At 52.3% G+C, this 53,624-nt stretch carries 74 protein-coding genes and 1 pseudogene (2 of these 75 only partly in view); 24 read left to right on the forward strand and 51 right to left on the reverse strand.

Features of this window, described 5'->3' with window-relative positions; genetic code table 11:
• The 42 genes and pseudogenes from JOE25_RS20730 to JOE25_RS26605 all read right to left on the reverse strand — a co-directional run.
• A protein-coding gene (locus tag JOE25_RS20730; RefSeq protein ID WP_245210032.1) for a hypothetical protein crosses the window boundary here: on the reverse strand, positions 1-2,088 show its 5' portion. 333 nt of this gene lie to the left of the window's left edge; only the first 2,088 of its 2,421 coding nucleotides appear in the window; the start codon lies at positions 2,086-2,088; its stop codon lies beyond the left edge, outside the window.
• A gap of 15 nt (positions 2,089-2,103) precedes the next feature.
• A complete protein-coding gene (locus JOE25_RS20735) occupies positions 2,104-2,622 on the reverse strand; it encodes a tail fiber assembly protein (RefSeq protein WP_209638460.1) in 519 nt (172 codons plus the stop codon).
• Between the two features lie 2 nt (positions 2,623-2,624).
• Complete coding sequence (locus JOE25_RS26600) at positions 2,625-3,563, reverse strand: hypothetical protein (protein WP_245210033.1); 939 nt, start codon at positions 3,561-3,563, stop codon at positions 2,625-2,627.
• Positions 3,564-4,142, reverse strand: coding sequence for a DUF2612 domain-containing protein (locus JOE25_RS20745; RefSeq protein WP_209638591.1), 579 nt, complete (start codon positions 4,140-4,142; stop codon positions 3,564-3,566).
• Positions 4,139-5,329: a baseplate J/gp47 family protein gene (locus JOE25_RS20750; RefSeq protein ID WP_209638462.1), complete on the reverse strand. Its 1,191-nt coding sequence runs from the start codon at positions 5,327-5,329 to the stop codon at positions 4,139-4,141. Before JOE25_RS20750 ends, JOE25_RS20745 begins: the two co-directional genes overlap by 4 nt.
• Positions 5,322-5,672, reverse strand: coding sequence for a hypothetical protein (locus JOE25_RS20755; RefSeq protein WP_209638464.1), 351 nt, complete (start codon positions 5,670-5,672; stop codon positions 5,322-5,324). Before JOE25_RS20755 ends, JOE25_RS20750 begins: the two co-directional genes overlap by 8 nt.
• On the reverse strand, positions 5,669-6,421 hold the full coding sequence (locus JOE25_RS20760) for a Gp138 family membrane-puncturing spike protein (protein ID WP_209638466.1): 753 nt from the start codon (positions 6,419-6,421) through the stop codon (positions 5,669-5,671). The genes JOE25_RS20755 and JOE25_RS20760 overlap by 4 nt, the downstream gene beginning before the upstream one ends.
• A 58-nt stretch (positions 6,422-6,479) precedes the next feature.
• A complete protein-coding gene (locus JOE25_RS20765) occupies positions 6,480-7,619 on the reverse strand; it encodes a hypothetical protein (protein WP_209638468.1) in 1,140 nt (379 codons plus the stop codon).
• Between the two features lie 5 nt (positions 7,620-7,624).
• Positions 7,625-8,686, reverse strand: a complete 1,062-nt coding sequence (locus tag JOE25_RS20770; protein ID WP_209638470.1) for a hypothetical protein — start codon at positions 8,684-8,686, stop codon at positions 7,625-7,627.
• A 3-nt stretch (positions 8,687-8,689) separates the two neighbouring features.
• On the reverse strand, positions 8,690-8,995 hold the full coding sequence (locus JOE25_RS20775) for a hypothetical protein (protein ID WP_209638472.1): 306 nt from the start codon (positions 8,993-8,995) through the stop codon (positions 8,690-8,692).
• Positions 8,992-9,597, reverse strand: a complete 606-nt coding sequence (locus JOE25_RS20780; RefSeq protein ID WP_209638474.1) for a phage baseplate protein — start codon at positions 9,595-9,597, stop codon at positions 8,992-8,994. The genes JOE25_RS20775 and JOE25_RS20780 overlap by 4 nt, the downstream gene beginning before the upstream one ends.
• Complete coding sequence (locus JOE25_RS20785) at positions 9,597-11,603, reverse strand: lytic transglycosylase domain-containing protein (protein ID WP_209638476.1); 2,007 nt, start codon at positions 11,601-11,603, stop codon at positions 9,597-9,599. The genes JOE25_RS20780 and JOE25_RS20785 overlap by 1 nt, the downstream gene beginning before the upstream one ends.
• A complete protein-coding gene (locus JOE25_RS20790) occupies positions 11,593-11,745 on the reverse strand; it encodes an NTP pyrophosphohydrolase (RefSeq protein ID WP_209638478.1) in 153 nt (50 codons plus the stop codon). The genes JOE25_RS20785 and JOE25_RS20790 overlap by 11 nt, the downstream gene beginning before the upstream one ends.
• Positions 11,746-11,780: 35 nt before the next feature.
• Positions 11,781-12,179 (reverse strand): phage tail assembly chaperone, encoded by a 399-nt coding sequence (locus tag JOE25_RS20795; protein ID WP_209638480.1) that lies wholly within the window; start codon positions 12,177-12,179, stop codon positions 11,781-11,783.
• Positions 12,180-12,189: 10 nt separating this feature from the next.
• A complete protein-coding gene (locus tag JOE25_RS20800) occupies positions 12,190-12,630 on the reverse strand; it encodes a DUF3277 family protein (RefSeq protein WP_209638482.1) in 441 nt (146 codons plus the stop codon).
• Between the two features lie 11 nt (positions 12,631-12,641).
• The gene (locus JOE25_RS20805; RefSeq protein ID WP_209638484.1) at positions 12,642-14,120 is read right to left on the reverse strand and encodes a DUF3383 domain-containing protein; all 1,479 of its coding nucleotides are present in this window, start codon (positions 14,118-14,120) and stop codon (positions 12,642-12,644) included.
• Positions 14,121-14,123: 3 nt separating this feature from the next.
• Positions 14,124-14,564, reverse strand: a complete 441-nt coding sequence (locus JOE25_RS20810) for a hypothetical protein (protein WP_348539700.1) — start codon at positions 14,562-14,564, stop codon at positions 14,124-14,126.
• Between the two features lie 102 nt (positions 14,565-14,666).
• Positions 14,667-15,059, reverse strand: coding sequence for a head-tail adaptor (locus tag JOE25_RS20815; RefSeq protein ID WP_209638488.1), 393 nt, complete (start codon positions 15,057-15,059; stop codon positions 14,667-14,669).
• Complete coding sequence (locus JOE25_RS20820; RefSeq protein WP_209638491.1) at positions 15,059-15,565, reverse strand: hypothetical protein; 507 nt, start codon at positions 15,563-15,565, stop codon at positions 15,059-15,061. Before JOE25_RS20820 ends, JOE25_RS20815 begins: the two co-directional genes overlap by 1 nt.
• On the reverse strand, positions 15,562-15,972 hold the full coding sequence (locus JOE25_RS20825; protein ID WP_209638492.1) for a DUF4054 domain-containing protein: 411 nt from the start codon (positions 15,970-15,972) through the stop codon (positions 15,562-15,564). Before JOE25_RS20825 ends, JOE25_RS20820 begins: the two co-directional genes overlap by 4 nt.
• Complete coding sequence (locus tag JOE25_RS20830; protein ID WP_209638494.1) at positions 15,941-16,360, reverse strand: hypothetical protein; 420 nt, start codon at positions 16,358-16,360, stop codon at positions 15,941-15,943. The genes JOE25_RS20825 and JOE25_RS20830 overlap by 32 nt, the downstream gene beginning before the upstream one ends.
• A 42-nt stretch (positions 16,361-16,402) precedes the next feature.
• Positions 16,403-17,350 carry a DUF2184 domain-containing protein gene (locus tag JOE25_RS20835; RefSeq protein ID WP_209638496.1) on the reverse strand — a complete coding sequence of 316 codons (948 nt, stop codon included), beginning with the start codon at positions 17,348-17,350 and terminating at the stop codon, positions 16,403-16,405.
• A 10-nt stretch (positions 17,351-17,360) separates the two neighbouring features.
• A complete protein-coding gene (locus JOE25_RS20840) occupies positions 17,361-17,864 on the reverse strand; it encodes a hypothetical protein (protein WP_209638498.1) in 504 nt (167 codons plus the stop codon).
• Between the two features lie 10 nt (positions 17,865-17,874).
• Entirely contained in the window at positions 17,875-19,140 is a 1,266-nt protein-coding gene (locus tag JOE25_RS20845) for a DUF2213 domain-containing protein (RefSeq protein WP_209638501.1), read from the reverse strand.
• Between the two features lie 773 nt (positions 19,141-19,913).
• A complete protein-coding gene (locus tag JOE25_RS20855; protein ID WP_209638593.1) occupies positions 19,914-20,462 on the reverse strand; it encodes a phage minor head protein in 549 nt (182 codons plus the stop codon).
• A 55-nt stretch (positions 20,463-20,517) separates the two neighbouring features.
• Positions 20,518-21,987, reverse strand: coding sequence for a DUF1073 domain-containing protein (locus tag JOE25_RS20860; RefSeq protein ID WP_209638505.1), 1,470 nt, complete (start codon positions 21,985-21,987; stop codon positions 20,518-20,520).
• A gap of 216 nt (positions 21,988-22,203) precedes the next feature.
• A complete protein-coding gene (locus JOE25_RS20865) occupies positions 22,204-23,442 on the reverse strand; it encodes a PBSX family phage terminase large subunit (protein ID WP_348539699.1) in 1,239 nt (412 codons plus the stop codon).
• Positions 23,443-23,513: 71 nt separating this feature from the next.
• Positions 23,514-24,077 carry a terminase small subunit gene (locus JOE25_RS20870; RefSeq protein WP_342117128.1) on the reverse strand — a complete coding sequence of 188 codons (564 nt, stop codon included), beginning with the start codon at positions 24,075-24,077 and terminating at the stop codon, positions 23,514-23,516.
• A pseudogene (locus JOE25_RS26735) lies at positions 24,054-24,245 on the reverse strand (terminase small subunit); the annotation flags it as partial. The pseudogene JOE25_RS26735 and the gene JOE25_RS20870, both read right to left, overlap by 24 nt.
• Before the next feature lie 71 nt (positions 24,246-24,316).
• A complete protein-coding gene (locus JOE25_RS20875; protein ID WP_209638509.1) occupies positions 24,317-24,850 on the reverse strand; it encodes a hypothetical protein in 534 nt (177 codons plus the stop codon).
• Entirely contained in the window at positions 24,847-25,281 is a 435-nt protein-coding gene (locus tag JOE25_RS20880) for a lysozyme (RefSeq protein ID WP_209638511.1), read from the reverse strand. Before JOE25_RS20880 ends, JOE25_RS20875 begins: the two co-directional genes overlap by 4 nt.
• Positions 25,271-25,588 carry a phage holin family protein gene (locus tag JOE25_RS20885; protein ID WP_115058995.1) on the reverse strand — a complete coding sequence of 106 codons (318 nt, stop codon included), beginning with the start codon at positions 25,586-25,588 and terminating at the stop codon, positions 25,271-25,273. The genes JOE25_RS20880 and JOE25_RS20885 overlap by 11 nt, the downstream gene beginning before the upstream one ends.
• A 264-nt stretch (positions 25,589-25,852) precedes the next feature.
• Positions 25,853-26,557: an antitermination protein gene (locus JOE25_RS20890; protein ID WP_209638513.1), complete on the reverse strand. Its 705-nt coding sequence runs from the start codon at positions 26,555-26,557 to the stop codon at positions 25,853-25,855.
• Complete coding sequence (locus JOE25_RS20895) at positions 26,554-26,910, reverse strand: RusA family crossover junction endodeoxyribonuclease (protein ID WP_209638515.1); 357 nt, start codon at positions 26,908-26,910, stop codon at positions 26,554-26,556. Before JOE25_RS20895 ends, JOE25_RS20890 begins: the two co-directional genes overlap by 4 nt.
• A complete protein-coding gene (locus JOE25_RS20900) occupies positions 26,907-27,878 on the reverse strand; it encodes a DUF968 domain-containing protein (RefSeq protein ID WP_209638517.1) in 972 nt (323 codons plus the stop codon). The genes JOE25_RS20895 and JOE25_RS20900 overlap by 4 nt, the downstream gene beginning before the upstream one ends.
• A complete protein-coding gene (locus tag JOE25_RS20905; protein ID WP_209638519.1) occupies positions 27,878-28,945 on the reverse strand; it encodes a hypothetical protein in 1,068 nt (355 codons plus the stop codon). The genes JOE25_RS20900 and JOE25_RS20905 overlap by 1 nt, the downstream gene beginning before the upstream one ends.
• Complete coding sequence (locus tag JOE25_RS20910) at positions 28,942-29,118, reverse strand: DUF4222 domain-containing protein (protein ID WP_186428200.1); 177 nt, start codon at positions 29,116-29,118, stop codon at positions 28,942-28,944. Before JOE25_RS20910 ends, JOE25_RS20905 begins: the two co-directional genes overlap by 4 nt.
• A gap of 2 nt (positions 29,119-29,120) precedes the next feature.
• Complete coding sequence (locus tag JOE25_RS20915; protein ID WP_245210035.1) at positions 29,121-29,885, reverse strand: phage antirepressor KilAC domain-containing protein; 765 nt, start codon at positions 29,883-29,885, stop codon at positions 29,121-29,123.
• A gap of 12 nt (positions 29,886-29,897) precedes the next feature.
• A complete protein-coding gene (locus tag JOE25_RS26700) occupies positions 29,898-30,023 on the reverse strand; it encodes a hypothetical protein (protein WP_280921294.1) in 126 nt (41 codons plus the stop codon).
• A gap of 144 nt (positions 30,024-30,167) precedes the next feature.
• Positions 30,168-30,491: a CII family transcriptional regulator gene (locus tag JOE25_RS20920; RefSeq protein ID WP_207977187.1), complete on the reverse strand. Its 324-nt coding sequence runs from the start codon at positions 30,489-30,491 to the stop codon at positions 30,168-30,170.
• 24 nt (positions 30,492-30,515) lie between these two features.
• Positions 30,516-30,746: a hypothetical protein gene (locus JOE25_RS20925; RefSeq protein ID WP_209638521.1), complete on the reverse strand. Its 231-nt coding sequence runs from the start codon at positions 30,744-30,746 to the stop codon at positions 30,516-30,518.
• A 127-nt stretch (positions 30,747-30,873) separates the two neighbouring features.
• Positions 30,874-31,164, reverse strand: coding sequence for a hypothetical protein (locus JOE25_RS26605; RefSeq protein ID WP_245210046.1), 291 nt, complete (start codon positions 31,162-31,164; stop codon positions 30,874-30,876).
• Positions 31,165-31,185: 21 nt separating this feature from the next.
• On the opposite strand from JOE25_RS26605, the gene JOE25_RS26610 reads away from it, so the two are divergent.
• The 20 genes from JOE25_RS26610 (at position 31,186) to xis (ending at position 40,952) form a co-directional block, all read left to right on the forward strand.
• Positions 31,186-31,578 (forward strand): S24 family peptidase, encoded by a 393-nt coding sequence (locus JOE25_RS26610; RefSeq protein ID WP_348539701.1) that lies wholly within the window; start codon positions 31,186-31,188, stop codon positions 31,576-31,578.
• Positions 31,579-31,933: 355 nt separating this feature from the next.
• On the forward strand, positions 31,934-32,101 hold the full coding sequence (locus JOE25_RS20935) for a hypothetical protein (protein ID WP_209638525.1): 168 nt from the start codon (positions 31,934-31,936) through the stop codon (positions 32,099-32,101).
• A 41-nt stretch (positions 32,102-32,142) separates the two neighbouring features.
• Positions 32,143-32,517 (forward strand): hypothetical protein, encoded by a 375-nt coding sequence (locus JOE25_RS20940; protein WP_209638527.1) that lies wholly within the window; start codon positions 32,143-32,145, stop codon positions 32,515-32,517.
• Positions 32,518-33,186: 669 nt separating this feature from the next.
• Positions 33,187-33,381 (forward strand): hypothetical protein, encoded by a 195-nt coding sequence (locus JOE25_RS20945; RefSeq protein WP_209638529.1) that lies wholly within the window; start codon positions 33,187-33,189, stop codon positions 33,379-33,381.
• Complete coding sequence (gene exoX, locus JOE25_RS20950) at positions 33,356-34,027, forward strand: exodeoxyribonuclease X (RefSeq protein WP_209638531.1); 672 nt, start codon at positions 33,356-33,358, stop codon at positions 34,025-34,027. The genes JOE25_RS20945 and exoX overlap by 26 nt, the downstream gene beginning before the upstream one ends.
• Positions 34,027-34,692 carry an ATP-binding protein gene (locus tag JOE25_RS20955; protein ID WP_209638533.1) on the forward strand — a complete coding sequence of 222 codons (666 nt, stop codon included), beginning with the start codon at positions 34,027-34,029 and terminating at the stop codon, positions 34,690-34,692. Before exoX ends, JOE25_RS20955 begins: the two co-directional genes overlap by 1 nt.
• Positions 34,692-35,378: a hypothetical protein gene (locus tag JOE25_RS20960; protein ID WP_209638535.1), complete on the forward strand. Its 687-nt coding sequence runs from the start codon at positions 34,692-34,694 to the stop codon at positions 35,376-35,378. Before JOE25_RS20955 ends, JOE25_RS20960 begins: the two co-directional genes overlap by 1 nt.
• A 92-nt stretch (positions 35,379-35,470) precedes the next feature.
• Positions 35,471-36,313, forward strand: coding sequence for a chromosome partitioning protein ParB (locus JOE25_RS20965; RefSeq protein WP_209638537.1), 843 nt, complete (start codon positions 35,471-35,473; stop codon positions 36,311-36,313).
• Positions 36,297-36,635: a hypothetical protein gene (locus JOE25_RS20970; protein ID WP_209638539.1), complete on the forward strand. Its 339-nt coding sequence runs from the start codon at positions 36,297-36,299 to the stop codon at positions 36,633-36,635. The genes JOE25_RS20965 and JOE25_RS20970 overlap by 17 nt, the downstream gene beginning before the upstream one ends.
• Complete coding sequence (locus tag JOE25_RS20975) at positions 36,632-36,805, forward strand: hypothetical protein (protein WP_209638541.1); 174 nt, start codon at positions 36,632-36,634, stop codon at positions 36,803-36,805. The genes JOE25_RS20970 and JOE25_RS20975 overlap by 4 nt, the downstream gene beginning before the upstream one ends.
• A complete protein-coding gene (locus JOE25_RS20980; RefSeq protein ID WP_209638543.1) occupies positions 36,802-37,086 on the forward strand; it encodes a hypothetical protein in 285 nt (94 codons plus the stop codon). Before JOE25_RS20975 ends, JOE25_RS20980 begins: the two co-directional genes overlap by 4 nt.
• Entirely contained in the window at positions 37,079-37,363 is a 285-nt protein-coding gene (locus tag JOE25_RS20985) for a hypothetical protein (protein WP_209638545.1), read from the forward strand. The genes JOE25_RS20980 and JOE25_RS20985 overlap by 8 nt, the downstream gene beginning before the upstream one ends.
• Positions 37,360-37,695, forward strand: coding sequence for a hypothetical protein (locus tag JOE25_RS20990; protein WP_209638547.1), 336 nt, complete (start codon positions 37,360-37,362; stop codon positions 37,693-37,695). The genes JOE25_RS20985 and JOE25_RS20990 overlap by 4 nt, the downstream gene beginning before the upstream one ends.
• Positions 37,685-38,200, forward strand: coding sequence for a hypothetical protein (locus tag JOE25_RS26615; RefSeq protein WP_245210036.1), 516 nt, complete (start codon positions 37,685-37,687; stop codon positions 38,198-38,200). Before JOE25_RS20990 ends, JOE25_RS26615 begins: the two co-directional genes overlap by 11 nt.
• 2 nt (positions 38,201-38,202) lie before the next feature.
• Positions 38,203-38,478 carry a hypothetical protein gene (locus JOE25_RS21000; RefSeq protein WP_209638550.1) on the forward strand — a complete coding sequence of 92 codons (276 nt, stop codon included), beginning with the start codon at positions 38,203-38,205 and terminating at the stop codon, positions 38,476-38,478.
• On the forward strand, positions 38,475-39,095 hold the full coding sequence (locus tag JOE25_RS21005) for a hypothetical protein (RefSeq protein WP_209638552.1): 621 nt from the start codon (positions 38,475-38,477) through the stop codon (positions 39,093-39,095). Before JOE25_RS21000 ends, JOE25_RS21005 begins: the two co-directional genes overlap by 4 nt.
• 58 nt (positions 39,096-39,153) lie before the next feature.
• Entirely contained in the window at positions 39,154-39,411 is a 258-nt protein-coding gene (locus tag JOE25_RS21010) for a hypothetical protein (RefSeq protein WP_209638553.1), read from the forward strand.
• Positions 39,412-39,875: 464 nt separating this feature from the next.
• Complete coding sequence (locus JOE25_RS21015) at positions 39,876-40,253, forward strand: hypothetical protein (protein WP_209638555.1); 378 nt, start codon at positions 39,876-39,878, stop codon at positions 40,251-40,253.
• Between the two features lie 15 nt (positions 40,254-40,268).
• Positions 40,269-40,451, forward strand: coding sequence for an ANR family transcriptional regulator (locus JOE25_RS21020; RefSeq protein ID WP_112347617.1), 183 nt, complete (start codon positions 40,269-40,271; stop codon positions 40,449-40,451).
• A gap of 246 nt (positions 40,452-40,697) precedes the next feature.
• Positions 40,698-40,952 carry an excisionase Xis gene (gene xis / locus JOE25_RS21025; RefSeq protein WP_235437218.1) on the forward strand — a complete coding sequence of 85 codons (255 nt, stop codon included), beginning with the start codon at positions 40,698-40,700 and terminating at the stop codon, positions 40,950-40,952.
• Here the strand turns inward: xis and JOE25_RS21030 are convergent.
• The gene (locus JOE25_RS21030; RefSeq protein ID WP_209638557.1) at positions 40,930-42,159 is read right to left on the reverse strand and encodes a site-specific integrase; all 1,230 of its coding nucleotides are present in this window, start codon (positions 42,157-42,159) and stop codon (positions 40,930-40,932) included. The genes xis and JOE25_RS21030 overlap by 23 nt on opposite strands.
• A 787-nt stretch (positions 42,160-42,946) precedes the next feature.
• On the opposite strand from JOE25_RS21030, the gene JOE25_RS21035 reads away from it, so the two are divergent.
• Positions 42,947-43,786, forward strand: coding sequence for a hypothetical protein (locus JOE25_RS21035; RefSeq protein WP_209638559.1), 840 nt, complete (start codon positions 42,947-42,949; stop codon positions 43,784-43,786).
• On the opposite strand, the gene rseC is transcribed toward JOE25_RS21035, so the two are convergent.
• The 4 genes from rseC to rpoE are packed head-to-tail and all read right to left on the reverse strand — an operon-like array spanning position 43,783 to position 46,474.
• On the reverse strand, positions 43,783-44,259 hold the full coding sequence (rseC, locus tag JOE25_RS21040; protein ID WP_209638561.1) for a SoxR-reducing system protein RseC: 477 nt from the start codon (positions 44,257-44,259) through the stop codon (positions 43,783-43,785). The two genes, JOE25_RS21035 and rseC, sit on opposite strands and share 4 nt — an antisense overlap.
• Entirely contained in the window at positions 44,259-45,215 is a 957-nt protein-coding gene (gene rseB, locus JOE25_RS21045; RefSeq protein WP_037422102.1) for a sigma-E factor regulatory protein RseB, read from the reverse strand. The genes rseC and rseB overlap by 1 nt, the downstream gene beginning before the upstream one ends.
• Positions 45,215-45,868 carry an anti-sigma-E factor RseA gene (gene rseA / locus JOE25_RS21050; RefSeq protein WP_037422105.1) on the reverse strand — a complete coding sequence of 218 codons (654 nt, stop codon included), beginning with the start codon at positions 45,866-45,868 and terminating at the stop codon, positions 45,215-45,217. The genes rseB and rseA overlap by 1 nt, the downstream gene beginning before the upstream one ends.
• A 30-nt stretch (positions 45,869-45,898) precedes the next feature.
• Complete coding sequence (gene rpoE / locus JOE25_RS21055) at positions 45,899-46,474, reverse strand: RNA polymerase sigma factor RpoE (protein WP_012146382.1); 576 nt, start codon at positions 46,472-46,474, stop codon at positions 45,899-45,901.
• Between the two features lie 213 nt (positions 46,475-46,687).
• On the opposite strand from rpoE, the gene nadB reads away from it, so the two are divergent.
• Entirely contained in the window at positions 46,688-48,289 is a 1,602-nt protein-coding gene (gene nadB / locus JOE25_RS21060; RefSeq protein ID WP_209638563.1) for an L-aspartate oxidase, read from the forward strand.
• Positions 48,290-48,328: 39 nt separating this feature from the next.
• Here nadB and JOE25_RS21065 read toward each other — a convergent pair whose 3' ends face one another.
• Positions 48,329-49,111, reverse strand: coding sequence for a tRNA1(Val) (adenine(37)-N6)-methyltransferase (locus JOE25_RS21065; RefSeq protein ID WP_245210037.1), 783 nt, complete (start codon positions 49,109-49,111; stop codon positions 48,329-48,331).
• A 99-nt stretch (positions 49,112-49,210) separates the two neighbouring features.
• Between JOE25_RS21065 and srmB the strand changes: the two genes are divergently transcribed.
• On the forward strand, positions 49,211-50,536 hold the full coding sequence (srmB, locus tag JOE25_RS21070; protein WP_037422118.1) for an ATP-dependent RNA helicase SrmB: 1,326 nt from the start codon (positions 49,211-49,213) through the stop codon (positions 50,534-50,536).
• Between the two features lie 60 nt (positions 50,537-50,596).
• Here the strand turns inward: srmB and JOE25_RS21075 are convergent, their stop codons facing one another.
• The 3 genes from JOE25_RS21075 to grcA all read right to left on the reverse strand — a co-directional run bounded on the left by JOE25_RS21075 (position 50,597) and on the right by grcA (position 52,889).
• Entirely contained in the window at positions 50,597-51,355 is a 759-nt protein-coding gene (locus tag JOE25_RS21075; RefSeq protein ID WP_209638566.1) for an ankyrin repeat domain-containing protein, read from the reverse strand.
• Positions 51,348-52,310 (reverse strand): DUF2974 domain-containing protein, encoded by a 963-nt coding sequence (locus tag JOE25_RS21080; protein ID WP_209638568.1) that lies wholly within the window; start codon positions 52,308-52,310, stop codon positions 51,348-51,350. Before JOE25_RS21080 ends, JOE25_RS21075 begins: the two co-directional genes overlap by 8 nt.
• A gap of 195 nt (positions 52,311-52,505) precedes the next feature.
• Complete coding sequence (gene grcA, locus JOE25_RS21085; RefSeq protein WP_020828267.1) at positions 52,506-52,889, reverse strand: autonomous glycyl radical cofactor GrcA; 384 nt, start codon at positions 52,887-52,889, stop codon at positions 52,506-52,508.
• 344 nt (positions 52,890-53,233) lie between these two features.
• On the opposite strand from grcA, the gene ung reads away from it, so the two are divergent.
• Positions 53,234-53,624, forward strand: the 5' portion of a protein-coding gene (gene ung / locus JOE25_RS21090; protein ID WP_209638570.1) for a uracil-DNA glycosylase. The gene runs 293 nt beyond the window's last position; only the first 391 of its 684 coding nucleotides appear in the window; the start codon lies at positions 53,234-53,236; its stop codon lies beyond the right edge, outside the window.

Here is a 53,624-nt window from a genome sequence, read left to right on the forward strand (position 1 = left end):
GCTCCATACCAGCCCGTATTTTTCCATAATGGCAATGCAGGCTTGTACAGTCGGGCCGGAGTGTAGTCTGGCATCATTGCCTTCTTCTTGCAGGCGCTGTATCCACTGCCAAAAACCCGGTAATTTCCCGATAAAATAAAATGCCAGGATTTCATTCTCAGTGAAGATGCGAGGGCGTGACTTAAGCCGTTCGTCTGATGTTACATTCGGTGCGTTTTGGAAGTACCCACCCAGCCATGGATATGCGGCAGTGCCACAATAAAGCTGTTTTGAATTACGGTTAGTAAATCCATCGGTAGTCAGCATCACCCCTGTTGTATTGTTATTCACGTAAACGGTGTCGGAATATCCTTTAAACGATGCGCCATTACTGCTCCAACCCCAACGGCGCACGGCATCTTCCAGTCGCCCTCCTGGAGGGACAGTAACGAAGTTAAACCCTTTTCTATCGTCATCAGGTATCGCAATAAACAAAGAGTCAACACCATTACCCCGCATGCGCCCTATATAGGGGTATGAACCGCCCAGCATTCTGTCTGCCGCATTAGGGTCATACAATGACGGCTTGCAATCAGCCAATGTGGTATCTTTAAAATTACCAAATGGCCCACCCCGGTTACTGAAAATAAACGTTGCGGGAACGCCCAGGCGTGGCGGTACAGGCGCATCAATAGTCATTGTGCCGTTGTAATAAATTAAGTCCCCATGAACGTGCCACCAACTGTCGTCGGTGCATTTCAGTATGAAGTCTCCTTCACACGTTATGGTTCCGAATGAATTATCACAGGTGACATTCTCTATATCCAATAACTTGCAACCCGAACCACCGAACGCGCGAATATCGAAACGGCTGTGATAAATATGTCCACGGCGACCAGCAGGGATATCTGATTTTATGCCAGAGCCACTATTGATTGGATTGGCTGGGTCAATATACATCTGCATTTGGCACGAAATAAACTCAGTGCCATGGAATGAATTATCGCCGTCCGTTATTTTGAATATCACAGAGTTTTTGCAGTTATGTAATCGCCAACCAATAAACCGGTTGAACTCCGTAAAGCTGGTCTTCCGTTTATTGTGCAGCATGACGGCGGCATACATATCTGTTGCAATACAGTTGTAACTCAGTGTCCCGCAAGAGTCTCGGTTCTCATAAGCAATACCCATCCCGCGCGATGAGGGGTGCGCAATAAAGGTAATGCCATCAATGCCACGAGACGTAAAGGAGCCGGAACCGCCTGTATTGATGATGCAGGTCGTCTCATTATCGGGAGATTTAACGAAAAACCGCGCCAGACCTTGCCCCACCGACACTATCTTCACACCCCTTGCACCTGCTTGTGAGTTATCGCCTTCGAAACCGATGCCGCCGAGATTAATAGGGCCGGATTGGGTTCTGTCGAGGAAATAGTCATAACCTGCCGGAACCTGAACTTCGAGATAGCCATTTTGCTTGGCCTTCTCAACCGCATTAATAATAGCCGGCAAGTCGTTAGTCCCTATCCCTGTCTCCGGGTTATAGTCTCCTTTGGCACCTTCTGAGAAAATATTGACATACTTAATTGCATCTCCGGTTGTCCCCCCCTGCTCAAGAGCGACAATATACCCTCCACGACCAGCACCGGCAGATTTTAAATCCGAGCGAAGGGTTAAATCATTAACATCAACCCAGGTATTCGGAGTAAAACCGCCGGTTGTCTCCGGTGTGGAGTTTGCTGGAACAGTTTTGGGGTAATCTCCTCTCCAGGAGTAAAATGCATTATTATATTTTAAACGCAATGCCTGGCTGATATTCGTCAATATGAAACCATCTTCGAACGAATCAACAGGGGTATATCCTGAGTTTCGAATCGCGTTTTGCATCTCCTCAAGGCTTCTATTTAACTCGTCAATGGCGTCTTGCGCCTTGGCATCAGCTCCATTTTTAGATTGTTCCGCTCTATTTGCAGAGCCTGCCGCGTTCTCCGCTGCTGCTTGAGCCGCTAACGCCGAGTCAGATCCAGTGGATGCACCAGCAGTCCGGCGCTGCCCTAACGTCACGGAAACCCCTACCACATCAGTTACTGGCAAACCGTTATTTAACATTTTCACTCCCGTTATTTATGGGGCAACAGGCCATTCAATATTTTGATCTGAGGATGTATCCAGTCTGCTCAAAATGACAACGTATTTCTCCAACTCCATCAGTTTTCGTTTTTCTTCCACGGTGGACATCTGATGTTTATCAGCCAGTTCTAACGGTTTCATCAAATAATAAGCATCTTCAATTAGCTGAGCCTTTCTTTTCTCTGCTTTATTGCGACATTCATCATCTGTATATTCCCGCGAGATAAGCATTAAACCATCAAACACCCACTCCCCAGAATCTGATAAGTTGGATGGAATTTCATTTAAACTCAACTCTACAACTGATAGATTAATTGGCCAAAGCATTGATATATCTTTGGATATGGCAACTACAACACCATTTTCATCATAGGCAATTTTGACTGTATCTGGGGAGAATTCCTTTTGATTTTCATACCAGTCATTACCATCCTCATCACAAAGGTAGGAAACAGTAACACCTAATGCTGGATTGTCCGGGATGTACTGTTTTAGTTTCTTTAAGTGTTTCATAATTAAATCGTCCCGATAGTTGCCCACTGACCATTAATCAATACCTGAACAGCCGAGTACGAAGCCCAGATACTAGGGGCATAATTAGAACCTGACATGCCGGTGTAAACACAGCCTGATGGTAAATCAATGCGCCCTCCGGTGTCGGGAATAACTGTTCGCCCAGACAGGCGGACACCCTGGACTAAGTTTTTATATGCCCATTCTTGTGCTTTGTTTTGTGCGTTATTTATATTGTCATTGAGCCAGTTATGCAGATAGCCGCCCCACAAGTCTCCAGAGACATCCCCGTTTGGATAAAGCTTTGAACCGTCGCCACCTCCAGCACCTACTGTACCACTGGCATTAAATGAACCATCATTTCTAAGTTCAAACCACCCTTCATTCCCTCCATTGGCAACATGAATACCAAAGAAGTGATATTGATTCATGCGTTCAACATGGTAAATATCGACAAACAAATTACCATTTCCTTGTATACGCATTCCGTTCGTTTGCCTTTCATTATTTACAGGGTCTTGAAGACCGCGTTTAATAATGAAATTCTGACCATTAACGTATAGGGTTCTTCCGGCGGTTAAATCATTCCCTGTTGATAATCCATCACTGACATTTAGCCAATTTATCGTATCGCCAGATTTTTTAATGTACCGAACATCTAGCTTACCCACAGAATAAAAAAATATAGCTTTAGCAAGAGAATCTTTAATCTTTGCTAAATTTCCATCATCCAGCACATCGTCACCAGACTGTTCAGCTATAAATCCCGCAAGCACTGCAGCCATCACTGTTGATTGCCGCCAAACCTTATTTAGTTGCTCACTTTTAGCTATCCCTGAGTTGAAACCAGCTCCGACAGCAGGAAGTGCCTCATATTCTTCCTGCGTCAGAACGTTCGCATATTCACCGATGGCAAACGGTTTAAATTCGTTCTTCGCCATTTATCCCTCCACGACTTCATAGTTGACGGTAATCCCCATCGGTTTAATCGAGAGATAACCTTGCCGAATAATTTCTTTGGTAATTGCTGGTATTGCAGCACCGCGCGCAGTGATCGTCATGCTCATGTCGAGATTGTCTGAAAAAGAGATAACGATACCGCCCTCCGGGTAAATTGACGCCAGCACCGCGGGCAGTGTTTCTACAGTGCCGTCCCAGTTGTTAGCACCAATCTTGGCACGCAACACGGTTAGGTATGTGTCATCATCCAGATCGATATACTCATCTCCGGAGTCATAGCGCCCTTTCCAACTCCCCAGATCAAAACCCAGCTCTGGATCATCGAATGAAAAATAATGGTTCACTGCTGGCGCACGTATGCGTCGCCCGCGTCCCACCCACAAGCCGACGACGTCAAGCTGAAAGCCGACGGCATCGTCGAGATCAAACGCCGATACGATGGCCCGTATGCTTTCCTGCTGGCGAGTGAATGCCTCAGTAACAGAGTTGACAGTGGCGTAATACTTGGGAAACTGGCAGTGATAGGCGGGAATTAATGCGGTGTATTTGTTGGTCATTATGCCACCGTGATAATTGCGATATTCTCCGGCGAACAGGTCGCAGACTCGTTAAACAGGATCGGAATATTAGCCTCGCGCATCGTGACCGCATCTTTGCCAATGCTCACGGTCATCAGGTCGTAGGTTTTCCCGCTGGCGGCGTTTCCCAGCGTGGCAGGAACGTAGAGCCGCGAAAAATAAACGGTGTCGCCGATGTACAGCGTGTTGATGTAGTCGGACACGGCTTTTTTGATGTCCTCGCCGATGTCACTGGTGTAGCCAGGAAGCACCTTAATTTTGATAGCCCCGTAAATCGGGACTTTAGTCGGCCGGAAAAAATGGATCGACTTGTCTACGGCGTAGGCATCCTTAACAATCACCGTCGTCGTCCCGAACGTCGGCGCGCCAGGTGATTTTTTTATCGCGATAATCCGGGCAATCTCTTCAGCGTCGCCGCCGTCCACCACCATCGAAACCGCATGCGCTGGAACACCGTTATCATCGGTTTCCGAAGTGTCGTTGTCGTAGCCCTTATAACGCGTCACGCCAGTGATATTGGCAATGGCGCCTACGAGTCCCTCCATGACGGTTCGGGACGGTAGCGCGACGCTGAGCGCCTGCCGCTGTCGCAGTTCCGCATCAGTTTCCACCGGTTTACCGGCGGTGGCCGCTTCAGGGTTCGTGACGGACTGCCAGCCGCGCGTTGGTGTAGCAATTTGCGAAACATCGCCAGGTAGTGCAGTGATGGCGCCAGCCTTCTGCGCCGTTGCGGTTACCACCGCCTGACCGTGAATGTCGAGTTCTACCTCTGCAGGTAAATCCCAGAGGTTCCCGGCGCTGTCGCGTACTGAGGAATTTCTGATGACTATGCCAACCTGGCCGATCAGTTTCACATCAACCGTGGAATTTGACGGCGCCTTGCGGCTGATGCCGTTGATTTTGACGTTACTCGCCAACCCCGCGCCGATGCCTGTCACCGGGCTAAACGCATTCCAGGTTGCGATCGCCGCATTGTTGCCGCCGTGCATCGCGTAGGCGATCAGCGACAACAGCACGCCGTCTTTGCTGTCTGGCTCGATGTAGATGTCATCGCCATAGATACCGCGAAAAATTGTCTGCCAACCGGTGAGGATGGTCTGGAATTCAGGCGTGCTCATCCCTGCCGCCGTTATTTTTGGCAGCATCGAATCGATAATGTCTTCATACATAGGTGGTTACCGAGGTTTGCCCGAAGGCGGTGTTTAGGGTGGCGGTGACCAGCAAGTCGCGGGTTTCTACGTCGCGTTGGCTCTGGTACTCAACTATCTCGGTCACATTCGGCGTACCGAGGATGCGCTCACGGATCACGATGTCGTAGAGGCCCGACGTGTATTTACCGAGTATCTGCGTCCAGTCGGTGCCGGCAGTGGTATCGAGGAACCACTCGCCCTTTCGCAACTGCAGGCGGCTGATCACCGCCATGCCCACCGCCTCGGGCGTGTTGATGAAGAAATCGCCCTCGCCGCGCCCGAAGCTGTAATCGCCGTTCTTGTCTTCTTTGCGGTATCTCATAGCGGCTCACTCGTCTCAGGCCCGTCATGTTCACGATGTTTATGAGCCATCAGGCTCTTCCCACCGGCTTTGACATCGTTGGTCACGCTCACTGGCCCCAGCATCGTCGCCGTACCGCCGCCATCGCCCATGCCCTGCGACAGGTTGCCGTTGATGGTCACGTTGCCATTGAGCACGATTTCGGGGGAGTTAATCTCCGTGCCGCCCTGCGCGCTGGCGGTCAGCTTTCCTGAGGTGGTGACGTTCACCGCGTGGCTACCAGGGTTTAGCTCAATAAAGGCCGCACCGTCGTCAGTGCGCAGTTGTGCGGCGCTGGTACTGATACCGCTGATTTTCTGTGCCTGTGACTGCGGGCCGACAATCGCGAAGGCATCGGATAGATCGTGCATTCTCTCGGCGCCCGACTCCTGCACGCCGCCGTTTTGCCACCAGAAATCGATGCCACGGTCAGCAAACACAATAAGGCACTCATCGCCAGCCTTAACCGGAAACGTAAGCGTGACACCTCCGCCGCGCGGGAAAGTAACCGGGATGTCTACCAGTAGCGGCAGACTGGCTGAATTGCCGCCTCCAGCGCTCTCCGGCTCGTAACCTTTCACCGCCGGCAGCACTACGCAAGTCACCGCGTCAGCGTCAAAGGATTGGATGATGCCGGGGATTGATACGCGCATTCCTGCGCTGATGGCCGCAGCTAGCGCCTGGTCGGCCTGTTGCTTGTCGCCGATCTGAGATTGGAGTGATACAGGCATGAATTTTTCCCATAAAAAAACCCGCCGAAGCGGGTCTGGTATGCCAACAGGGGGGCGCTTATAGAAGCCCCGCTTTCTCTGCTACTGATATATACAACACATCACCATGACCACTGCATGGAACAGCCACGGTCACCATTGCCGCATATCCGGAGTTATTTTTCCGAGAACACATTTCTTGATGCATTTTGGCTAGTCTGGCCGCATGGTCAAAATCAATGATGCGTCCAAAAGTCGCTTCTCCAAGTGCAGTATTTTTCGTTAAGTCAGGAATGCTCTTGTTTTTAATTATCGAAGCAAAATTAGACAATCCATTTCCAACTTGGTTAAAGCATGGGTTTTCGATCTCCAGTCCAGTGTATGCTGAAACCCGCTGACACTCTGTCAATAGCTCTTTTGTGGAAATTTCGACTTGATTTAGAGTTAGCTTATACTTTCCGATTTTTGCATAGACTTGTCTCGGATCGGTGGAGTTTGGTGTTCGTGTTACGAAAGGCATGCTATTAAATGCCTTTCTCAGAGCAGGGGCCTTCTCAATAGAAATAACATTGCCAAGTTCAGTTACAGCAAACTCAGGATTGACTTTGTCATAATCCGCCATTCTTTTTACTTCAATCTGCTCAGCATTATATCTAGCTTGATCTCTCATGGAACTAATCGAAATAACAAATTCATTCCTTCTTTTATAGAGTTCAGCGATTGATTTTTTAAAATCCAGCTCACTAACATTGTTAAGGCCCAAAAACTCACGATCTTTGGAAAAATCACGATACAAGTCTGATGAATGACCTGTATCTGATAAAATACTCGAACCAAAAACAGCAGAGAAACGGTTCAGTATTTCCGCCATTGTTGGATTTCTAACTGATGGGTCTTCAATTTTATACAGCGAAGGTGCTTTCCCATCATAATCATGTATTGCAACATAGAATGCAGTTATACCTAACGCATTATTATTTGCTTTATCTATTGCATCATTAAGCGAGCAACCACCTTTACATAGCGACTCCCCACCTTCACTTGCCGTTATCTTGTCATCTTTTAGAACATACTCCAGTGCTTTCATCCCAGAACTCGAAAACACAGCCTCTTTTTTCTGTTCTTTATACTGTTTGTCTGATTCCATTTTCTGGGCCAAACCGCACCCAGAAAGTGACTGACAGATAATAAATATAGAAACGAGTTTTTTAATTTTCATATCGTTTAAGTGGTCCGATTAACGGTAGCGCTAGTTTGCAAATCTGCCGAGCCGCGCGCAAAGCACATTAAATCCATGTACCACGCTTGGCCCCTTGTGTCGCCAGTATAGTCGATCGCTTTCACGATATACACGCCATCCGTCGCAACGCTGGCCGGCTGCTGCAGGCTACCAGTAACAACCCGGTTTCCGTTCTGGTCGGTTTCGCTGATGCGTCCACCAGACTGAGCAACTTCACTATCGGAAAGCGCGACACGGTATACCGATGCCTGGTCGAGTTGGATCAGGCCGTTAATGCGAATGTTCGGGTTGATGAGGCAACGCACGTTAACACCAGCGCCCATCGTCTGCTGTGGCATACCGATCAGCCCGGTATTGCTGTTTAGCACAATGGCCTCATGAATGTATTTATCCTCGTTAACCATCTGCAACTGGCCGTCGATCAACTGCCAAGTGGCCTTACACATGCCTGCAACCGAGTCCATAACGTCGCGCGCAGACTTGAACAACGACAACCCTCTGGGGAAAACCGTGTCTGGGAAAGTTCCCGTGATCCCTTGGGTGATACCGTAGGCCCCAAAGCTTTTCAGCGCCACATTGTACATGTCAGCCACCGTGTAGCCGGCGGCGAGAGTCGTGTTCACCGTCGCATAGAGAAATGCCTCATGATCGCCCACGGCCTGAATAAGCACCCAGGAATCAGTGGGGTTGTCTTTGCCGGTGATTGTAAAACGGAGATCACCCTCAAAAATCATCCCGAAGTTCTGCCCGTCACGCTGTCCGGGTTTCACCGGGTCCACCGGGCGCGCCACACCGACCTGATTGGCGTCTGCATCCGGCGCGATCCCATCGTAACCGGCAATCATTCGAATCTTGGAAAACTCGCTGCCCAGAATGCGGTTCTGGGTATCGGGTGACAGGTTGTAAATTTTTATGTTGGCGACACGCGGCCATTTCGTATCGGCCCACTCAATGCGAAACGTGACTTTAAAATCTGAAAGGCTAATGCCGCTACCCTGCTGGTCGAGCAGCTGCAGCTCAAAATGGCGCATCCAGTTCTGACTCATGGCCTACCCCTGCACATAGTAAAGATGGCTGCCAATACCCAGATTGGTTTTCGTCGGCAGTTCCGGTTCGTTATTGTCAACCATGACGACCAGCGCACCGGCGAACTCCAGATGTGCATGTTGCGCCAGTAGGTTCGCGCCAGGCACCAACGAAATACTGTTCACCAGCGCACCTCCAGCGCTATCCATAAGGTCGAGGATCCAGCCAGCTTCATCACGCCAGGTGAGCCGCATATTCATCTGTTGGCCGCCAAGCGTGATCCCGAATTGCTGATTATCAGGTGTCAGGGGAATTTCCTGAATATTCATCCAAATCCTCCCAACACACCCAGAACGCCACGCTGCGCCTGGGAGAGCAAACTTTCATTAACCGGCTTGGCAGATTTCGTGCCGGAGTTCTGCACCGCTGACGTGCTGGCGCCATCGGCCATATTGGATTTATCGGCTACCGAAACGCTATGGGTGCGGGAAATAATGACATTTCGTAGCGTGAGCGAACACATCAGTACGTTCTCACTGATTTTGTCGGTGGTGACATCCAGCGACTTGATCAGCATGTTCTGATACTGACGTTTTCCGGTGGTGACATCAAAAGGAATTCGGCTTTCCTGTAACGCCACCAACTGCTGATAAACCTCACGCGGGCCGGTACCGAGAGACAGCCCACTATTTAGATTCAACATCTGCGTAGTGTCTACCCCATCCAGTAGCGAACCTCCACCAGCAAAGCCCAGTTCCATCGTCACTTCAGGAGGTCGCTTGTAGGCGTGGTCGCTGACCGGAGCGCCATCCTCGATCGGGTGCTCAGTGATTTCCAGCGTGTCGCTGTGCTTTTCTGAAATCGCAACACTGGGGACAATGGCGCCGATCTTCCGGGTCTGCTGTGAAAACAGAACGGAGAGAATATCCATTATTGCGGCCTCGCATAGAGTTGCTGGGTAAGGCGGGAATTAACACCGGTTTGACGGTCAGCGACTTCCATCCCGGCGCGCGCTGGGTCACTTACGCCGTGAATATGGATGTTGGTTTCTTGCTGTACCGTCGCGCCGCCGGCACCCGGCATATTGCTGCGCACTTTCGGGATGTAGTTCCGCGTCTCCGCCGGCATCAGATCCATGCCGTGCTTTTGAACGTTGCCGATCCCCCAGTTGTAGGAAGCCAGCGTTTTATCCAAGTCGCCGCCGTTCATGCGCAGCAGCATGCCAAGATAGCGCGCCGCGGCCGCCGCCGACTTGGACGGGTCGAATACGTCGTCGCCGCGCAGTCCCATATCTCGGGCCGTTCCAGGCATAAACTGGAATAAGCCTTTCGCGCCGGCACCGGAAACAGCGAACTGATTACCGCCTGACTCCGTCAACGCGACGCTGCGCAGTAGGCCAGCCGGCAGGTTGTACAATGCCTCGAGCTGCGTCAATTTTGGTTGCAGCCATCCCAGCAACGCGGCCCCCGCCTTGGTGGCCTGCGGCCGGCGCACCGACTGGCCGTGTTGCGCCGCCTCTCCCTGGCGCCATGGCAGCAGCTTGCGGCCCCATTCGTCCACCGTATCGCTGCCCGGCAAGTTGTTGAGGAGATTCGCGACAACGTTGTTTTTCAGCCAGGGGTATTTTTCCTCAAGCGGCTTGGCGACATACTCCTCTAGCGCCAGCGCCCCACCAATCACCCCTGCTCGGCCAATTCCTTTAAAGGCTTTGGACAGACCGCCGACGCTTTTTGTCACAGAGCTGATGGCGCCAATCATTTTTGCTGCCCAGCTTACCGCGATAAACCCAGCCAAGATTTCCAGAGCCGTTTTCCATCCACCCACGGCATCTTTGAGATCGAGCAGTTTGTCACGCAGCCAGATTATCGCCGCTTTCGCCTGGGTAATTGCTGGCTCCCACGCTTTCCAGTCAATCAGGCTCTTGCCGCCCTCTTTCCACGTCTGATAATCGTCCCAGAGCAAGCCCATGGCGACCACCAAAGCGGTGATCATGCCGATAGGCGACATCAGGAACGCGCTATTTAACATGCGCCAGGCCACCAGTAACGCACCAAAGGTTCCCAATAGTTTTTTAGACTCGGTATCAAGCCCTTTCCACCACTCGATCACCTTGTCGATTGCCTGATAGCCGCGGTAGAGCATTCGCCCAAATACTTCCGCCAGCCAGAGAACCCCCTTCACCGTTTTGGTGATGAAGCCCTCTATCTTGGGGAAGTTGTCCATGATGCGCTTGCGTAGCGAGTCCAGCGAGCCGCTAAGCCCTCCGGCGAGGTCAGAGCCTATCTTGTCCTTTGCCATGCCCAGCAAAGCCGTCAGGCTGCGCATGGATGTCATAAATTTATTGGATTGTGCGGCTGCCTTGTCCGAGTCCAGACCAACAGCTTTCAGCATGCCCTGATAATCTGCCGTAAATCCGGAAATCCCCCGGCGCATTGCGAGCAGCGTGTTTTCATCAATGCCCAGCATCTGCGCATACTGATTGGCACGGTACTGCGGCATGCTGCGCAGTTTGTCGCCTACACCGGTAAAGATGGCAGCGGTGTCGCGCATCTGCCCGTTCGCGCCGCGCGTCTGCACGCCCAGGCGGTTCAGGAATCCTTCGGCCCCTGGGTTATTACGTATGAAGCGTGCAAGGCTTTCCAATGAGCCCTGCGCCGCGGCAGCATCGGAACCGGTTTGTGAAGCGGCGTAACCCAGCGCGCGGATGCCTGCTACGGATGCACCAGTGCGCTGTGATGCCCAATACAGTTTGTCGGACGCCTGGGCGACCTTCGTAGTAAAGGCAATGACTGACAGCGCGGCTCCTTCTACCGCCACACCCATTTTGAGCACGTTCGCCGTAACGCCAGCGACGACGGCAGAAAATTTCCGCTCGCCGGCAGAGTCGATTTCGAAGCCCAGCGAGATCAGAAAGTCCTTGATGGTTTCAGCGTTCATTGTCCTGTCTCCACTTCTCTATCTTCGCTTCGTTATCGGCTTTCAGGTCCAGATAATCATTCATCAGTGCAATGTCGTAGAGGTCAATGCGCCCGTCCTTGAGCGCCTCAAAATTGCACATACCCGCATCTACAGGCCGCATGATGTAATCCTCACCGCCCGGCAGAACGTCCAGCGTTATTCCTCCGTGTGGTCGTCCTTCTCGCTGCCTTGGAGTTCTTGCAAAAAATTTCCCAGCGAGTCCCCAACCACCTTGCCGACAATCTGCAGCATGGTCATCAGATCGATGTCATCAAACATCAGCTGGCCGCCGGTGAATACGGCGTTAAAGTTTTTTCCGTTCTTCCGCGACACCACCGCAAGGCATGGGTGGATGATGGCGTTGCAGTCTTCCTCCTTTAGGTCGGCAATAGACTGAGCGATGATCGGAAGCGCTGATTCAATAGTGATTTTCCCACCCTTCAGTTCGCCCAGAATCCCCGCCAGCACCGGCAGCAGTTTGCGAGAGACTTTCAACTGGTCGAATACGCCCAGCTTCACCGCGCTGTACTTCTCACCCTTAATTTCAAATTCCATGTATTACCCCTTAAAACGTGCCGAGCAGTTGGTCAATCTTGCCGCAGTCGAATACCCAGGCGACGGTGTTACCGTCTTTGGCGTTCGTGTGATCTGGTTGTTTCTGGAAAGCCACGCTCCGCGCGGTGGTGACGTCATTACTGGATTTGTTACGTACCACGATGACGTTGTTTCCCCATGTCGCAGAGGAAAGAGACTGGGCGTTGTACATCACCGATAATTTGGCGTGCACCGGGCTGGTTTTCAGCAGACTGACAGTAATCGTGCCGGATTTGCTCGCATGAAGGCTGTGCATCACCTCACCGTCAGCACCGGTCACCATGGTGTTCTTGTTTTCCGACATGGTGATGGTGATCCCCTCGTCGGAAGTCGCCGCGCCGTTGCCGAGGTCAATTGAACCGCCGACGCCGGTGATATTGGCCGATACGTCCAAAAAACTATACGTTGACATTTACCGGCTCCTTAGCGGTTAACGTTGATGATGACGTCGCCAAAATGCACAGCGCCGGCCAGTTTGATCGCAACCTGCATTACCGGTGCTTTACGTGCCTCACGCTCTGCCTGTGCCTGCTGGGCAATCGGTGGTGCATAGGTGTAATACCCCTTGGTCAGCGTGTCGCCATTGCTCAACGCGCCGAAACTGTCACCACCCCAGACACCCGGAGCAATCAAACCGTTATCCGCACCCTGCGCCAGTGATGCCTCGACGTTGGTCAGTAGATCGGTGATACCTTCATCGGTCTGCGGGACTTTCGTCGCACTGGTGTAAAGACGGTTGTAGTAGTTGGTCTGGACGTAGTTCTGCAGCCAGTCCAAGCCGTGGCGTTCGTCGAAGAAATCGGCGTTGCACATCACCCCTTCCTGCAAAATGGCTGTGTCGTTGTCGTAATTGACAAACACGTTGCAGTTTTTCGCCTGTAGCGTCAGCGCCTGGGTTTGAGTCAGCGTTTCAGCAACAATCCCCGGCTCTTGCTTAAACTTGATAGTGATTGTTGTGCGCCAGCCGGCAAAGTTGACAGTAAAGGCACGGCCCAGAATCGACACGGCGGCGTAAGGACTATGGCTGGAGTACTGCACACAGGTAGTGCCAAGGAACGCCGCTTTCAGGCGGCTGGCAATGTCCGTGTTGTTGTCTGCATCCAGCACGGCGGTGTTCTGCGTGGTGTGGGCGTAGATGCGCGAAACGCTGTCGGACTGGATCTGCTCAGCAACAGCCAACACCTGGTCATCAGTGATCGTATCGGCGATAAACAGACCGTACCACTTCGATGAGAAGTCGATAAATTTCGCGACGCACTCCTCAATAGTTTCCGCCGGCTGCCGGGCGATAGCTTTCGCTCCGGTGCCCTCAAGGATCCCCATCAGCACAGAAATATCGGTGCCCGTGGCGTTAGGTGTCGCATAGCTAACCGCGGACGCCTCGCCTGTGGTTTTCGATGTCACCACAAAGCGCGCGTTGTTCGCATCCCAGACGACGGTCGCCGTGGTCAGCTTTTCCGCCACGCGGGCAGCGACGCCGTTCAGATTTGTTTCTGCCGACAGGTCCACGCCGGAAACCGTTTTAACCGTGCCATCGACGCTGATTTTCATCGCGCCATCTGTTACGGCTGTAAAGTTGGTCATTGCCTGCTGCGCCGTGTTCAGGATTGCCCCACGCAGCACCGCAGCGGTGTCCTCTTTCACCCAGCGGCCGACATACAGGTCGATCGGTTGTGGCCGCTGCCAGTAGTAGACCTGCGCAGCCATTGCCTCCGGTGCCTGAATACCGAAGTCAGATTGCACACCAGCAATGCCGGAATAGGCGCGCATCCGCTCGCTGGCGTCGATCACAACTGAAGAGCCGATAATCAACAGCGAACCAAAGTTTCGAGCCTGCGCCGCGCGCAAGGCCATATTTACCGTGACGCCGACGACGTTACGGACAGGTAATCCCTGTGCCATAAATTATTCTCCGAAGAATTTAACAGATGCATCCACCAGCGACTTGATGTCGTATTCGCGGATCACTTTGCGGCGCAGGCGCACGGCGATGTCATACCGTCGCACCCACTGGTTATTGATGAGTTCTGGAAGGTTTAATATCCGACCGCAATCCAACAGGGTCAGACCGATTTTTTGCAGTTCGTCGTTGTTCTGCGAGACAAACAGCCCATTACGGAATTGAGTCGCGACAGACATCCCCTGCGGGCCATAGAAGCAACATAGAGTTTCGATAGTTTCATGCGACCACTGCTCGGCACTTTCATCTCCCTGAACATGTGCCGGATACATATCATCAGGCAGACTGGTAATGCCGAACGCACACCAGGTGGTTCCGTTTTTCGGTATCTGGATTTGTGGGTCAGTCCAGCGGGGATAGACGACGTTTTTATCCAGCCCAGTCACTCCACGGATCCAGCGACTAAGTAGTCGCTCCAGTTCCTCGTCGTAGGCAGGGCCGTTACCAGTCGGAGTGAGATATCCGGGTGTTGTGCTGTCGTTACTCACTTAGCCCCCTTCCTGCCCCACCAGCTCACAGTGGGCCTGAACAAAACCGGCGCCATAGCGGGTGTACGGATCGACAAACGTTACCCGATACAGTCCGCCGTTATAAACGACAAGGTCGGCATCAAGATTTGGGCCATCAGCGGCGCTCTTGCGGCCCTGAGTGAGCCTGAATTGCGTCACGATAAGAATGGCACCGTTAATGTTCTGGCCGGCAGCCATACGCCTTGCTTCCAGAGAGCGATCGACAGTTACTACGCCGGTGAACGGGATTTCCTGAGGGGTGTTGATCGGAAAGTTGTCATCGTCCGTCGTCTGTATCTGCCGACGGCAAACCAGAGAGAAATCGACAAAATCCGGGTCGAGCAGCACCTCGGTCACATCGAGAAGCGGCATTACTTACTCCTTACCACGTAGGTGATTGAGCGCAATAGGTAGCCGTGGGCATAGAGTGGCTTATCGCCGGGAAGGCCTTGAGCGCGGCGGTTGGCCTTCGTCGCATCCGATAGCGGATGAAGTCGATCACCAGAGCCGATAACAGCCTTGGCGCCATCACGCGCAATCTGTCCAGCGCTTTCAAGTTCTCGCTGCGCCGCCTCCGCTTTACCGTTCAGAGCAGCCACGGCCGCCGCCTTCAGGTGTTCAGTGGTTCGCTGCTTGGTGTCCTCGATACCCATATCCAAAAACGGCCGTGGCGGCAGCGTGACGGTCTGGCCGCCAAGCTGCACCGTGGCGCCAGTAGACTGTAGATACCCGATCTCCGCGTTGTTCAGGGCTTCCCCGTCCTCACGCGTCGCGTTGGCCTCTGGTATGCCCACCAGCACATCCATTTTTGAAAGTGAGCGCAGGGAGGACAAAACTGATTCGGCATTATCCTTCCTGACCTTGAGCCCGCTTTTCATAGCAACTGCCTCCCACCCGCTCCGAACATCGACCACCACCAGAAGAATTCACGGCCATAACCGGTGTTATTCCAGAAGCCGGCATCCGGGTTAATCACCCCAGACACGTCATAGCTGACGCTGACCTTATCGACCGATTTGGATGTCGCCACGCCAGCAGAGCCGTTGCTGTTGACCATGCCGAGAGAAGCCCCAGCCAGTGCGCGCCCGCGCAGCTCAGTGTAATGCGCTGTAAAAAGCTCAGCGAGATACACGAACTGATCACTCAGCACGTCCTGATTGAGGATGATGTCGGCCTGGCCAAGGTAGAAATTTACTGCGGCGTCGGGATAGCGGGTTTTGTCAGCAAACTCGGGGAAGTCTTCGCGAAATTTATCATTTGTTGGCAGCAGGCTGTTTTTTGGCATTCTCGGCCCCTTTTTCACCGTCAGGCTCTTTAACGGGTTCCTTTTCTGCCAGCAGATTCTGCAGGTCGGCGATAGTGGCCAGGTGCTCGTCAATGGTCTGATCGCACGCATTACGCTGTTCGGTCAGCTCAGCAACCTTGTCTTTTTCCAACGCCAGCAGCTTCTGCAGGTCGGTTACTTCACCTTCCAGCGAGGCAACACGCAAAGATAAATCGACAGATTGCTGCTCTTGTTCCAGATCTGATTCATTCAGAGGTGCTACGTAAGCGCTGAATGCCCAGTGCTCTTTGACCTTCGCCGGGAAACCATCATGGATCCCTGGTGATAATTCAAATTTTGTGCCGTCGGCAAAGCTGAGTGAAGCGGCTGCAGATACGATGTATTTCATTTTGTTACTCCATGAGTTGGCGGGTTTCCCCGCCATCGGTTATCAGGCTGCCGGAACATCCAGATAAGAAATCGTATTGGAATACGGGGTTTCCACCTGGCCCAATTTGCCGTAGTACACGGTGAGCTGCTGCATACCGCGATACTCCAGCGGAGTGCTCAGCAGTGGCACCATAGGGAAGCGCACAAACTTTTCGTCCTGGGTATAAGCGACGATACGATGCGCGCCACCAGCACCGCGTTTAGAAGCCCACTTCATGGAGACGATTTCCAACGATTCGCCGTTCTCCTGGAATGCAATGGTGTTGATCTTCACGTATTCCAGAACAGAGATGTTACCGGCAGAAGAAACCTTCTTGCTGGCCAACAGGCCGAACAACTCAGGTGCCAAACCGATTTTTGCCGGGCAAACGGCATAACCAGAGCGCACCCAAGCATCAATCAGCACCAGGTTAATATCCTGAACGATCACATCAGGGTCAGTGGTTGCAGTCCAGGCGGCAGCAGCAGCGGTGGGAGTTACAGTTGGCAGGTTAAGCAATCCAGGAACACCCAGCTCACTATCTCCGATGTACACTTGCTCATCAGTGTCCATGTTCCACTTCATTCGCATGCCTTCATACTTTTGCACGTCGATCGGACGTCCCATTTTCTGAGCAGAGGCCAATTCTAAAACTGTCCAACCTACTTCCTGTGCCCACGGGGTCAGGTTGTTACGAGTCGGTTGGATATCTAGGTCGATACCAGGAATTGCAGTCGCTTTCTTACCCATCCAGTTTTTGCCGTGTGGGTTCGGGCCGCCAACGCTGGCGAAGTCTGAGTTGGTAAAGGAAGACACTTCATCTGCGATAGAAATGTCGCTACGCAGTGGCATGTCGCGCGTCCACTTTTGGGACGTCAGCGGCATGTTCAGCGTTTGATCCATGCGCTCCAGTTCACCGACGAGGAAAGCGCCGGAGGAGTCAATGGTGGCTCGGTCTACAGTAAACATTCAGAATTCCTTAGATGTTATAGGCGATTTCAACACGGCCATCGGCTTCACCTGGGCCCATTAACTCAGCATTTGGCAACTGAGGTGTGTTCTCGGCAGTGGCGTCTGGTGTCAGCACAAACGTCCCTACAGGGCTTCCCGTAGTGCCAGCAGCAACACGGACATAAATCGGGTCACCTTTCTTGGCGCTTGGCGCGGTACCAGCAGTGACTTTCACGCAGATGTAGCCGCGTTTCAGGTTGTCGCCCACCTGGTTAACATTAACGCCCAAATAAGCCAGGTCGGCATAAGAGGTAATCGGGTACGGACGAACCAGAATCCCTTTCACCTTGTCGATGGTGTCGCCAGAGGCCAACGGGACGAATTTGTCACCAACGTATTTTCCCGCCAGCCCGTAGGAAGCAAATTGCTTCTGGTAGTCCAGGGTTACCGGTTCAACGGTGGCGTCGCGGGGACGAGTGATAGCGCCGGCAATACCCATAGGCATCCGGTACAGATATGCATTTCCTGCCATGTTGATTACCTTATTTGCGATTTTTCCAGAAATCGGCGTTGAGCTTGTTCAGCTCGGCCGGGGACATGTGTTTTGTTGTTGGGGCACCGTCTACAGTCCGGGTGACAAGTGATGGCGGCGCCATTTTGTTTTGAACCTTGCGGATCTCCAACGCAGCGGTAAACGCAGCGTCAACCGTCGCCTTTGGTGCCTTGGTGAAGTCTTCAACACCGAACGCTTTCATGCTGTCGCCTGTGCGCAAAGCATGGTTAAGCACCTGACGCTTGAGGCCTTTGTCACCTTTTGGCTGGAATCCTGGACAGATAATTTCAGCGTCGGCAATAATGTTGCGCTTGAACGCAGCATCACCGGTTACCTTCTTATCTTCCTCGGCGTCTTCATCACCCGTAGGCGTGTCATCGTCCGGATCAGCGTCGGTGGTTTTACCTTCCAGCTTGTCCAGTCGAGACAGGATGGCGCTTGCCCACTCAGGCACTTCTGCATCACCGGTTTTCGCTGGGTCTTCTGGATCTTCATCGGTGGTCGTGCGGTTCTCTGCTGGCAGCGATGTTGCCTGCGAAGGCATGTTAATGTTGATAGTGGAACCGGGGATGGAGCCCATGCCGTCAGATGGCAACTCCGGCGCTTCGTCGATGAGTTTATTCAGCGCGTCCTCATCTTTCGTTTTAATGGCCTTAGCCAGGTTTTTAAGCCATGACATTATCGGCTTCTCCTTTTTGGTTGATGGGGCAGAATCCCCGATAGCACAACGGCCACCAGCCCGACCGCGATCAATAGCGACAGCCAGATGGTTTCCTGTGATTTGGTATTGTTTGCCCTTTCCGGGCGACAACTGCTTGTACTGCGCGTCGTAACCGCAACTGACATCGGTTAGTCCTGAGTTAATCCCGTCGATGGCCTCTTGCCGCTTCACCAACACATCGGCGATCAGCAAATCTGATTGGTCACCAGTGCCACGACGGACGTTCTGGATATGACCGTGTGCCAGCTCCGAAAAGTTGGATGGGTTAACAAAAACGATATTGCCTTCATCGTCTTCCGGGTGTCCTACCGTGACAGCCACCCCCTCGAAACTCGCTATGGTTTCAGGAGAGAAAACTTCGTCTTCGGTGCGGTAGACGTGCACCAGGCCATCCAGTCCCGGATCCAGGTCTATCTCCTCGGGCAGGTACGTTTGCACGCCGGTGCGAGCGATCGGCACGTCTTTACACAGCAGTGAGTCATCCGCCAGCTGATAGCGGGTTTCGCCCAGGCGGGTCGTGAAGAAATATTTCATGGGTTACCTGCTGAATGGCGGGCATTGAAAAAGGCCGCTTATCGCGACCTCTATGGGGTTATTATTTTCTCTTTCTGCTTACGTCAGGAGGAGTTTCAATAGCTCTTTCAACACTCCACCCTGAATCAATTCTTCGGCGCAATGTAGTCCTTGGGATGCCGTATTTTTCTGCCATATCTTTGGTCGATAGTGTATCGCCTTTATATGTGATCCACCGGGTGTCCCTACGGTTTAGCCCCTACTCTTTTGCTGTTGCCCACCGGCAGTTGTCAGGAGTGTAATCACCATTGACATCAATCCTGTCTATGCTGTGCGCGTTTGATGGCCTTTCGCCCATGTCATGCAGGAAATTATCAAAAGCGTCCCACCTGCCACAAACCTTAATGCCTCTGCCGCCATATAGGGGGTAATGTAGATCATCAGATTTGTTGCAACGGGATCTCATCGACTGCCAACTCACATAGGTCGGCGACCGGGTAGCACCGTGCTTTTTAGAGCGCGCTGAGGTTAATTCATTCCTCAGGCAGCCGCAGCTTTCAGATGCCCCGGAAGTTAACATGGTCCCGCGTAGAGATTTGGTATTGCCACATTCGCATTCACACAGCCAGTATCTATGCCCGTGGTCTAACCTTTCCGCGCGACTGATAACTCTCCACCTGCCAAATTTGAGGCCGGTCAGGTCTTTCGCTAAACTATTTTCAGCCATTATTTACCTCGATTAAGTAATGGTTAGGCTCTCACGCTGTTACAGCAGCATGGGAGCCGTTATTTTATCACTTTCGAGGCTCGGGAACCTTCACTCTCGGCCAACATTTACAATTTGGCAGTGCACCGCAGTGGCCTGTCATTCCATCTAATGTGGGCGGGTCATCCCACCTCACAAATTTCCCTTTCATTTCTTTATGGGATGGCCTGGTGCCAGTTCCCTCTATCTCCCACCAGTAACCCTCAGAACCAACTGACAGCGCACGCGCCTGTGTCAGAGCTCCAGTTGCGCGCCCTATCTCAGTACGGGCAATCATCCTTGCTCTACCGGCCGCTACGTCGCCTGACTGCATAATCATTTCGTACAGCGCGTCGGGGCGCTCGCCGTTGATGGTTGCCTCTATCGCGCGTTGCTGTATATCTCGGACGCGATCGGCGGCTTCCAGTGGCAGGGACTTCATTAATTGGATTTGCCGGTAGACAATGTCCTGCGTCACCTGGCCGATCGGAGTGTTACCGACTACATCCCGTAGCCCCTCGGAAATCTGCTGTGATACCGATTTCCACTGGTTCCACTCTTCGCGCTCCACCTGCAGAAACATTTTCTGACCCACCATTGCGGCCCAGTCGTCCAACACGTGTGAGTAATCAATGAGGTGATCGGCGGCTGTATCAGCGCTGGCCTGGGAACCATCGTAGGAGCCAGTTACGATTTGGTTTATTTGGCTGACTATCCCCAGTAGGCTTTTCTGATACTGGATTTCCGAACGCCGGTGGAGGGCCGGTTTCAGATTCAGACTCCGCATACTGCGACTTCGCATCTTCAATATCCTTGTCGGTGATAGAACCGCCAATGCCGATCACGTCAGACAGGTTGCGCAGGTCGTTCAGTGCTGCTGCAGGCGACATGCCAATATCACGAACGGCCGTTGCAAGCGCACTGGCCACGTTGTTTGCCATCGTCGCGCGGTCGGTATCCGACATCTCCCAGAGCTTATTGAACTCGAAGGAAAAATCCTCCGGCAGCTTTTCACCGAACTGCGAGCGCCAGGTGATATCCATGAGCCAGCGAATATGACGACGTAAACGGCGCTCCTGCAGCGAGTTAATCCGGCTGTAGTAGTTCTCCAGATCCCCGTCACCGGTGCTGAAACCGGATGGAGACTGACCGAACAAACGCACCAGGGGAATGCCTGTGGCACCGGAAACCTGCTCAGCAAAGCGCAAGATGACATCAGCGATGCCAGAGAACGAGTAGCTGTGCGTCGCGAACTCATCGTTTTTGTCCATGAGGGTCATGCCTTCGATGGTCTGGAACTCACGGATCATGTCCATGTGCTTCATCAGCCCCTCTTCCAGCGCGCCACCGGTGGCCAGAATCTTGCGCAACCCTTCAATGCTGTACGTGCGCAAATGCGCTTTATGGATCAGTTGCGTCACACCAGCCGTTGCGGTGTCGAAACCTTCGATGCGTTCGAAGATGCGTTCAATAACCGACATGCCCCAGCCGTTTTCTGTTATCGACTGCTGATAAGGCAGTGAGTCACCATCCATGCGGATCAGGCGGCTGTGGTGAATATTCCAGGCGGGAACCCCCTTCTGGTTCGTCACCACCTTGTAATACTTCGGCTTGCCAAACTCTGGTCCGTAGTCGGTAACCGGGTCGTTGTAACTCGGATCGAGCTGCCAGCGGTCAAAGCACATTAGCCCCTTGAACTGCCCCTCTTTGATGCGGTCGAGGTTCAGAGGCGTGCTCATGTTTTGCCCTTCAATCAGCACCACAAGTACCGCACCACCGTACAGACGCGACCATTTAATCAAATCGTTAAGGCCGTCCCAGACTGCTGCGGAATCCCAGAAGGTTTCTACCTGGCCTTTCTGCCCCGGCTTGAGCTTTGAGCTGATGTTAATGCCCTTGCGGGTCATGTCGTCAGCGACAGCATCAACGGCAGCACCTACCAGAAACGATGAACGGTAGGCGAATTCCAGCATTACTCTGTTGCGGGTGATATACCCCGGCGTGTAGGTGCCAGCGGACTGGATATTTTGTGCCTGTGCGCCTAACTTGGCGGGGAAATTGTTATACCCGTCAGCAGTCGCAACGGGCTTTTTAGCGCCGTTTCGGCGATTTTTGCGGGCCATCTTTCCCTCACTGAAAATTGTCGTTTTTGGGGACTTTTTAACATAATGACCGTTACGCGCCCCGACGCGACAGCACTCACCCGCTGATTGCTCTCAGTGGCTGATTTATCGTGGTTTTATCGTCGGAATGGCCGGAAACGGACTGCATAAACAATGCTTAAATCGGGGGTGAATTTGCATAGCCGTTTTATTGCTCCAAACGGCTATTTGTCAGGCTTAATGCTGTTTGCCGAGTGCGGCCCATACGCCCAAGTCGCCCTCACTGGTGATGTAGCCATCAAGTGAGTAACGCACCGCGTCCCACATGTGATTGTGCTTGTCCAGAACGACGGGGAGCACTTCACCTGTCAATCGGTCGGTTTTGTACGAGTAGAGACGTGCCTCATCGACCATGTGTTTGCAGCGTTCATGAATGATGATTTCTTCAAAACCTTTTAGATACGCGATACCGTCTTCAACACTACCAGGCCATTTAGCTGCAGCGTCGATAACGAAACCTTGGCGGGATAAGTAACTGATCGTCTCAGGGCGGCTGCCATCGCCGTGTATTGGCCATCTGCGGGCTAATGGAATGCCGGGATACTTTTTCTCATCACCGGTTTTCCACTGGCTTAACTGATCGGCCGTTGCGCCTTCCTTCCCTGCGTAAAACTTCCACAGGTCGTCCAGCTCAACGCCTACACCGTATGCCTCATATTCGATATAGAGCTTTCTACCGATAATGAAACAGCGCACCAAGGTTGATGGATCGTTAGCAAAACCGAAGTCTGCACCGAAGAACAACCTATCAGCTTCACGCCATAACTCATCAGAAAATGCCTCTACGCGATATTTGCCAGAGAAGATCACCGCTTCACTGATGGCTCGCGGCATCCCTAACCAAATGTGCTCGTAGGCCTCAAAGTCAATGCGCTTGCAATACGCCATTTCCTGCCGGAGTACGTCCGGGAAAAAGGCGTTATCACAGTAGTTGACCTTGCGGACAATCACGCCACCGTCCGGCGGATCATCCTGGTGCCTGGTCATCAGTTTATAGGTCGGGTCGCTTTCCTCCCTCGGGTTGAACGATACCCAGACCTCTGACTTATTGGCACGCACCGTAGGGCCGAGAATATCCCAGCTATCCTGCGATACCGTCTGCGCTTCCTCCACCCAGCAAATTTTGATGCCGAACATCGATTTAATGGACTGAATATTGTTGCGCAGACCTTTGAAGGTAAATCGGGTGCCGTTCCGCCCGGTAATTTCGTTATTTTTTACGGTGTAGAAGTGATTGAGGCCCAGCGCATAAATCTCTGCCTCCAGCAGCGCCAGCACGGAATCACCGATTGAGTTTTGGAACTCACGCGCGCAGAGGATGATCATCGGGTCGATGGCACCATGAATAACCAGAGCGCGCGCAATCTCTACCGACTTACCACCACCACGGCCGCCGTATGTCCAGCGCCAACGCACAGAACCGATCGGGGCGTCGTACAGAACGTCTGTCGCCCAGTCACTACTAAAGGCATACAGAACGCCGTCAATTATGACTGGGCTGTCTGCTTTCCCTCGCGCAGCTTTTCCATGTGAGCGGCCCAGACGTCAGCTGAGCAGTTCGCCGGGGTCACAATGCAAACCTTGCCGTAACTCAACCCAGCCAGATCGACATTCACCTCGGTTTTATTCGTGCTCATGTCGATGCCGGTCAGTTGCGCGGCATTTTTAACGTTCGGTGCAACCTGTCCGAATTTTTGATTTTTCAGCGCCTGCTGCGCAGATTTGTACGACAGCTCAGCCAGGTGTCCAGCGTTGAACGAAACCAATAGTGCGGCATCGTTGCGCAGCTCCTTCACCCTGGCTTTTATATCCGGCCGTCGCAGTAACACTGAGGCCTGAGATTCTGCGTTCGTTGGTGCGTAGCCTGCGCAGACAGCAGCATCCTTCCCCGGCATGCCCTGCGCAATATTCTGCGCAAACTGTTCATGCTGAGGTTTTAACAGGCTTGGGTTTTCTTGGCGGTCGCTGGCTGCTTCACTGCCAGTGGCAGGCTCACCGGCCTTAGGCGCAGTTGGGGTTTGACTGTTTTGCGCACTCTGCGCACTGCGCACTTTCTTCTGCGCAATTTGCGCATCACCTTGCGCAGGTAATTTGATATAGCGGCGGGCTGATGTGTAGTTTAGTCCGTTTGCCTCACACCATGCCTTGGGGGAAACGTTACTCTTGGCATGCTCGGTGAGGAACTGATTTTGCAATGCCCCCCAGTCCGGTTTTGCCATTGTTCCACCTTTACTCCGAATTGATAATGATTCTGTCAAAGGCACTCAGCGAATGCCTTTTGCAGAATTTTCTATTTTTTGTCTGCATCTAATTCACGTATCGCCAGCAGCTGGTTGTTCGCCTTATCGAGCGCCGCAAGCAGCGGGTCAATCCACAGCACCGCCTGGCAGTATGTCAGCGGACTGGAGGCAGTGGTGCCAGCACCGGTTGCGTCAGCGTCGCCGGTATCGGCTGGCATTGCGCGGGAACGTAAACGGTGCGTGTAGTTGAGCAGCCCACCAGCAATAGCAGCGGGAACAGCCAGATCGCACGTCGGCTGATTCTTGAGGATCGTCCGGTATTCAATTTCTTTCCCCTGAGTAGCCGCGTCGGTGTTGATTCCGTATTGGCCCGCCGCGGTGCTGATCTCGTTGGCGCGCTGGAACTGAAACGCCTGGGTAGCAATGGTGGTTGCCTGCAGGCTGTTATCACTCTGAAGCTGCTTAACCTGCTCACCAGCCTTTACCGCATTACCGTGGAAGTAGAACGCCAACCTGCCAGCAACAATCAACGCCACCAGCAACAGACCGATAATCATTGTCCGAATGCTGAACGATGTGCTCATGATAGAAACATCTCGCGTTCTGCCGCACGACGTTTCACCAACCCAGGCATAACCTTGCCGCCAGAGTTTTTCCATTTGGGAAATTCATCTGCCGCGCCATTTGCATCACCGGCGTTGAATTTCTTCACCAGCGTTGAGCCAGCAAACGCAGAGCCGCCTATGTTGAATGCCAGCGACACCATGGCATCAAACTGGTTTTGCGTCATTGGGCGCTTAATGGCACTATTTACCGTCAGCTCAAACACTGCCAAGTCATCAGAGAGGAATTGCTCTGCCTGCTCCTGTGTGATGCGGTCGCCCTGCTTCACTCCCTTGGTATGGCCCCAGCCAATCGTCCACGGCTTGCCGCCAGTGCCAGGGTCTGGGTATGCCGCCAGGCGAAGGGATTCAAACCCCTTGATGAAGTTGCGCCCCTTGTTGCTAATCTGCATTTGCTTCTCCTGATGCTTTATTAAGAAAACGTCTTTCCAACGCCTTGATAAGCGAAGCACCAGACCAGCCAGCCATCCCGCAGACACCGCCCATCACCTCAGGCGGCCAATCGTAATGCAGTGCAATCATCACCATGGTCAATCCAGCAAAGATAGACACGAAGAGTTGCAGAAACAGCGTGCGCCAGCTGAAGGCCTCGCCGTTCAGTACCTTGAACGAGTAACTGGCAATGGCACCCAGCAGGGTCATACCAAACGCAATCAGCATTGATAGGATGTTGGGTTCGTTCTTCCAGGGCATTTTCATAACCTCCCCCTTCCGGGGATTAGTCCCGGCTCCGGGTGATAGATAGGGGTTAGCGCCGCGAATGCGAGGCGACATACGTCAGTGAGTGAGGCATTGGGCGCTAAAGACGGAAAAACCCGCACGGAGGCGGGTTCTTTTGATGTGGCTGTGGTGATTTGTCAGCCCGTAGGCATTTAAATCCCATCATTAAGAGCAAATCTAGCCAATTTTATTCAAAAATGCAAGAGTTGGTTGATAAAATTTTAAAATGTGCCGCTATCTTATTTAATTATGCGTATTTGAAGTTACTCTACCCAACACACCCTCCGCCGCCTCGGCATCCTGGTAGCACTTACTGATCAGCATCTGATAGAAGCGCTGCCAGTTTCTGTTCCATGTCGGCTGGCTCAGGTCAGGTATTAAACCTTTCACCACCTTGTAAGCAGGCGCTGTTGTGGTTGGCTTTAGGCCCGTCCCATGACATCTAATGCAGGTTTTCTCAACTGCCTGTCCGCCAGCTTTTGTGCCCGCTATGTCGTATACCTTTCCACTACCACCACATCTACACCTGGCCCGCTCAATGTCTGCCGTTCTACAGAAGTCATCCACTGCCAGTTTCGAAAGCAACACCATGCAGCGAGCCATTTGTCTACCCGCAGCCTTTCCCACCAGCTTTGGGGCCTGCTTAATCGCATGTTGTGCCAATCTCTCTATCGCTTTTTCTCTCTCTGATTTGTCTTTATTAAATTTGGCATAGAGAAGGCTAAGCCCCTGAGCCTCTCTGGACTGCGTGATCCCCAACGCTACCATGACATCGGTATAACCACCCTGCCCGCCGCCTTGGCATTGTGATGCGCGAACCACACGCCGCTCCTGCTGTACGCCGTCCTTATCAGTCGTCAATTTTGATTGAGGTTTGGTTTCCGGTGCCATGCTCATAATCGAAGGAGATTTCGGGCTGCTGGCTAAAAGTGCGTGCTCTATTCTCATGCTATTTCTCCAATAATTATTTGGCCTACTTCGCCCCAAACCTTTGTTACTCGACCGTCCCAGATCCGGCAGTCGTCCTCAAAAATGGCATCCAACAGAGCCTTTTCCAGATTGTCTTTATCAGGCTTCTGCTGATGCGGTTTACCGGCCATCTCAGCGCGTTTCTTCTTGTTCCAGCTATCTGGCATGGGTAATACAAACGTTACGTGATAACCGCTTTCAGGCAGCGATATGCGATGCAATCTCACCTCGTCGCAGAATGCCCGATATCGGAGAACTGGCGGGCGCTTGGCCCACCGGTCCTTTTGAGTTTGGCGGGGCTTTGGGATTGGTGTGATCAGGTACTTCTTCATGCGATAGCCCCGATGCCAAAAGAGAAATCCAGGAACTCAAACAGCACCTCGACCTGGCTACCATGTTGCGCTTCCCACGCAGCCATATCCTCATGCAACGCGTCGTGGCATTTACGGCACATCGGGATAGTGAAAAAATCGTGGGCCTTGGTTCCCATTCCGCCCTGCCCGTGGCCAATTATGTGGTGGGGGTCGTCAGAGCGTCCGCCACAACTGCAGCATGGTCGGGACTTCACCCAGCGTGTGTATTTGCTGTCTTCAGCACGGGTTTTCTTTGGACGTAGTACAAAAGCACCAGGTACTTCATGATCGACTTTGAAGCATTTAACAGCCTGTTTAGCGATGATTTCCGTAACCGCAGGCATGCAGTCCATATCGGATTCTTTGCGGGTACCCGTAATCACTTTAGGCTCAGGAATGTTGGTGACAGTGCGCGCCACGCCCTCTGGGATCAGATCGAACACGCCTGATAGCATGGCCCACAGCATCAGCTCAGGGATCGTTAACTGCCCATCAGATTTCAGGCGATGCTTGGCTGTTGCCACAATCCAGCGCGTGGTATTGCGGGCGGCGATTCTGTCCAGCTTTTCAGAGTTAACACCCTGCTTGTAGCACCCTGGGCAAATGCGAACTGCTGAATGACCTAAGCGCTCTGTGTCCAGAATTGTCGATGGTTGCTCATGTTTCTTGTACTGACATTTCGTGAACTGAGTAGCCCAGGCTTCAATAGAGTTGATGCCTCCGCAAGCGTTCGTAACCCGCTCATGCTGGAAGAATGATTGCAGTCGTGGGTCATTCGCAATCTCATGCTCTACCGCAGGAAGAATGCCCTCTGGGGTATCCTTGAACTCTTTCGGCAGTGTTGAAACCATGACACGCCCTGTCATGTGAAGCGCCAGTTCATCATTCACAGGGATCAGGGCAATACCCATGTCACGCTGTAATGCTGCTTTGACAATCGCTCTCATCAGGCAATCCTCGCTAAATCGTTCTCACTGGCCCTGGTTACTGCTTGAGCCCAAATCCCTACAAATGCGCGGCGGGCATCGTATTCCGTGATAGTTCTGCTCAGCGAGCCAACCATTTCTTTCGCCAGTCGCTCTACTTCGTTGCGGGGCTGTTGCTTCTGGGATACCAGACGGGTATAAGCCTCATCACGTGCTGCATTGTCCAACCGCTGAACCTTCGGCAGGTCGTTTGCCCGTTCCTCTTTAACTTTTAGGTAACACACCTCAGTAATCAGGTAATCAAAGTCCTTTTTACGCCAGGTCTTGCCTGTGTGGGTGTCTGCGCGGTCTTCCAACATCCAACGGCATTTCTTCGCGATGTAGCGCAGGTAAGCCCCCCACCTGTCCTGGTTAAGGTCGTACCCCTTCCAGAGCTTACGCAGTCCCTTACGGCGTCCATCAGTCATCTTGAGCACAACAGGCAGCTCTGGCAGCGTGGTGTGAAATGCTTCCAGCACAGCGGTGTAATCAATTTTTAAAATATCTTCCTGCGACTGGTCGGTTGGCGCAGCCGACTGACGTACAGTCTTTTTCTCTGTAGTAATCTCTGTAGTATTCTTTGTTGTATTCTCTGTAGGATCGAAATGGGCTTTCCCGTCCCCGCCAACGAGGCTTTCCCGTGTTGGCGAATCAGGGTTTCCCGTGTTCGCGAAATGGGCTTTCCCGATTTCCCGAGATGGGCTTTGCCCATTTGGGGAAATATCAATATCTTGCGTTAGTATTGCGTCCAATTTGTCAGTATCAATGCGATAGTATATTTTGTGCTCAAGGCGCTTATTTGTTTCTATCAGCACGCCTTTACGCTTCAGTTTTTTGCGCGCGTTCAACTGCTCTTCATAGGTAAGCCCAGTTTCCACTTCGATCTCCTCAGTGGTCTTGTATATCCCTAATTCGGACGTCTCTTTACCGGTCCAGTAGAAGAACTGGCAGAACAGGACAACCGCGTTTACGCTACCCAAGTGCTTCACCAGCCCAGGGTAATACGCAACCGGGTTGCCAAATTCGCGCACCAGATCGGATGGCTTCATACTTCGACTCGCTTAAATTTCTCTTTAAATCGCTCAAGTGGCTGCATGCATTCATACGGGTAGCCCTCTCGCATAAAAATCACCTGTTGCGCCGCCCGATCCCAGCGAATGACAGTCACGCGATTACCGTGATCATCAAGGTATGGCCGGTTTAATGGGACTGATTGGCTCATGGTTAACTCGCCATCAGTTCGGATGCGTAGCGCTCAGCGATCCACTGAATACCGCGTGGCGTTACCCTGGTCTGTGTAAAGGCGTGACCAGACTGCTCGGCGGTACCGGTTTTGACGGTGAAGTTTCCTGAGTGATGATGGCTGGCATATGGCAACAAATTCCCAGACTGACGGAACAGAACCTTGTCACGGATAAGTGCGTCGATCATGGCTCTTTCTGGCATGTTGAGAACCTTGGCCGTTGCGCGGAGGCTTTTGGAACCAGCGGTTTCGACGTAGTGATCAACAAAAGCCACTTTCGGGGCATCAGCCTGAACCTTCTGTTCAAGCACGGCTTTTTGTTCAGCAATATCAGCGGCTAGGCGCAAAGCTTCAGGGAGGGTCTGCGGCAATGCTGGACCCCGTTTCTGTTTCAGAATTTCAAGAACACTGCGGCGGACAGCCTTGGATTCGCGCATACCGACCAATACAGCCTGGTCGTTGGAAATACGGAGTTGCTCCGACTTTGTTCCGTTCAAATTTTGAACTACGAAAGTTTCGTAGTGGTCACCTTCAAGCTCATCTTTCACACGCAAAACAAAATCGTTGTTACGTACCGGCTTCTCTCCGTGAACAGAACGCGCCTTATTGATAATTCCCAGAAGCTCATCAGTGCCGATGAAATCGCCACCAGCCAGAGCAACGTTATTGCCAGGTGCTGGACTGTTTGCCATAATCAGGTTCTGGTTTGTCATATCGACCTTGCTATGGTTGCTTTGATAGTTCATGACATTCCTCTCTTAGTTAGAAAAGTGATGGCCGACCAGTTGCAGCTGCTCGGCTTTTTTTCTTCCCTGCCACAGGCTTCTCGTCCTTTGTGCAACTTCCCAGCACATGCCGCCGAGCCATTGCGAGACAGTCGTCATACATCGCACCTTTCTTGCTCGCCTGTGACTTCCGGCGATACAGATCCGCTGCGTACTGCCCCCCCCTACAGCTAACGCCTCACTGAAACCCTCGGCTATCAGCTGTTTCCTGACGTTTTCATAAACGAATATGTCCCAAGCCATTTAGTCCCATCCCAGCGGCCCTGGTCGGCTGCGCTCTGCTTTCAATCCGATATCAGCCAATGTCTCGACTGATGCCAAATAATCCCGAGATACCAGCACTGCCTCAGGTGGTGCGGCCTGAATACCCAGAAACGCCAACTCCTTAGCCATCGCTGCGAAGTGCCCCTCACCTTTACGGCGACTTGCCGTTGACTCACTAATCCCGAGGTGCTCGGCGTAGGCCTTCTGTCCCACTGATGCAAGACGGTTGAGTAACACCCCCTCAATCTCAACCGGGTTGATAATCGGCGGTTCTAACTTGCGTGCTATTGCATTGTTTTCCATTGATAATTGTCCTTATTCACTGAACTAGCAGTGCATCCTGTCTGGGTTAGCTTTCTCCAGAAGATCCGCAGCGATGATTGCGCCATTAGAATGACTGGCCAGAATTTCCGCGTAGTTCGTTTTGCCGGTGTATTCAGTCCGAGGTAAACAACCTTTGCTTTGCCATTTCTGAATCGCAGTAACAGACCGTTCGCAGATTTCTGCTGCTTTAGCAGGGCCACCTACAGCTTTAATGGCTTTCTTTACTTCGTTCATGGTTTATCTCCACAACCAAAAAATAACTATTGGTTGATGTTATAGCACAACTGATAGTTGAGTCAATCTATAAGAGAATCAACCAATGGTTACTAAAAACGAATTACGCGAAAGATTTGCAGAGCGGCTAAAGCTGGCCTGCGATGAGGCTGGCGTAAGGCTTCATGGGCGAGCGGTAGACATTAAAGCGGCTCTTAAAAAGCGCGGCATTAGCGTTACTACAACTGCTGTTGGGAAATGGCTTAATGCTGAATCCAGTCCTGAGGGTGATCGTATCGTTGCTCTTTCCGAATGGCTCGGCGTTAGGGCTGAGTGGCTCGAGTATGGGCGTGGGAATAGCAGGGATAGCGCTGTAATCCCCTTCGATGATGACTCGGGGGATGATGCTACTGCAGAAGTAATCGATGACGAGGAGCATATCGAACTCCCCCTCCTTGATGTGCGATTTTCTGCAGGTGATGGCACATACGACATGGTTGAGAAACCTGAATCCACGTTCACATTCAGGCGTCAATTCCTCCATGAAATGGGGGTATCTACAACAGCAGCAAAGCTTGTAAAAATATCAGGATCTAGCATGGAGCCTCGACTGCAGGATGGCGACGTGGTGGGGATAAATACCAACGATACCCGCATCCGTGAAGGTAAGACCTACGCGATACGCCACGGTAACCTGCTGCGAGTGAAGGTTTTAATAGAGCATCCTGACGGCGGTGTAACCATCCGCTCACTCAATAAAGACGAGTACGGTGATGAGCATCTCAGCTACCAGCAACGCAAAGAGCAGCTGGTAGTTCTGGGCCGTGTATTCTGGTCGTCCTCAACCTGGTAAATACTCAAATCAACAAACCGGCCGATTGGCCGGTTTTTTTTCGTCCAAAAATCCTCTCTCGCCTCCAGCACGATTTATTTTAAAAAAATAACAAACCAAACATCAACTACATAAATAAAAATCAACCACAAAATCAACCAATGGTATTGACTAAAAATAACCAATGGTTGATTATTGGTTCATCGACAGCAACAACGTCACCGGCAGGAAGCCAAACAGGTAAGACGCCCAGGGGTGAGCGATGTAATCACTCCCCGGCCCCGAGAGGGATCGACCGGAGACGTTCTTTAGGGAAAGAGTGAACCTATAAAGCGTTCTGTGGGGCGCTTCATTAAGACCACTGAGGAGTAACACGATGAAAGCGATAAACGAGCATGTTGGTTGGGGAGTTGATGGGCACGGCATAAAAGTTCTTTTCTGCAACAGTTGCCGCGCAGTTTTTTACCGCACCGAGAACGCAGGTAAAGCAATTCAGGCTCAGCGCATCTTCAGCAAAAAGCACCAGTGTGCCGCAATCAATTAACACCTCCCGCGCCCTACGGGGCGCCAATAAGGAAAATGCGTATGAAAAAGATCGCCTTGGCCCTGTCCCTACTAGCTCTGACTGGTTGCGATAACGACGCTAACGTGGTTTCACGTAATCTCAGCACCGCATCTGACAACTTTGAAGTTAACCGAAGGGTTGTGTTCTATAACGGCATCACCGGCGACTACATGTTATCGATTGAAGGGCTTTGCTCTAAGGACAACAGCAGCACAGCCAATACACTTGGAATCGTTTGCAAGGTCGGGCCAAGCCAGTACAAAAAACACATGCTGGGTTTATCCGATAACGTAACTTTCTTTATCGAGCAGATAGATGGTGTCAAGGCCAGCCCTTACTTCTACCGCGTGACATTCAAACCATCAGTGATCATCCCTGATATCGACGTTCGCTAATCGCACTGCGCAGGCGGCGCACTGAGGCAATCATGACTTTTAATCAAATCGTCTGGCTGGGCGTGGTTGTCATCTGCGTCGCGTTATGGTCAGTGGTTGGCTTTTACGTAGCCAGATAAAGCTTTCAGCCCGGAGGGATGCGGTTTTTTATTGGGCTTAAAAGTAAAGGCATCTGAAGCCAGGCATCATCCTGGCCCCCACCATAACACCCTCTTATCTTCCAATTTGCCCCGTTGTTCGGGGCTCTTTTTTCACATCACTAAGCGTTCCGTTCGTGGTGCGCTTACCCATGTGAATTTCTACCGAGAGGACATGTCATGATACCAATCCCCATGACCACCACCTGCGAGCACTGCAAAAAAGTGCTGCCGAAGTCTGACTGCAAATATGTGAAGGTTCAGCGTTACGTCTTCGGGCGATTTCAAACTGTGGACATACTAGTTTGCGCTGATCGTTGCGCTAACTACTACGCAGTCCGCCAAAACATCAAAACGCTTCAGCATCGCCTGCGCTGCATACAATCACAGCGGAGGTCAACATGGTTAGCCTAAATGCACGGATCCAGCATAAACACGATTTGAATGGCGGCCACTTTGCGACAAAGCGTCGAGGCAAACACGTTTTTTATCTGACCGTTCTTTCTTTGTGCCTGCTGGCAGTAGGCGCTGTATGGAACTGACGATTATTGAAACGCCGACGCGTCAACAGCTCGCCGCAGAATACCTCATCCTTTCCATTTGCATCGCCAACAAACTGGACGCTTCCGACCTAGATCGGTTAGCGAGCCGACTGGCTCAAATTGACGCCGTCGCCGATGCCCGAACTGTTGGAACAAATCATGAGCATTACCTTTCGTGTAGTTGATACTGAAACCACCAGCTTTGAGGGCGGCGTGGTCGAGATTGCCAGCGTCGACATCGTTAACGGTGTTATTTGCAATCCCATGAGCGACCTTGTGCGCCCTCCTGAGCCCATCGGGTTCGAGGCCATGGCCATACATCACATCACTGAGGAAATGGTCGCTGACGCCCCGCTGATTGACGAGGTGATAGGCCGCTACCTTGGTGCCGATCTCTATGTTGCACACAATGCCGCTTTTGACCGTGAGAAGCTTCCGCAAATCGCGGGCCCATGGATTTGCACGCTGAAGCTGGCACGCAAGCTGTGGCCTGAAGAGCGGCATGGCAACCAGTATCTGCGCTATCGCTTCGGGCTTAAGCCCGATGTGCCTGAAGGTCTCTATGCCCACCGTGCGCTCTATGACTGCTACGTTACGGCAACCAACCTGCTTTACATGAACAGCATTGCGCGCTGGAGCATTGCGCAGATGCGCGACATAACGACCAACCCGTCTCTGTTGCACGCCATGCCATTCGGAAAACACAAGGGCAAGACCTTCGTTGATATCGCCGCCGAGGATCCTGGTTACTTCCGTTGGGCCCTGGCAAATATGGATTTGAACGAAGACCAGGAATACACGATTAAACAGGTTATGGGAGCAATGTTCTGATGGGCATACCCGTGCTAATTCTTGGCGATTCCGGCTCTGGAAAGTCTGCCAGCATGATGAAACTAAACCCCGAGGAGGGGTTTCTCATCAACCCGGAAAATAAACGCCTCCCCTTTAAATCGTCCGGTTGGACACCCCGAAACTTCGACAAAAAAACCGGCAATGTATTTTTCACCGATTTAGCCAGCGACATCGTGCTGATTATTCAACACGCAAGGCGTGCAGGTAAACGGTTTGTCGTAGTAGACGATTTTCAGTACGTCATGGCGAATCAGTTTATGCGCCGGCGCAGTGAAAAATCTTTCGAGAAGTTTACTGAAATTGGGGGCGGAGCCTGGGACGCCATACGGGCCGCGCAATCAGCGGACGATAGCCTGATTGTCTACTTCTTGGCGCACACCGAAGAAACACCCGGCGGCCGCGTGAAAATGAAAACCATCGGCAAAATGCTTGATGAGAAAATCACCGTAGAAGGCATGTTCACCATCGCGCTCAGAACCGGTGTTGCCGACGGCCGTTACTACTTCACCACGCAATCCGATGGAACTGACCCAGTTAAATCACCTATCGGACTTTTCGACTCATTTCAAATCGACAATGACCTGAGCGCCGTAGACGCGGCGATCCGTGACTATTACGAACTTAACGACGGAGTAACCGAATAATGCAACCAATGTTCACTTTTGACGACGAATCAGCGCGTACCGCTGGCGCAGGCGGAGCATCAGAAACTGGTGCTTATGCAGGTAATATTAGTGCCGCCATCTTCACCACCGGCAGAGACTCGCAATCTGAAGCCATGGAGTTCTCTATCGATTCCGATGTGGGGAAAATTAACTACCTACGCATCAACTACAAAGGCCGTGAGGGCCAACCATTGAAGCATGGTGCAGCGCTGATAAATGCGATCATGGGACTCACCAAAGTGAAGCAGTTAAATGCCGTCGAGATGACCAACGGTGACGGCGAAATTGAGTTGCACTGCAAAGAACTGGAAGGCAAGCCGATCGGTTTCGTATTGCAAAAAATTCTCTATACCAAAAATGACGGCGGTGACGGTTATAAGTTCGATGTTAAGCAGGTTTTTGGGGCCAACACACGGAAAACCTACAAAGAAGCAATCGACAACACCCCTGCAGAAGCTGTTGCCAAGCTGCTGGCCGTTCTTAAGGACAAAGATGAGCGTATTGCTAATGATGCCCCGCAACATTCGGGCAGCCAGCAACAGCGCTCCATGCTGGGAAATAACGCCAACCAACAACCTCAATCCAGACTTCAGCAAGCATCCGCCAACAGGCAGAATCAGAACACCCAAAGCGCTCCTGACTTCGACGACGATATCCCCTTCTGAGCTGGCCTCTATAAAACATAGCCCTGCCATTCAGGGCTAAGGCTTCTCTACGCCTAAATTTCACAACCTTGATTAAATCGGCAGGAAAACCAATGGCTAACTCATTTAAGCAGATGTTCAACAACGGAACTATCAAGCGTCCTGATGGCCGCATGACGATGCTTCTGGATGACATTCACGTCCAGGAGGGGTTTAACAAGCGAGTCGAAAACGAACACACCCTGGCGGAAGACGAAAAACTTTTTCAGCACCTTATGAAGGGTAAGCAAGTCCCGCCATTAGAAGTCAGGCCGCGTGATGATGGCGGTGTTTGGGTCGTAGAAGGCCACCGCCGTCGCCGTGCATATAGTCGCTGCCGTGACGCTGGCAAGCCGATACAACGCATACAGATAATTCAATTCACCGGGAACGATGTAGAGCGTATCGCACGCATCATGAACAGCAATACCCAACTCCCCTTATCCCCTTACGAGCAATCACTCGTCGTGAAAGAGCTGGCTGGGTTCAACCTTTCCCCTGATGAAATCGCCGCATTGGTCGGCAAGAGCCGCGCTACGGTCGATAAGCTGCTGGCATTCAGCCAAGCAAATCACGATGTTCAGGCGCTTGTTAGAGAAGGTTCTGTTGCCGTTGATGCTGCTGTAGACCGTGTGAAAGAGCATGGCGAAGCGGCAGGAAAAGTGCTTGCCGTTGACGTCGAAAAGGCAAAGAAAGCAGGAAAAAAGAAGGTCACCAAGTCCTTCATCACCCCCTTATTCAGCGCGACACGTGCACGCAGATTATGCGAGCTGCTCTATGACGCCTCGCCAATGCTCCGCGAAGAGGGTGACGTTCTGCTGCTCTTGCCGGGAACCAGAGAAGAAATAAACAAAATCCTCAACGAGTACCGGCAACAGAACCCTGCTCAGGAGGCCTGTGATGATCAAGCGCTTTAATCCTGACTTTTTGCTGAGCATTTCTCATGAGAACGCTTATATGCGTGAAACCCCGGAGGGTGGTTACGTGGACTATCGCGACTATGCATCCCTGTTTGCTGAACTGGAGGCTGTGAAGGCCAAGTGCGATGCGCTGGCTGTGGAGAGTGGGAAACTCAAAGAAATGAACAGCAGCCTGTGCGCTGAACTGCAGGAGTATGAGAGCGATAACGATGATTTCGGGCCAGCACCGCAGTCGGTTGTTAACTGCTTCGCACTGCTCACTCCCAACACTGACGCCGCCCTTGCCTGCCCATGTCATGGAGGTCCGAAAAAACCATGAATAAATGGATATGGCCTATCAGCAAGTTCTGGACATTCACCCCGCAAGGCTGGGTATTAGCCGTGGCATGGAATATCTGCGAACTGCTGCAAATCAGGATGCCGCATGCGGAAAAAGCTTTCGGCGTAATCATCGGCAGGAAAGGTAACAAAGTGCGGGAGGCCAAATGAAAGAGCGCCCAGTGATGCAGAAGCAAGCCAAATACCCCGGCGACTTTGACAGTCTGGAAATCCGCAAGCTGTTAGATGGCCTGGTGTCTGCGCATATCTCCGCCGCCATTGCCGGTGAAAAGATGAAGACAGCCGACCGCAATCGCGACCTGGCCACCATCAAGGAAAGCATCGTAAGTGCCGCGCACCTGGTTCGCTCGATTATTGAAGAGCGAGAAGGCGTCTGGCTGAACGGCATTAACTCTGCTGAGGATTTCTGCAAGGAGGCCCAGCATGGCTAAGCGTAAGAGCAACATCATCGAAAGCGCATGCAGTTGTGGTGAGCTTATCAGTATCGAAATCAACTGCACTCAGCGCATCGGACGTACTGACGGGAAACGACCATTTTATCCTGATGAAAGTGTTGAAGAGAAATTGGCCGGGACAAACCTTGACCCGAAAAACTACCCAGAGAACGGCGTTACCACCTATCGCTGCCGTAAGTGTGGTGAGTGTGTAGATGAAACTGTTCCAGGCGCTGGATTTGAACGGGCTGAAGCCCAGGAGAAAGCATTATGAGCAAGCAGACCTACATCGAAGATTTGCAACATGCATACCTCAATGAATTACAGGCTCGTCGCATTCGCACGTTCTCTCCATACAAAGGCATGTGCCAAGAGCGCTGGCTTGAAGTCTGCAATGCGTACAACAGAAACCAGACGCGCAAGGCACGTCGCAACATCGGCAAAAGCAACAAGATTGGCGGCAGAAAGACTGGTAAAGGCATGTGCGGATTTTTGCTTGAGTTGAAAATGTGGTCGGGTTTTACCACCAGAAATCGCGAATCACTTGGCTTACCAAAGCGAGTCTACCGCATCAGCCATAGCGGGGTAATTTCTTGTGAACAATAAGCTGAGCGAACTGAGCAAGCCGGTGTGTACCGACGAGCGCCCATGCATCAACTGTTTTTCGGGGAACGGGCCATGCACCGTTGAAAATGTCACCGCTGCCTGTGACATGAAAGATCCCGTAGCTTATAGCTGGATAGGGTATCCCAATCGAAAGAAATTAACTCGCCTCGAACCTGAGCAGTGGAAGCAGCCGAGAAATATTGAGCGCCTCTACTCGCAAGAGTACGTATCCGCCCTGCTGGCAGAGCTGGAAGCGAAGGATAAGCGCATCGCTGAACTTGACGGCATCCTTGAGGTTTCTCAGGGGGATTTATCCGACACAGAAGACGCTATGCATTTATGGGCTGAGCGCGCCAAGACAGCGGAAGCCAAGCTGGCTACGCCGGTGCGGTTGCCAAAAACAAACGGCTATTGGACGGAGCAAGAAAAGGCGTTTGAGAATGCGATTACGCTGGCTAAACGCGCAGTGCGGAAGGCTGGCTTCACCGTAGAGGGGGATGAGTAGCCATGCCGACACATTCCGAGCTGATCAGCTTCACGCGGGACAGAAAGGAGAACACAACGACCAGCATCTATCACACCGAGCAGCATTCACACAATGCCAGAACGGTGGTTGAGCAGGAGCTGATTATCAAAGGTGAAGGCATGTTCCGGCGATATACCGCCGATATGCGCTTTGATGACTTCCCGGCTTGCGGCTCTGAGCGAGAAGCGGCCCTGAAACTTGCCGATTGGATGCAACGCCTTAGCGCTGCAATTGAAGATCACTGGAGCCAGCCATGACAAAGACACTAACGACTGATCGTTTGAAGCAGATTACCGACGCGATATCGGCAGAGCCGCACGATTACGAATCAATCTACGACTCTATCAAGCATGGTGAAATTGCTGCAATGGCCCGCGAACTCCTGGCTAACCGGGAGGCGCAGCCGGTGGGGTTCTATACCACCGTATCAGGTCGAAAAGGTGTGGTTTGGCATAACGGCGCGCCTGAAGATGACACCGCCATTTACACCGCCCCGCCTGCGCCAGCAGTGCCGGACGAAAAAGCAATTACGCCATTTTTCGACACCATAGCACTCGACACTGCGAAGATGGTTATGTGCGATGTAAATCGCCGTAGTGATTTCCTTGGAGGCGACATTCAGCTACTGGCCCGCATACAATGTCGTGTAGATGACGCCTGCCGCGCCGCAATGCTGGCTCAACCTGTTAGCCAGGGGTGCGAGTTGCCAGACAACGTGCGCGAAGCCCTAACCTTGGCGCTTCAGGCTATGGAATTTATGGGCGACACACTGAATAACATCGATGCGGTATGTACCGAAGATGTTGAGTATGTGACTCCAGCCTTCACGGCGGTACGCGGGTTGCTGGCAGCAGCTCCGGAGGGCGGCAATTGACTCCCGCCAAACCATAATTATACTGTATGCATAAACAGTATTTTTAATGGTGAATATCATGGCTTCAAATGAACTCGGCTATCAAGTCGTCTATCGCGGTGAAATGCTTCCCTACTTTGTCGATGGCGGCTGGGTGTTCTTCCAGCGTCTCAAGGAGTACGGCGGCGGCTACTGGCTCGGGCGCACATACAACGATGCATTTATCTTCGGCTTAGAGCGGCCAACGTCGCTGTTTGAAGGCATCCATTTCATCTTAGCTACGAGGTATGTAGAGGGAAACGCAGATAAGTTTGACGACGATTTCACCCTCACTTAGAAGGAAATCACACATTGCAGTTAATGCCTGACGATAACGAAATCCTCGAACGGCTCAGCGCTACCGGCTCCACCCCTGATTCAGTTGCAAACCTGCTCCGCTGCGCCGGTTACAAAAGTATGACCGGAATAGCCATTCGCAGGCGATTGCAGAAACTGGAAAAAGAAAAAGCTGTTGAGCGCGTTCGCCGCCCAGACATCAAAAAAATCTGTTGGGCCCCAACCACAAAATAACACTTCCCCACCGGTAAAAAATGAAACCTCGAATTCCGCAACGAATCAGCATCAAAGCTGATGGGGTTCTGTGCGCCTACAGAGAGGGCCAAAAGACACCCACCCGAACCTATCAGCACAACTACTTAACGCTGCCAGTAGCCCGCTGCTGGCGAATGCTATCGAAAGACAACGGCAATTCATGGGAGGTCATGTCCCATGAGCGATACAACACCCAGATAAGGATTTGAAATGAGCAACTTTGAAATAATTGAATGGCTGATTAAAGACGGTGGTCACTACACTCGGGATCAGCATATTTCTTTACTGCAGATGAATTTTCCTGATGTTGAAATCACTGAGACGAAAGTAACCGCGATTCGCCAGTCCATGACCACTTCACGCTTTGTAAAAGTCGATGTTATCCCAACAAAAAACAGTGGCCGGTTAGTAAAGGTTCTTTCCGTAGACCCCGAGTACAAACGCTATTCACGGATACGTAACCGTGAACCTGAAATTGTCCCGCGAGCATGGTTGAACGACGAACCGAAGAGCGTTGTTGATTGCATCAAGCGCGTCCAATGGTTCAACCAACTTCTTTCCCCAGTAACCCACCAGCGCACCTACTAACACCGGAGCATCATCATGACATTTGGATATAAAAACTTAGCGCACCAGGCCGCTGAGGCAGAACGCCGCGCCCATTATTCTGACGCGGCCAGTATTTGGCTTAAAGCATTCGAAGTGGCTCGGGCAGTCGATGTGGTGTGGGTACAAATCCGCATCGATTTTTGTGTCAACGCGGCATCGCGCAACTGGGGCAGATAAAATGCAACCTGTCGCTGATACCGGCAGCATTCAGAAAAACCTTCTCCGTAGCACAGCCAGAGAGCTTCTAAAAGATTTCGACTCCCCCACTAACAAACTCACCTTTCGACAGCTACTCGACAAACACGCAGTGAAAATCGCTCCCTATTGGCCTAAGCATCCACCGGCATGGCTGCGGCTTAACTGTGAGGTTCATCGGGTGCGGGAAGGGAAATAGCAGAGGTAATCATGAACGACCATAGCTGGATGACAACATCGAAAATTTGCAGTGAACTGGGGTTCTCTTCACGAACTCTCGAACGATATCGGAAAAGAAACCCAGAAAATAACCCATTTCCTGAACCGGACATAACTGCGGTCGGCGCACCGAATAAATGGTATCGCCACAAGGTCATTACTTGGCAGGAGGCAGAAACCAAAATAGAGCGAGATAAACCGCTGGCATCACTCCACGCGGCACGTAGCAATAGAGGCAGATTTACCCAGCGGAGCGGGGCTTGAACTCAACGACGTCAGGCTCAGTTATGCTCATCAGCCTTGCCCACCACTTCGAATACGCCACCCTCATTTCATCTAAATAAGTATGTTTGTCATACACAGCCCATACCCCCGGAAGCATGTGACCCAGCATTATCTCAGCAATGTGTGGATCAGTGAGATCAGAAAAGTTGGTACGGGCTGTGCGGCGCAAGTCATGCACGGTGAAATGAGGGACATTCACGCCATACGCTTTAATCATAAACAAACGCAGATTAGCCGGAAGGCTGAGATGGTTTCCCGATCCCATAGGCCCATTTTTTTTGCTCGAAAATAAAAACTCGCCTTCAGCAAGTGATATCACTCTTTTGATAAGTGGCACTATGTCCGCGATGATAGGTCGAATAATCGCACGTTGAGTTTTCGCCCCTGTTTTGTGGTTTTCTGGCGGAATAGTCCACACACCTTCCTCAAAATCGAAATGTTGTTTCTTGGCCAGCCGCAACTCGGATATACGGCAACCATAGAAAAGGCAGAGCTTGAGCATGATCTTGTTACGCTCGCTCATTCGACACTCATCACACCCCTTCCAAAATAGCGCAATTTCATCTCTCGAAAGTGTTCGCTTACCCATCCCTTTTTTCAAACCAAAATCTCGGCCCGTTAGCTCTGATAGTGGATTTGTTGTTAGAAGCTGACGCTTCACTGCCCAAGAATAACACTGCTTCCCGTTGCTGATGATCCGCCTGGTCACCTCGGAATAGGCTTTAGCCAGATTATCCAAAATGGTTAGCCAGTTATGCACTGTGATATCAGCCGCCGGGTATTTTCCCAGGCGAGGGAACACATGGATCTCAAAGGAGCGCAGTACCTGAGCCTCATTGCCTTTCTGGATACATACTATGCCGTGCCACTCTCGGAATAATTGTTCGAAAGTATATCGAGTGGAGATCTTCCCTCGCTCCAGGTCACGCTTAACTTTTGGATTGTCCCCCCCCACCAACACAGAAGCCCATTTTTCAACATCATCGCGTGCAGCTTTGAGGCTAAGGGCTGGGTAGCTGCCAAGAGTCATCTTGTCTTGTTTGCCGAGGAATCTGTATCGGTAGAAGAAGGTTACAGTGCCTTTTTTGGACACGCGAACCCAAAGGCCATCACGGTCGGCCTTCTCCTCTACTTTCTCACGCTCTTTGTTTAAACACGCTTTCAGGTAACTATCTGATATAGCCATTGATTTCCCCGCATCGTGTCCACGGTGGACACAGTACATATGGGCAATCATAGAATATGGACACGGATATGGACACAAAAATGATGGCTTATGTTGTCGTAGCTTGTCGGAGGGTGTCGCAGTTTGTTTTTGATGAGGCCTTGCTGTTAAAGGATTTTTTAGAAATTTTGGCGGGAGGTGTCGGAGGATGTCGGAGAGTTAGTTATCGATGTGGGCAATAATGGAGAAATTTCGTATATGCTTCATTATAAAAGTTTTTCTGCCTTGGTATTTCTGAATTACTCGCCTATAGAAACCCGCATGGACCTAAAGCGACAGTGAATGGGTTCGGCCGTCTTGCGCCTGAATCGCTGCATTCTACATGTCACAACACTGAAAACCTAGCGATCGGTGCAGTGAAGGCATTCTATTATGTAGACTTTAATGTTACAGAGCGCTCCGGGTTATGAAAGCGGATGTTAACAAAACCCAACGCCGTTATAACGCTAAGTTTCAGCAGCCCATACCGCCTCCCTTCCCTCAGGGGCTATCGTCAGGATCCCGCGTTAATACATAACCGCGAATAACGCAATAAACCCGCTCCTAATTATGGATAAAATAATATCCGTATCAATATCTTAGAATTGTAATTTGACCCAAGGGGTTTAGGAAAAAACCCATATACGCTTCCCAACGGCTTCTATAGAAATGGGGTGAACACCGCGATAAAACATAATTCAGGGCACTACATCGGCACGCCCAGCGGGGTTCACCAGCATATCTCTGCATGTTGATTGGAAGGTGCACAATGATCGATAAAGGGCAAATGCTGAGCCGGCACGATTTTTCAAAGGTCAATTGGGGCATTCTGGCAGCCGCAGCGCTGCTATTAACCACAGGGGCGGCGCTGATATTGCTGCCCCTGCTGAGCAATATGGATGAAAATGCGGTTCTGACCTTACTGCAAACCGGCGCAGCCACTATTTTACTCGGCTGTATTTTGCTGGCGCTGCGCCACTATCTGCGGCCAGCGCTAACCTATCGCCTGTACGAACAAGGTGTTCGGGTGATTAACGACCATAGCCACAAAGAACGGTTTATCCCTTTTGAAAAAATTGAGGATATTTATCGTTTCCGAGGGGGGCGTCTGTTTGGCGGATTGTTCGATGTGATGGCATTTCGTACCTCAGCCGATCAGCCTTGGTGCCCGGTCTTCAGCAACCTGTCTCATTCCTGGCGGCTGGCGGATACTATTATCAATCAGCAGATCCAGCAACGCGGGCCACAGGCGTTAAATGCCCTCTACCAAGGGGAGGTGCTGTCCTTTCACTACCTCCGCTGCGGGGCGCGTTGGTTGAACCATATGTTTCCTGGTTACCGGAAAGGGCAATCAGCTCAAACGCTACGGCTAAGTGCGACAGCGCTGATCACCTCACAGGGGGCAATTCCGATAGAACAGATACGCGAAATGGAAAATAACCCGCAACGCGGCACCATTCGCCTACTGGATAACCAGGGCAATACATTGTTTACAATAGGTTATTTTTCGCTGATCAGTGCCGATCTGTTTATGGCACTGTTGGAGCACATGATCTACAACCGCATCCCCGCCTACCATAACCCGGCGATGACGCGGCAGCCGTTTTAACGCAGAGGTTCGTTGTCCGTTTGCAGGCGCATAGCCCCAGGCGGTAAACCAATTTGCAGAACGATGGGTTGGTAATTGGCTTGCTCGCCGAGGCGATGCGCCAGGCTGCGCGCCAACATAAAGGCCGCGCCGCCACCAAGCAGTGCGCCAAGCGCGGCTGAAGCATCGGTACCCAACCAATATTGCAGCACACTGCCGCCGAGCATCATACCCAGCAACGGCGTCAAATAAACCAGCATTGCCGAACGCAACAGACTGCCTTCGGCAATGCCCACCTCAACCCGCTGACCCGGCTCGAGTGGTTGCTCGATACGCACTTGCAGTTGGTGTTCGGTTTCCGGCACCAGTTCATTCAATGCACGTGCGCCACAACCTGAGCGGGCGGTGCAACTGCCACATCCTGCTTTCGGCTCACAACGCAGCAGCGCCACACCCTGCTGCCACGAAACCACCGTGGCCCACTCTTTCATCATTATGGTGATACCTTGAAGGAAATACTGTCAGCAATACGTTTGGCCGTCGCTGGCGGCAGTTCGCCAACGATGGTGATCTCGTTACCGCTGCGCACTTCGGTCTGGATAGTCCGCCGGCCCTGGCGATAATACTGCTGGCCAGCACCGCTGCCCGCGGGACTGACATTGACCGAGAAACTGAACAGGCCATCGCTATATAGCCGCGACTCAACAGGTTCCGACACATTAGGCAATTTACGGCGGTTGCGCGCGACCTCATCAACCCCGGCCGGTAGCCAGCCCGTACTCCACCCCAACTTGATATTCTCTACAGCCGGGAGTGACAGCAACGGCGGCAGGTTAGCCTTGATCAGCCCCTGCATGGCGCTTTGCACTTGCGGCCCAACCACGAACGAAATCACCCGATATTGCTCCAGCGTTTCGCCGTCGCGATCGATCAGATCCACCCGCAGCGGCAGCTTGGTATCTTCGTCCATCCAGACAATATAGCTATAGCGAGAACCATCGCGTGCAACCACGCGGAGGACTTCACAAGGACGGTCGGAAATACGCGTGCTGCCAACGGAGATGAAGTCGTAGTATTTCGCCAGACGGTTGAAATCAGCATAAACAATGGCCGGTAACGCATCGACGATATGATCGCCAGATAACGTAAAGGGTTCCAGACCGGGTTCAAAATAGCTGATCCCACCACCGCGTTGCAGCACTTCGCGACGTGGGCCATCCATATGCAGCAATTGACCAAGAGGCTGCTGGTCGATCACCGCATGACGATAACGCAGCGACTCGATCCCCTGCTTGCTAATGCTGATATAGGCGAGTTCATAATTGAGCGAACGGCTAGCACTGCTCATCTGTTGTAACAACGCCCCGGACGCAGTGGGCTGCGCCGGGGCGATGTTTGAGTAGAGCAGGCTGCCCGTCAATAGACAGACGGAGAACCAAAGTTGCTTCATTACTGCTGTTGCATTCCTAAAGACTGGGTTCCAGGAACCTGGACGGCAGCCTGTTGTGGTGTGCTTTGCTCAAGCTGCAGCTGATCGGAATGCAAACGGCGTTGCAACTCATAATCTTGCAGCATAGCGTTAATGCGTTTACGTTGTTCCTGCACCTGCTGCTGTTGACCGCTGCCGGTTGAGAAACTGTCTGCCGGTACGCCAAGGCTAACCGGTGACGCCTGCCCCATGATCGGCAGGGTATTGAATGCCGGTGATTCAGCGGCACCAGATTGTGCAGCCGGTTGATTGTATTGCTGTACGCCTACAATCACTGCCAGCGACACGCAGGCCGCCATGCCAATCTGTGTGATCTGGCTGGCCCAAGGACGGACTTTGTCCCAGAACGGCATTTTCTGCCAGGTATGTGGCTGCGGCTGAGATTCCGGAACTGCAGAAGGAACCAGGCGCGCCGGTTCTTTCTCTAACGCAGCAGCTACACGATCTGCGATATCGAAATGCATCACTTGTCCGATATCACCCCGTAGTGTGTCACGTATCAGGTGATAGCTCTGCCAGCTTTGTTGAAGCGCTCTGTCTTTAGACAATGAACTCAGCAGCTCATTGTCGAGCGATTCTCCATCCATCAGAGCGGAAAGCTTTTCTTTCTGCATGTCTAAGTACCCTTCCTGTGTCCGCCATTGCTAACGTTGAATCAGCGGTTGAACTTTATTATCGATAGCCTCCCTGGCGCGGAAAATACGCGAACGTACGGTTCCGACCGGGCAATCCATGATGGCAGCTATCTCTTCGTAGCTTAGACCATCCAGCTCCCTCAGGGTAATCGCCATGCGAAGATCCTCAGGGAGAGACTCAATGGTACGGAAAACTATCTGTCTCAGCTCTTCTGACAACATTAAGTTCTCAGGGTTCGAAATTTCTTTTAGTGCGCCCGCACTTTCGTAATTTTCGGCGTCATTGGCATCCACATCGCTCGATGGCGGACGACGACCTTGAGCAACCAAATAATTCTTTGCCGTATTCACAGCAATTCGATACAACCAGGTATAGAAAGCGCTATCCCCACGGAACGATTCCAGTGCGCGATAGGCTTTAATAAACGACTCCTGCACCACATCAGGCACATCGCCTTGTGGCACATACCGGGAAACGAGGCTCGCAACTTTGTGCTGGTAACGAATTACCAGTAAGTTAAACGACTTCTGATCGCCCTTTTGGACCCGCTCAACCAGAACTTGATCCGTTAACTGCTCGCTCATCCGAGGTAAACTCTCCCCAAATCCGTCTCCACGCGTAAAATTGTACTGCCAGCCATACATGATTTTCCTGAGCAAGCACTCGCTTGGAGTTCATACAGAACACGAAGTTCCGTATTGCCATTGTTTTTTATGTTGATGTCACCCATCCGTGGCTTTTGCCCGGACAATTAGGCTAACATGAATTTCACTCTTCTTCTGCACACATCATACGTTATGCAACCATCATCTGAACATGTTAGCGATGTACTGATTGTCGGCAGCGGCGCTGCAGGCCTGTCATTGGCGTTGCGTCTGGCGCAGCATTGCAAGGTTACCGTACTCAGCAAGGGGCCTCTCAACGAAGGCGCCACATTTTATGCCCAAGGCGGGATCGCCGCGGTTTTCGATGAAACGGACAGCATTGCCTCACACGTTGATGACACTTTGATTGCCGGAGCCGGCCTGTGTGACAAAGACGCCGTTGAGTTTATCGCCGGCAATGCGCGCCACTGCGTGCAATGGTTGATCGATCAGGGCGTCTTGTTCGACACTGAAATCAACGCTCAGGGCGAAGAACATTACCACCTGACACGAGAAGGTGGACATAGCCACCGCCGCATTCTGCATGCCGCCGACGCCACAGGTAAAGAAGTAGAGACCACCCTGGTAGGGAAAGCAAGCAACCACCCGAATATTTGCGTGATGGAACGCCGCAATGCGGTTGATCTGATCACATCAAACAAAATTGGCCTACCAGGCACGCGCCGGGTTGTCGGTGCCTATGTCTGGAACCGTGAATTGGAACAGGTAGAAACCTACCGCGCCAAGACGGTCGTGCTGGCTACCGGCGGTGCCGCCAAGGTGTACCAGTACACCACCAACCCGGATATTTCTTCTGGCGACGGCATTGCCATGGCCTGGCGCGCAGGTTGCCGGGTCGCCAATCTGGAATTTAACCAGTTCCACCCAACCTGCCTGTTCCATCCGCAGGCACGCAACTTCCTGCTGACCGAAGCATTGCGCGGTGAAGGTGCCTACCTCAAGCGCCCGGACGGCAGCCGCTTCATGCCCGATTTTGACCCACGGGGCGAACTGGCACCGCGTGACATCGTTGCGCGCGCCATCGATCACGAGATGAAACGTCTGGGTGCCGACTGCATGTATTTGGACATCAGCCATAAACCGGCTGAATTCATTACTCAGCATTTCCCAATGATCCATGAAAAACTGCTGACGCTGGGCTTCGATCTCACCACACAACCGATCCCCATCGTCCCTGCTGCGCACTACACCTGTGGCGGCGTTATGGTTGATCAGCACGGCCGTACCGATCTTGACGGGTTGTATGCCATTGGAGAAGTCAGCTACACCGGTCTGCACGGTGCTAACCGTATGGCATCCAACTCCTTGCTGGAATGCCTGGTCTATGGTTGGTCCGCGGCGGAGGACATCAAGATGCGTCTGCCGTTTATCACGTTGGCGAAGCAACTCCCCCAATGGGATGAAAGCCGCGTAGACGATGCCGATGAACGGGTCGTGATCCAACACAACTGGCATGAGCTGCGGCTGTTTATGTGGGACTACGTGGGGATTGTGCGCACGACCAAACGCCTGGAGCGCGCACTGCGCCGTATCAATACGCTGCAGGCGGAAATTGACGAGTACTACGCAAACTTCCGTATCTCCAACAATTTGCTGGAACTGCGGAATTTGGTGCAGGTGGCGGAATTGATCGTCCGCAGCGCTATGGAACGCAAAGAAAGCCGCGGGCTGCACTATACGCTGGACTACCCGGATCTGCTGCCGGAAGCGCTACCGACCATCCTGCAACCCTAAAAGTTTTACCAAGGCGCCCGAAATGGCGCCTTTTTCATTTCAGTAAAACAGATAAAAATCAGTTATCAGACGGCGGAAATCATCCGTATAGCTGCCATCAGCCAGTTTAATTGCCAGCTTCTGCTCTACATTTGCATCCGTCGGCTGACGCGTCAGGGCCAACAATACCCGGTGTAACGGCGTATCTGCGCGATCGCTGACATTCAGCCGCTGCGCAGTGTACCAACCTCGCTCATGCGCATTGGTTTCGAAAGCTTCACCAATATCATGCGGCAACACCACGCAAAAAGCCCCGCTCGGCGCGAGCAGCTGTTCTGCACTGGCCAACAAGGCATCGTGGGTCAGGGTTTCCGTATAACGTGCATTGTGGCGTGCCTGATCGCGGCAGGCGACCGCCGGCTCAAAATACGGCGGATTGCTGACGATCAAATCGTATTCACCGGCATGATGCTGCGCGAAATCGTGAATGTCTTGCGCATGCACCTCAATACGCGGCGACCACGGTGACGCCAAAACGTTATCACGTGCCTGACCCGCAGCCGCCTCATCAAGCTCGACCGCGTCGATCAGCACGCTGTCGCTTGAACGTTGCGCCAGCATCAGCGCAATTAATCCGCTGCCACTGCCGATATCCAGCACTCGCTGTGCCTGTGCCAACGGCGCCCATGCCCCCAGCAGCACACCGTCCGTGCCCACTTTCATTGCGCAGCGATCGTGAGCAACAAAAAATTGTTTAAAGGTAAAGCCACCGCGACGTGGCGTAAAATTCGCTTTCGATTGAGTGCTCACAATAACCACCTGGATACAAAACTGGCGTAGCATAAGGCAATCTGATTTTTGGGAAAAGAGATGCTTTCCGCTTAAATAGGTGAAGAAAGCGGCCAACCCGTCTATAATCGGCGCCCCAAGTAGAGGTAGACCATGACAGTAACCAATTTTTCCGAGCTCGAACTCGATGAACGCCTGATAAACGCCCTGCGCGATAAAGGCTACGAACGCCCAACCGCCATTCAAGCCGAGGCGATCCCGCCTGCGATGGATGGGCGCGACGTATTGGGTTCGGCGCCAACCGGCACCGGCAAGACCGCCGCATTTTTGCTGCCGGTATTGCAGCATCTGCTCGACTTCCCACGCAAGAAGTCCGGGCCACCGCGCGTACTGATCCTCACCCCGACGCGCGAGCTGGCGATGCAGGTAGCCGATCAGGCACGTGAACTGGCTGCTCATACTTCGCTGGATATCGCCACCATTACTGGCGGCGTCGCGTACATGAACCACGCGGAAGTCTTCAGCGAAAACCAGGACGTGGTCGTCGCCACCACTGGTCGTCTGCTGCAATACATTAAAGAAGAAAACTTTGACTGCCGCGCAGTAGAGACACTGATCCTCGATGAAGCCGACCGCATGCTTGACATGGGCTTCGCACAGGACATCGAAACGATCTCTGCCGAGACGCGCTGGCGTAACCAGACGTTGCTGTTCTCCGCAACGTTGGAAGGCGATGCTATCCGCGAATTCGCCGAGCGCATTCTGAAAGAGCCGGTAGAAGTCGAAGCGGATCCATCACGCCGCGAACGCAAAAAGATCCTGCAGTGGTACTACCGTGCCGACGACGTGCAGCATAAAACCGCCCTGTTGGTGCATTTGCTGCAACAACCGGACGTACAAAAATCCGTCATCTTCGTGCGTAAACGTGAACGTGTACATGAGCTGGCGGCCTGGCTGCGCGAGGCGGGTATCAATACCTGCTACCTCGAAGGCGAAATGGTGCAGGCCAAGCGTAACGAAGCGGTAAAACGTATGATGGATGGCCGCGTCAACGTGCTGGTTGCGACCGACGTTGCTGCCCGTGGTCTGGATATCCTGGATATCACCCACGTGTTCAACTTCGATATGCCGCGCACCGCAGACACCTACCTGCACCGCATTGGCCGTACCGGTCGTGCCGGGCGCAAGGGGACGGCAATCTCGCTGGTTGAAGCACATGACCACCTGCTGCTGGGCAAAGTCGGGCGTTACCTGAACGAGCCATTGAAAGCACGGGTCATCGAAGAGCTGCGACCGTCGACCAAAGTGCCAAGCGAGAAAAGCAACGGCAAGCCGTCGAAGAAGGTGATTGCCAAACGTGCCGCCGACAAAGAAAAGAACAAAGAAAAAGCCAAGGTAAAAGTGCGTCATCGCGATGCGAAAAACGTCGGCAAACGCCGCCAGCCAAAGGCCAAACCTGAAGACAACGGCGCGAAGTAATGCCGCCGCTGTAAATAAAAACCGCCTCCAGTTATCTGAAGGCGGTTTTTTTATGCCCGTTTATGGCTGCGTATAATGCGTTGCCTGCTGATGGGCTTTCAGCCACGTATTCAGTTGATGATAACGATCGCGCATTTCCTCATTCTGCAATGCCGTCGGCGTCTGCGAGAAATAGAACTGGAAAGTCATCCCTTGCTGATTACGGGCTTTGGCATCCGCCCCTGCCTGCAACAGCATCAGCGCCAATTGCGGTGCATTGATTTTTGCCGCTACGTGCAAAGGAGTATCCCCTAGCCGATCGCTTAGCGTGACATCCGCACCGGACACCAGCAACAGTCGCAGTTGCTCCTCCCTTCCCGCCAATACCGCAACGGCCAATGGCGTGGCCCCGGTTACCGCATGACGTAGGTTAACCGGCACACCACAAGCCAACAGCAAGCGCAGATACTGTGGGTCTTGCACTGCCGCAGCCGTATGCAATGCGCTGTTTCCATCCAAACCCGGGGTAGAAGCATCCGCCCCCAGCGCCAACAACGCGCTTAGGCTTTGCGGTTGTTGTGACAGTATTGCCCACTGCAACAGGGTGACCTGATGATCGCCCTGCCCATGCAAACGCGCCTGCGTTGCCTGTTCAGCAATACCCTTTACATCGCCACGTGCGACGGCCTGAGCCAATGCCGCATTGCTGTGCCCGTTGAACGGGGTCATATCCTGATTCATCTGTTGTCCCTTAGCCATCATCAGTAAACCGACAATCGCGATCAGCGCCAGTATGGCAATCATCACCGCCTGCCACCATGCCCGCCGCCCGTCAGGCATTGGCTTTGGTCTCCCATGGCTTTTGCTCCGCCATCGAACTGATGACCTTGTCGATACCGTGCGCCGTCAGGCTGCGATCGACATGTTTGCTCGGTCGCCAGTCGTCAATACCGCTTAAGGTGTCGTTATTGGCCAGCGTGATTTTATGTCCTATGGCATCAGGGATTAGCGAAGTGGATTCCTGTGCCCCGGTCAGCATGTCATATTGTTCGCTATAACGACGGATCCCGCCGGCTTGCGCATCCTGTTTTGCTGCAGCTGGATCAATCCCCATACGGTTCAACGTGTAATCGGACACTCCCGCAGCGTTAAAGGTAACCGCCACCGTGCCCGTCGCCAGCGCCGCCGTTGCCGCAAGGCCACCACCCAGTGAATGGCCGGCAATGACCAACGCATCGCCAAACGCCGCCTTGGCACTCTTAGCGACCGCGACGGCCTGATTGTACTGCACATCATCATACCCCGTCGCTTGGCGTACATTGCTCAGCCAGTCGCGCATATCATTGGTGCCCGCAAAGGCCAATACGTACTGTTGATTGTCACTGTAGATCCCAGCCTGAAAACCCGATGCTGTGTCATGCAGGCTGGCAGGATCAATACCCGCGCCGAGCAAGGCGCTGTCGCTCAAGCGGCTGAACCCGTCAACACCCTGGCTAGTGGTGCTGTAAACGTCTTTGGCCAACAGCGCTAGCGTGTAATCCCCTTGTTGCGATTGCTGACCACGCGTCACGCCCGAATGCGCTGCAGCCGGCGCCGTTACCGACATGTCGCTCACCAGCGTATTCAGTAGATTCTGTGCATTTACAGTGTGCGACGACACTGTGGTCGCGGGGGCGTTTACCGGGGCGGATTCAACAGGTTGGGGAGCATTCAGCGGTTCCTGTGCCGTGCGTGTTGGCGGGAGCTGAATAGCCGAGGGACTGACCGCAGAGGTAAAGCTCAAAGACATACTCATGCCGACTCCTTGTCGATAGACTTATTAATTAGCGCACCTTATGTGTGCTGTTGTAGCTATCGGCAGGTCGGAGCAGTTCTGTAATGCAGGCGGTTATCTTTGCAAGGAATGTGATCCGGATTCACTTTCTGTCCAGTTTCGACCATCACATAAAAAAAAAGGGAGCCGAAGCTCCCTTGTAAACAATACGGGTAATTACAGGCTTTCTGTAAAGGTACGTGTAATCACGTCACGCTGCTGTTCTGGCGTCAACGAGTTGAAACGCACCGCATAGCCAGACACACGAATGGTCAATTGCGGGTATTTTTCTGGGTGCTTCACCGCATCTTCCAGCGTTTCGCGGCGCAGTACGTTTACGTTCAGGTGCTGACCGCCTTCTACACGCACGGTAGATTGCATTTCCAGCGGCACTTCACGGTACTCGATCTGGCCCAGTTCGCTGACCGGTACAACCTGGTCTTCCGCATAGTTCGCTTTAGCGCAAACACAGCGAGCTTCTGATGTTTCATCGTCCAGCAGCCAGAAAGAGTTCACCAGCGCCTGGTCGTTTGCTTTAGTAATTTGAATACCAGTAATCATTTTGTTGCCTCCGTACAAGGGCGAAAAATTCTACGTCGAAAAAACCCAATGTTGGTTTCGGCCATTTGGTAAAACCATTGTTGTCTTGTTGTTCTGTATACCAGCCTGGAGTGGGCAATTCTTTGATTTAAGTCAATTTTTACGGGGTACCCACACGGCACAAGTGGGCAAGTTTATGTTTTATGTCAATTTTCCCCATAAAGCGCATCGCAATTATTTTTGTAAATTTTCAAAAATTTTTGCATTCACCACAGTAACGTAAAAATAAAAGCGGGTTTCACTGTGTGAAGCTAAACGGTAAGCTATGCCCAGTGAATTGTTAACGAAAACAAAGGAGAGCGTTTATGTCCACCTCCCTCACCTGGCATGACGTCATCGGCAAGGAGAAAGAGCAGCCCTATTTTCATGAAACGCTTGCCTTTGTTGCTGCTGAACGCCAGGCCGGTAAGACCATTTACCCACCGCAAAAAGATGTGTTCAACGCGTTCCGTTTTACCGAACTGGCGGACGTGAAGGTGGTGATTCTCGGTCAGGATCCCTACCACGGCCCGAATCAGGCACACGGCTTGTCTTTCTCCGTACTGCCCGGCGTTCCCGCCCCCCCTTCGTTAGTGAACATGTATAAAGAACTGGCGACGGATATCCCTGGTTTTGAACGCCCTAATCATGGCTGCCTGCAAAGCTGGGCGGAACAGGGAGTGCTGCTGCTGAATACGGTATTAACCGTGGAAGGTG

It is taken from the genome of Serratia sp. PL17 (genome assembly GCF_017832355.1).
In the GTDB taxonomy this organism is placed as follows: domain Bacteria; phylum Pseudomonadota; class Gammaproteobacteria; order Enterobacterales; family Enterobacteriaceae; genus Serratia.

Bases quoted from the DNA above. Each gene is read 5' to 3' on its own strand.
- JOE25_RS20900 (WP_209638517.1), bottom strand. From the start codon at position 27,878: ATGAGAGCGATTGTCAAAGCAGCATTACAGCGTGACATGGGTATTGCC.
- rseA (WP_037422105.1), bottom strand. From the start codon at position 45,868: ATGCAGAAAGAAAAGCTTTCCGCTCTGATGGATGGAGAATCGCTCGAC.
- JOE25_RS21080 (WP_209638568.1), bottom strand. From the start codon at position 52,310: ATGAGTATGTCTTTGAGCTTTACCTCTGCGGTCAGTCCCTCGGCTATT.
- srmB (WP_037422118.1), top strand. From the start codon at position 49,211: ATGACAGTAACCAATTTTTCCGAGCTCGAACTCGATGAACGCCTGATA.
- JOE25_RS21000 (WP_209638550.1), top strand. From the start codon at position 38,203: ATGCCGACACATTCCGAGCTGATCAGCTTCACGCGGGACAGAAAGGAG.
- JOE25_RS20830 (WP_209638494.1), bottom strand. From the start codon at position 16,360: ATGAAATACATCGTATCTGCAGCCGCTTCACTCAGCTTTGCCGACGGC.
- JOE25_RS20920 (WP_207977187.1), bottom strand. From the start codon at position 30,491: ATGGAAAACAATGCAATAGCACGCAAGTTAGAACCGCCGATTATCAAC.
- JOE25_RS21020 (WP_112347617.1), top strand. From the start codon at position 40,269: ATGACATTTGGATATAAAAACTTAGCGCACCAGGCCGCTGAGGCAGAA.
- JOE25_RS21075 (WP_209638566.1), bottom strand. From the start codon at position 51,355: ATGCCTGACGGGCGGCGGGCATGGTGGCAGGCGGTGATGATTGCCATA.
- JOE25_RS20795 (WP_209638480.1), bottom strand. From the start codon at position 12,179: ATGGAATTTGAAATTAAGGGTGAGAAGTACAGCGCGGTGAAGCTGGGC.
- JOE25_RS21005 (WP_209638552.1), top strand. From the start codon at position 38,475: ATGACAAAGACACTAACGACTGATCGTTTGAAGCAGATTACCGACGCG.
- JOE25_RS20750 (WP_209638462.1), bottom strand. From the start codon at position 5,329: ATGTATGAAGACATTATCGATTCGATGCTGCCAAAAATAACGGCGGCA.
- JOE25_RS20760 (WP_209638466.1), bottom strand. From the start codon at position 6,421: ATGCCTGTATCACTCCAATCTCAGATCGGCGACAAGCAACAGGCCGAC.
- nadB (WP_209638563.1), top strand. From the start codon at position 46,688: ATGCAACCATCATCTGAACATGTTAGCGATGTACTGATTGTCGGCAGC.
- JOE25_RS26700 (WP_280921294.1), bottom strand. From the start codon at position 30,023: ATGACGACTGTCTCGCAATGGCTCGGCGGCATGTGCTGGGAAGTTGCA.
- JOE25_RS20905 (WP_209638519.1), bottom strand. From the start codon at position 28,945: ATGAAGCCATCCGATCTGGTGCGCGAATTTGGCAACCCGGTTGCGTAT.
- JOE25_RS20780 (WP_209638474.1), bottom strand. From the start codon at position 9,597: ATGGATATTCTCTCCGTTCTGTTTTCACAGCAGACCCGGAAGATCGGC.
- JOE25_RS21030 (WP_209638557.1), bottom strand. From the start codon at position 42,159: ATGGCTATATCAGATAGTTACCTGAAAGCGTGTTTAAACAAAGAGCGT.
- JOE25_RS20785 (WP_209638476.1), bottom strand. From the start codon at position 11,603: ATGAACGCTGAAACCATCAAGGACTTTCTGATCTCGCTGGGCTTCGAA.
- JOE25_RS20955 (WP_209638533.1), top strand. From the start codon at position 34,027: ATGGGCATACCCGTGCTAATTCTTGGCGATTCCGGCTCTGGAAAGTCT.
- xis (WP_235437218.1), top strand. From the start codon at position 40,698: ATGACAACATCGAAAATTTGCAGTGAACTGGGGTTCTCTTCACGAACT.
- JOE25_RS20925 (WP_209638521.1), bottom strand. From the start codon at position 30,746: ATGAACGAAGTAAAGAAAGCCATTAAAGCTGTAGGTGGCCCTGCTAAA.
- JOE25_RS21010 (WP_209638553.1), top strand. From the start codon at position 39,154: ATGGCTTCAAATGAACTCGGCTATCAAGTCGTCTATCGCGGTGAAATG.
- JOE25_RS20775 (WP_209638472.1), bottom strand. From the start codon at position 8,995: ATGAATATTCAGGAAATTCCCCTGACACCTGATAATCAGCAATTCGGG.
- JOE25_RS20915 (WP_245210035.1), bottom strand. From the start codon at position 29,885: ATGAACTATCAAAGCAACCATAGCAAGGTCGATATGACAAACCAGAAC.
- JOE25_RS20945 (WP_209638529.1), top strand. From the start codon at position 33,187: ATGGAACTGACGATTATTGAAACGCCGACGCGTCAACAGCTCGCCGCA.
- JOE25_RS20910 (WP_186428200.1), bottom strand. From the start codon at position 29,118: ATGAGCCAATCAGTCCCATTAAACCGGCCATACCTTGATGATCACGGT.
- JOE25_RS21015 (WP_209638555.1), top strand. From the start codon at position 39,876: ATGAGCAACTTTGAAATAATTGAATGGCTGATTAAAGACGGTGGTCAC.
- JOE25_RS20880 (WP_209638511.1), bottom strand. From the start codon at position 25,281: ATGCAGATTAGCAACAAGGGGCGCAACTTCATCAAGGGGTTTGAATCC.
- JOE25_RS20825 (WP_209638492.1), bottom strand. From the start codon at position 15,972: ATGCCAAAAAACAGCCTGCTGCCAACAAATGATAAATTTCGCGAAGAC.
- JOE25_RS20820 (WP_209638491.1), bottom strand. From the start codon at position 15,565: ATGAAAAGCGGGCTCAAGGTCAGGAAGGATAATGCCGAATCAGTTTTG.
- JOE25_RS21035 (WP_209638559.1), top strand. From the start codon at position 42,947: ATGATCGATAAAGGGCAAATGCTGAGCCGGCACGATTTTTCAAAGGTC.
- JOE25_RS20755 (WP_209638464.1), bottom strand. From the start codon at position 5,672: ATGAGATACCGCAAAGAAGACAAGAACGGCGATTACAGCTTCGGGCGC.
- JOE25_RS21065 (WP_245210037.1), bottom strand. From the start codon at position 49,111: ATGCTACGCCAGTTTTGTATCCAGGTGGTTATTGTGAGCACTCAATCG.
- rpoE (WP_012146382.1), bottom strand. From the start codon at position 46,474: ATGAGCGAGCAGTTAACGGATCAAGTTCTGGTTGAGCGGGTCCAAAAG.
- grcA (WP_020828267.1), bottom strand. From the start codon at position 52,889: ATGATTACTGGTATTCAAATTACTAAAGCAAACGACCAGGCGCTGGTG.
- JOE25_RS20840 (WP_209638498.1), bottom strand. From the start codon at position 17,864: ATGGCAGGAAATGCATATCTGTACCGGATGCCTATGGGTATTGCCGGC.
- JOE25_RS20885 (WP_115058995.1), bottom strand. From the start codon at position 25,588: ATGAAAATGCCCTGGAAGAACGAACCCAACATCCTATCAATGCTGATT.
- rseC (WP_209638561.1), bottom strand. From the start codon at position 44,259: ATGATGAAAGAGTGGGCCACGGTGGTTTCGTGGCAGCAGGGTGTGGCG.
- JOE25_RS20770 (WP_209638470.1), bottom strand. From the start codon at position 8,686: ATGAGTCAGAACTGGATGCGCCATTTTGAGCTGCAGCTGCTCGACCAG.
- JOE25_RS20835 (WP_209638496.1), bottom strand. From the start codon at position 17,350: ATGTTTACTGTAGACCGAGCCACCATTGACTCCTCCGGCGCTTTCCTC.
- JOE25_RS20735 (WP_209638460.1), bottom strand. From the start codon at position 2,622: ATGAAACACTTAAAGAAACTAAAACAGTACATCCCGGACAATCCAGCA.
- JOE25_RS20965 (WP_209638537.1), top strand. From the start codon at position 35,471: ATGGCTAACTCATTTAAGCAGATGTTCAACAACGGAACTATCAAGCGT.
- JOE25_RS20985 (WP_209638545.1), top strand. From the start codon at position 37,079: ATGGCTAAGCGTAAGAGCAACATCATCGAAAGCGCATGCAGTTGTGGT.
- JOE25_RS20855 (WP_209638593.1), bottom strand. From the start codon at position 20,462: ATGGTGGGTCAGAAAATGTTTCTGCAGGTGGAGCGCGAAGAGTGGAAC.
- JOE25_RS20860 (WP_209638505.1), bottom strand. From the start codon at position 21,987: ATGGCCCGCAAAAATCGCCGAAACGGCGCTAAAAAGCCCGTTGCGACT.
- JOE25_RS20895 (WP_209638515.1), bottom strand. From the start codon at position 26,910: ATGAAGAAGTACCTGATCACACCAATCCCAAAGCCCCGCCAAACTCAA.
- JOE25_RS20815 (WP_209638488.1), bottom strand. From the start codon at position 15,059: ATGCCGCTTCTCGATGTGACCGAGGTGCTGCTCGACCCGGATTTTGTC.
- JOE25_RS20800 (WP_209638482.1), bottom strand. From the start codon at position 12,630: ATGTCAACGTATAGTTTTTTGGACGTATCGGCCAATATCACCGGCGTC.
- JOE25_RS20805 (WP_209638484.1), bottom strand. From the start codon at position 14,120: ATGGCACAGGGATTACCTGTCCGTAACGTCGTCGGCGTCACGGTAAAT.
- rseB (WP_037422102.1), bottom strand. From the start codon at position 45,215: ATGAAGCAACTTTGGTTCTCCGTCTGTCTATTGACGGGCAGCCTGCTC.
- JOE25_RS26605 (WP_245210046.1), bottom strand. From the start codon at position 31,164: ATGCTCCTCGTCATCGATTACTTCTGCAGTAGCATCATCCCCCGAGTC.
- JOE25_RS20845 (WP_209638501.1), bottom strand. From the start codon at position 19,140: ATGAAATATTTCTTCACGACCCGCCTGGGCGAAACCCGCTATCAGCTG.
- JOE25_RS20890 (WP_209638513.1), bottom strand. From the start codon at position 26,557: ATGAGAATAGAGCACGCACTTTTAGCCAGCAGCCCGAAATCTCCTTCG.
- JOE25_RS26600 (WP_245210033.1), bottom strand. From the start codon at position 3,563: ATGGCGAAGAACGAATTTAAACCGTTTGCCATCGGTGAATATGCGAAC.
- JOE25_RS20990 (WP_209638547.1), top strand. From the start codon at position 37,360: ATGAGCAAGCAGACCTACATCGAAGATTTGCAACATGCATACCTCAAT.
- JOE25_RS20765 (WP_209638468.1), bottom strand. From the start codon at position 7,619: ATGAAAATTAAAAAACTCGTTTCTATATTTATTATCTGTCAGTCACTT.
- JOE25_RS20935 (WP_209638525.1), top strand. From the start codon at position 31,934: ATGAAAGCGATAAACGAGCATGTTGGTTGGGGAGTTGATGGGCACGGC.
- JOE25_RS20790 (WP_209638478.1), bottom strand. From the start codon at position 11,745: ATGCGGCCTGTAGATGCGGGTATGTGCAATTTTGAGGCGCTCAAGGAC.
- JOE25_RS20960 (WP_209638535.1), top strand. From the start codon at position 34,692: ATGCAACCAATGTTCACTTTTGACGACGAATCAGCGCGTACCGCTGGC.
- JOE25_RS20940 (WP_209638527.1), top strand. From the start codon at position 32,143: ATGAAAAAGATCGCCTTGGCCCTGTCCCTACTAGCTCTGACTGGTTGC.
- JOE25_RS20975 (WP_209638541.1), top strand. From the start codon at position 36,632: ATGAATAAATGGATATGGCCTATCAGCAAGTTCTGGACATTCACCCCG.
- JOE25_RS20970 (WP_209638539.1), top strand. From the start codon at position 36,297: ATGATCAAGCGCTTTAATCCTGACTTTTTGCTGAGCATTTCTCATGAG.
- exoX (WP_209638531.1), top strand. From the start codon at position 33,356: ATGAGCATTACCTTTCGTGTAGTTGATACTGAAACCACCAGCTTTGAG.
- JOE25_RS20875 (WP_209638509.1), bottom strand. From the start codon at position 24,850: ATGAGCACATCGTTCAGCATTCGGACAATGATTATCGGTCTGTTGCTG.
- JOE25_RS20980 (WP_209638543.1), top strand. From the start codon at position 36,802: ATGAAAGAGCGCCCAGTGATGCAGAAGCAAGCCAAATACCCCGGCGAC.